This is a genomic window from Alteromonas aquimaris (assembly GCF_026183695.1).
GTDB classification, from domain to species: Bacteria; Pseudomonadota; Gammaproteobacteria; order Enterobacterales; family Alteromonadaceae; genus Alteromonas; species Alteromonas aquimaris.
The window spans coordinates 1-57,671 of sequence record NZ_JAPFRD010000013.1; the positions used below are offsets into that span (position 1 = coordinate 1).

Annotated in this window: 52 protein-coding genes (1 of these 52 running past the window's edge); 31 read left to right on the top strand and 21 right to left on the bottom strand. The window is 45.9% G+C overall.

Translation table 11 applies throughout. The features are described from left to right. Window positions 1-188 precede the first annotated feature (188 nt). Window positions 189-536: a hypothetical protein gene (locus tag OPS25_RS14535; RefSeq protein ID WP_265618572.1), complete on the top strand. Its 348-nt coding sequence runs from the start codon at window positions 189-191 to the stop codon at window positions 534-536. A 103-nt stretch (window positions 537-639) separates the two neighbouring features. Here the strand turns inward: OPS25_RS14535 and OPS25_RS14540 are convergent, their stop codons facing one another. Beyond that, window positions 640-957 carry a CcdB family protein gene (locus OPS25_RS14540; RefSeq protein ID WP_265618574.1) on the bottom strand — a complete coding sequence of 106 codons (318 nt, stop codon included), beginning with the start codon at window positions 955-957 and terminating at the stop codon, window positions 640-642. Further along, window positions 957-1,202: a type II toxin-antitoxin system CcdA family antitoxin gene (locus OPS25_RS14545; RefSeq protein ID WP_071817742.1), complete on the bottom strand. Its 246-nt coding sequence runs from the start codon at window positions 1,200-1,202 to the stop codon at window positions 957-959. The genes OPS25_RS14540 and OPS25_RS14545 overlap by 1 nt, the downstream gene beginning before the upstream one ends. Window positions 1,203-1,387: 185 nt before the next feature. Here OPS25_RS14545 and OPS25_RS15995 point away from each other — a divergent pair, with 185 nt between their 5' ends. The 6 genes from OPS25_RS15995 (at window position 1,388) to OPS25_RS14565 (ending at window position 4,480) form a co-directional block, all read left to right on the top strand. Further along, complete coding sequence (locus tag OPS25_RS15995; protein ID WP_407080247.1) at window positions 1,388-1,624, top strand: Imm41 family immunity protein; 237 nt, start codon at window positions 1,388-1,390, stop codon at window positions 1,622-1,624. A gap of 63 nt (window positions 1,625-1,687) precedes the next feature. Continuing rightward, window positions 1,688-1,978: a GNAT family N-acetyltransferase gene (locus OPS25_RS16000; protein WP_407080251.1), complete on the top strand. Its 291-nt coding sequence runs from the start codon at window positions 1,688-1,690 to the stop codon at window positions 1,976-1,978. A 105-nt stretch (window positions 1,979-2,083) separates the two neighbouring features. Next, the gene (locus tag OPS25_RS14550) at window positions 2,084-2,482 is read left to right on the top strand and encodes a VOC family protein (RefSeq protein WP_265618577.1); all 399 of its coding nucleotides are present in this window, start codon (window positions 2,084-2,086) and stop codon (window positions 2,480-2,482) included. Between the two features lie 316 nt (window positions 2,483-2,798). Further along, on the top strand, window positions 2,799-3,248 hold the full coding sequence (locus tag OPS25_RS14555) for a hypothetical protein (protein WP_265618578.1): 450 nt from the start codon (window positions 2,799-2,801) through the stop codon (window positions 3,246-3,248). Window positions 3,249-3,433: 185 nt separating this feature from the next. Then, window positions 3,434-3,823, top strand: a complete 390-nt coding sequence (locus OPS25_RS14560; protein WP_265618579.1) for a VOC family protein — start codon at window positions 3,434-3,436, stop codon at window positions 3,821-3,823. A 147-nt stretch (window positions 3,824-3,970) separates the two neighbouring features. Continuing rightward, the gene (locus tag OPS25_RS14565; protein ID WP_265618580.1) at window positions 3,971-4,480 is read left to right on the top strand and encodes an NAD/FAD-utilizing enzyme; all 510 of its coding nucleotides are present in this window, start codon (window positions 3,971-3,973) and stop codon (window positions 4,478-4,480) included. Window positions 4,481-4,537: 57 nt separating this feature from the next. Here the strand turns inward: OPS25_RS14565 and OPS25_RS14570 are convergent, their stop codons facing one another. Together OPS25_RS14570 and OPS25_RS14575 are read right to left on the bottom strand one after the other, a co-directional pair. Then, entirely contained in the window at window positions 4,538-6,427 is a 1,890-nt protein-coding gene (locus OPS25_RS14570) for a glycoside hydrolase family 13 protein (protein WP_265618581.1), read from the bottom strand. 59 nt (window positions 6,428-6,486) lie between these two features. Then, complete coding sequence (locus tag OPS25_RS14575) at window positions 6,487-8,736, bottom strand: alpha-amylase family glycosyl hydrolase (RefSeq protein ID WP_265618582.1); 2,250 nt, start codon at window positions 8,734-8,736, stop codon at window positions 6,487-6,489. A gap of 342 nt (window positions 8,737-9,078) precedes the next feature. Between OPS25_RS14575 and OPS25_RS14580 the strand changes: the two genes are divergently transcribed. The 3 genes from OPS25_RS14580 (at window position 9,079) to OPS25_RS14590 (ending at window position 11,062) form a co-directional block, all read left to right on the top strand. Continuing rightward, a complete protein-coding gene (locus OPS25_RS14580; RefSeq protein ID WP_265618583.1) occupies window positions 9,079-9,570 on the top strand; it encodes a GNAT family N-acetyltransferase in 492 nt (163 codons plus the stop codon). Then, complete coding sequence (locus OPS25_RS14585) at window positions 9,557-9,997, top strand: GNAT family N-acetyltransferase (protein ID WP_265618585.1); 441 nt, start codon at window positions 9,557-9,559, stop codon at window positions 9,995-9,997. Before OPS25_RS14580 ends, OPS25_RS14585 begins: the two co-directional genes overlap by 14 nt. A gap of 69 nt (window positions 9,998-10,066) precedes the next feature. Then, complete coding sequence (locus tag OPS25_RS14590) at window positions 10,067-11,062, top strand: metal-dependent hydrolase (protein WP_265618586.1); 996 nt, start codon at window positions 10,067-10,069, stop codon at window positions 11,060-11,062. 17 nt (window positions 11,063-11,079) lie between these two features. Here OPS25_RS14590 and OPS25_RS14595 read toward each other — a convergent pair whose 3' ends face one another. Further along, window positions 11,080-11,502, bottom strand: coding sequence for a DUF6691 family protein (locus OPS25_RS14595; RefSeq protein WP_265618587.1), 423 nt, complete (start codon window positions 11,500-11,502; stop codon window positions 11,080-11,082). A 3-nt stretch (window positions 11,503-11,505) separates the two neighbouring features. After that, window positions 11,506-11,946: a YeeE/YedE family protein gene (locus OPS25_RS14600; protein ID WP_265618588.1), complete on the bottom strand. Its 441-nt coding sequence runs from the start codon at window positions 11,944-11,946 to the stop codon at window positions 11,506-11,508. A 174-nt stretch (window positions 11,947-12,120) separates the two neighbouring features. Here OPS25_RS14600 and ybaK point away from each other — a divergent pair, with 174 nt between their 5' ends. Beyond that, window positions 12,121-12,588: a Cys-tRNA(Pro) deacylase gene (gene ybaK / locus OPS25_RS14605; RefSeq protein ID WP_265618589.1), complete on the top strand. Its 468-nt coding sequence runs from the start codon at window positions 12,121-12,123 to the stop codon at window positions 12,586-12,588. A gap of 307 nt (window positions 12,589-12,895) precedes the next feature. Here the strand turns inward: ybaK and yghU are convergent, their stop codons facing one another. The 3 genes from yghU to OPS25_RS14620 all read right to left on the bottom strand — a co-directional run bounded on the left by yghU (window position 12,896) and on the right by OPS25_RS14620 (window position 18,479). Then, a complete protein-coding gene (gene yghU / locus OPS25_RS14610; protein ID WP_265618591.1) occupies window positions 12,896-13,756 on the bottom strand; it encodes a glutathione-dependent disulfide-bond oxidoreductase in 861 nt (286 codons plus the stop codon). A 326-nt stretch (window positions 13,757-14,082) separates the two neighbouring features. Then, a complete protein-coding gene (locus OPS25_RS14615; RefSeq protein WP_265618592.1) occupies window positions 14,083-15,774 on the bottom strand; it encodes an NAD-dependent malic enzyme in 1,692 nt (563 codons plus the stop codon). 53 nt (window positions 15,775-15,827) lie between these two features. Continuing rightward, window positions 15,828-18,479, bottom strand: coding sequence for a penicillin-binding protein 1A (locus tag OPS25_RS14620; protein WP_265618593.1), 2,652 nt, complete (start codon window positions 18,477-18,479; stop codon window positions 15,828-15,830). 139 nt (window positions 18,480-18,618) lie between these two features. Between OPS25_RS14620 and pilM the strand changes: the two genes are divergently transcribed. The 9 genes from pilM to OPS25_RS14665 all read left to right on the top strand — a co-directional run bounded on the left by pilM (window position 18,619) and on the right by OPS25_RS14665 (window position 27,634). Next, complete coding sequence (pilM, locus tag OPS25_RS14625) at window positions 18,619-19,686, top strand: type IV pilus assembly protein PilM (protein ID WP_265618594.1); 1,068 nt, start codon at window positions 18,619-18,621, stop codon at window positions 19,684-19,686. Further along, window positions 19,674-20,264 carry a PilN domain-containing protein gene (locus OPS25_RS14630; RefSeq protein WP_265618595.1) on the top strand — a complete coding sequence of 197 codons (591 nt, stop codon included), beginning with the start codon at window positions 19,674-19,676 and terminating at the stop codon, window positions 20,262-20,264. Before pilM ends, OPS25_RS14630 begins: the two co-directional genes overlap by 13 nt. Continuing rightward, window positions 20,261-20,869, top strand: a complete 609-nt coding sequence (locus OPS25_RS14635) for a type IV pilus inner membrane component PilO (RefSeq protein ID WP_265618596.1) — start codon at window positions 20,261-20,263, stop codon at window positions 20,867-20,869. The genes OPS25_RS14630 and OPS25_RS14635 overlap by 4 nt, the downstream gene beginning before the upstream one ends. Next, window positions 20,869-21,411 (top strand): pilus assembly protein PilP, encoded by a 543-nt coding sequence (locus OPS25_RS14640; protein ID WP_265618597.1) that lies wholly within the window; start codon window positions 20,869-20,871, stop codon window positions 21,409-21,411. The genes OPS25_RS14635 and OPS25_RS14640 overlap by 1 nt, the downstream gene beginning before the upstream one ends. Further along, complete coding sequence (locus OPS25_RS14645) at window positions 21,404-23,182, top strand: type IV pilus secretin PilQ (protein ID WP_265618598.1); 1,779 nt, start codon at window positions 21,404-21,406, stop codon at window positions 23,180-23,182. Before OPS25_RS14640 ends, OPS25_RS14645 begins: the two co-directional genes overlap by 8 nt. Window positions 23,183-23,462: 280 nt before the next feature. Beyond that, the gene (gene aroK, locus OPS25_RS14650; protein WP_265618599.1) at window positions 23,463-23,978 is read left to right on the top strand and encodes a shikimate kinase AroK; all 516 of its coding nucleotides are present in this window, start codon (window positions 23,463-23,465) and stop codon (window positions 23,976-23,978) included. 15 nt (window positions 23,979-23,993) lie between these two features. After that, window positions 23,994-25,061: a 3-dehydroquinate synthase gene (aroB, locus tag OPS25_RS14655; protein WP_265618600.1), complete on the top strand. Its 1,068-nt coding sequence runs from the start codon at window positions 23,994-23,996 to the stop codon at window positions 25,059-25,061. 198 nt (window positions 25,062-25,259) lie between these two features. Continuing rightward, window positions 25,260-26,630: an SPOR domain-containing protein gene (locus tag OPS25_RS14660; RefSeq protein ID WP_265618601.1), complete on the top strand. Its 1,371-nt coding sequence runs from the start codon at window positions 25,260-25,262 to the stop codon at window positions 26,628-26,630. 155 nt (window positions 26,631-26,785) lie between these two features. After that, window positions 26,786-27,634, top strand: a complete 849-nt coding sequence (locus OPS25_RS14665) for a Dam family site-specific DNA-(adenine-N6)-methyltransferase (RefSeq protein ID WP_265618602.1) — start codon at window positions 26,786-26,788, stop codon at window positions 27,632-27,634. 522 nt (window positions 27,635-28,156) lie between these two features. Here OPS25_RS14665 and OPS25_RS14670 read toward each other — a convergent pair. The 3 genes from OPS25_RS14670 to OPS25_RS14680 all read right to left on the bottom strand — a co-directional run bounded on the left by OPS25_RS14670 (window position 28,157) and on the right by OPS25_RS14680 (window position 29,469). Then, complete coding sequence (locus OPS25_RS14670) at window positions 28,157-28,393, bottom strand: DUF2970 domain-containing protein (protein WP_265618603.1); 237 nt, start codon at window positions 28,391-28,393, stop codon at window positions 28,157-28,159. Next, entirely contained in the window at window positions 28,356-28,661 is a 306-nt protein-coding gene (locus OPS25_RS14675; RefSeq protein ID WP_265618604.1) for a hypothetical protein, read from the bottom strand. The genes OPS25_RS14670 and OPS25_RS14675 overlap by 38 nt, the downstream gene beginning before the upstream one ends. Before the next feature lie 139 nt (window positions 28,662-28,800). Further along, window positions 28,801-29,469 (bottom strand): TorF family putative porin, encoded by a 669-nt coding sequence (locus OPS25_RS14680; protein ID WP_265618605.1) that lies wholly within the window; start codon window positions 29,467-29,469, stop codon window positions 28,801-28,803. 329 nt (window positions 29,470-29,798) lie between these two features. On the opposite strand from OPS25_RS14680, the gene rpe reads away from it, so the two are divergent. The 9 genes from rpe (at window position 29,799) to OPS25_RS14725 (ending at window position 39,230) form a co-directional block, all read left to right on the top strand. Beyond that, entirely contained in the window at window positions 29,799-30,476 is a 678-nt protein-coding gene (gene rpe, locus OPS25_RS14685; protein ID WP_265618606.1) for a ribulose-phosphate 3-epimerase, read from the top strand. Window positions 30,477-30,515: 39 nt separating this feature from the next. Beyond that, a complete protein-coding gene (gene trpS, locus OPS25_RS14690) occupies window positions 30,516-31,526 on the top strand; it encodes a tryptophan--tRNA ligase (protein ID WP_265618607.1) in 1,011 nt (336 codons plus the stop codon). 23 nt (window positions 31,527-31,549) lie between these two features. Further along, window positions 31,550-32,149, top strand: a complete 600-nt coding sequence (locus OPS25_RS14695; protein WP_265618608.1) for an anthranilate synthase component II — start codon at window positions 31,550-31,552, stop codon at window positions 32,147-32,149. Window positions 32,150-32,216: 67 nt separating this feature from the next. Then, window positions 32,217-33,419, top strand: coding sequence for an HDOD domain-containing protein (locus OPS25_RS14700; protein ID WP_265618610.1), 1,203 nt, complete (start codon window positions 32,217-32,219; stop codon window positions 33,417-33,419). 369 nt (window positions 33,420-33,788) lie between these two features. Then, window positions 33,789-34,997, top strand: coding sequence for an aspartate aminotransferase family protein (locus OPS25_RS14705; protein WP_265618611.1), 1,209 nt, complete (start codon window positions 33,789-33,791; stop codon window positions 34,995-34,997). Between the two features lie 25 nt (window positions 34,998-35,022). Beyond that, window positions 35,023-36,057 carry an arginine N-succinyltransferase gene (astA, locus tag OPS25_RS14710; RefSeq protein ID WP_265618613.1) on the top strand — a complete coding sequence of 345 codons (1,035 nt, stop codon included), beginning with the start codon at window positions 35,023-35,025 and terminating at the stop codon, window positions 36,055-36,057. 14 nt (window positions 36,058-36,071) lie between these two features. Then, window positions 36,072-37,541: a succinylglutamate-semialdehyde dehydrogenase gene (astD, locus tag OPS25_RS14715; protein ID WP_265618614.1), complete on the top strand. Its 1,470-nt coding sequence runs from the start codon at window positions 36,072-36,074 to the stop codon at window positions 37,539-37,541. 23 nt (window positions 37,542-37,564) lie between these two features. Continuing rightward, window positions 37,565-38,371 (top strand): DUF1338 domain-containing protein, encoded by an 807-nt coding sequence (locus OPS25_RS14720; protein WP_265618616.1) that lies wholly within the window; start codon window positions 37,565-37,567, stop codon window positions 38,369-38,371. Window positions 38,372-38,615: 244 nt separating this feature from the next. Beyond that, window positions 38,616-39,230: an FMN-binding negative transcriptional regulator gene (locus OPS25_RS14725; protein ID WP_265618618.1), complete on the top strand. Its 615-nt coding sequence runs from the start codon at window positions 38,616-38,618 to the stop codon at window positions 39,228-39,230. 188 nt (window positions 39,231-39,418) lie between these two features. On the opposite strand, the gene OPS25_RS14730 is transcribed toward OPS25_RS14725, so the two are convergent. The 4 genes from OPS25_RS14730 to parC form a co-directional block, all read right to left on the bottom strand. Then, complete coding sequence (locus OPS25_RS14730) at window positions 39,419-39,880, bottom strand: nuclear transport factor 2 family protein (RefSeq protein ID WP_265618619.1); 462 nt, start codon at window positions 39,878-39,880, stop codon at window positions 39,419-39,421. A 204-nt stretch (window positions 39,881-40,084) separates the two neighbouring features. Then, entirely contained in the window at window positions 40,085-42,226 is a 2,142-nt protein-coding gene (locus OPS25_RS14735; protein ID WP_265618620.1) for a putative bifunctional diguanylate cyclase/phosphodiesterase, read from the bottom strand. Next, window positions 42,226-42,765, bottom strand: a complete 540-nt coding sequence (locus tag OPS25_RS14740) for a heme NO-binding domain-containing protein (RefSeq protein ID WP_265618622.1) — start codon at window positions 42,763-42,765, stop codon at window positions 42,226-42,228. Before OPS25_RS14740 ends, OPS25_RS14735 begins: the two co-directional genes overlap by 1 nt. A gap of 58 nt (window positions 42,766-42,823) precedes the next feature. After that, on the bottom strand, window positions 42,824-45,130 hold the full coding sequence (gene parC, locus OPS25_RS14745; RefSeq protein WP_265618624.1) for a DNA topoisomerase IV subunit A: 2,307 nt from the start codon (window positions 45,128-45,130) through the stop codon (window positions 42,824-42,826). A 181-nt stretch (window positions 45,131-45,311) separates the two neighbouring features. On the opposite strand from parC, the gene OPS25_RS14750 reads away from it, so the two are divergent. After that, window positions 45,312-48,464, top strand: a complete 3,153-nt coding sequence (locus OPS25_RS14750) for a hybrid sensor histidine kinase/response regulator (protein ID WP_265618625.1) — start codon at window positions 45,312-45,314, stop codon at window positions 48,462-48,464. Window positions 48,465-48,477: 13 nt separating this feature from the next. Here OPS25_RS14750 and OPS25_RS14755 read toward each other — a convergent pair whose 3' ends face one another. The 3 genes from OPS25_RS14755 to OPS25_RS14765 form a co-directional block, all read right to left on the bottom strand. Continuing rightward, window positions 48,478-49,170, bottom strand: coding sequence for a DUF2982 domain-containing protein (locus tag OPS25_RS14755; RefSeq protein WP_265618626.1), 693 nt, complete (start codon window positions 49,168-49,170; stop codon window positions 48,478-48,480). A 143-nt stretch (window positions 49,171-49,313) separates the two neighbouring features. Beyond that, a complete protein-coding gene (locus OPS25_RS14760; RefSeq protein WP_265618627.1) occupies window positions 49,314-52,421 on the bottom strand; it encodes an efflux RND transporter permease subunit in 3,108 nt (1,035 codons plus the stop codon). Further along, window positions 52,418-53,581 carry an efflux RND transporter periplasmic adaptor subunit gene (locus OPS25_RS14765; protein ID WP_265618628.1) on the bottom strand — a complete coding sequence of 388 codons (1,164 nt, stop codon included), beginning with the start codon at window positions 53,579-53,581 and terminating at the stop codon, window positions 52,418-52,420. The genes OPS25_RS14760 and OPS25_RS14765 overlap by 4 nt, the downstream gene beginning before the upstream one ends. 129 nt (window positions 53,582-53,710) lie before the next feature. On the opposite strand from OPS25_RS14765, the gene OPS25_RS14770 reads away from it, so the two are divergent. Further along, the gene (locus OPS25_RS14770; RefSeq protein WP_265618629.1) at window positions 53,711-54,361 is read left to right on the top strand and encodes a TetR/AcrR family transcriptional regulator; all 651 of its coding nucleotides are present in this window, start codon (window positions 53,711-53,713) and stop codon (window positions 54,359-54,361) included. 75 nt (window positions 54,362-54,436) lie between these two features. On the opposite strand, the gene OPS25_RS14775 is transcribed toward OPS25_RS14770, so the two are convergent. Both OPS25_RS14775 and OPS25_RS14780 read right to left on the bottom strand, forming a co-directional pair. After that, entirely contained in the window at window positions 54,437-55,114 is a 678-nt protein-coding gene (locus OPS25_RS14775) for a chemotaxis protein CheB (RefSeq protein ID WP_265618631.1), read from the bottom strand. Continuing rightward, a protein-coding gene (locus tag OPS25_RS14780) for a CheR family methyltransferase (RefSeq protein WP_265618632.1) crosses the window boundary here: on the bottom strand, window positions 55,107-57,671 show its 3' portion. Its footprint extends 1,107 nt past the window's final position; the window shows 2,565 of its 3,672 coding nt (coding positions 1,108-3,672); its start codon lies beyond the right edge, outside the window; it ends in the stop codon at window positions 55,107-55,109. Before OPS25_RS14780 ends, OPS25_RS14775 begins: the two co-directional genes overlap by 8 nt.

Consider the following 57,671-nt stretch of genomic DNA (forward strand, 5'->3'; position numbering starts at 1 on the left):
TGGGGAATACGTTACTCTCTTGTTCATTGGCTAATTCTCTCAAGATAATTAGCCTCCGACAAACCCGGTTTGATTCACCCTCCCTCGCACCATATTTTTAATGCGGTAGTGCCAAAGCAACATAAAAATTAATAAGCGGTTTTTAGGGTCCGCTTCATTTAAATGTTATGTGACATGGAGAATTCAAAGTGAATAGAGCACAGAGAGCACAACAGTTATGGAGTTTGTTAGTTGTTGCAGCAGATAATCATCAAATTTTAACGTATGACCGAGTGGCTAGGGCTACTGGAGTAGTAAGACCGAGTATCGGAGACTTTTTAAGACCAATCCAACAATATTGTACTGAAAACGACTTACCTCCTCTCACAAGCATAGTGGTAAGTGATAGAACAGGTCTACCTGGAGATGGATTCATAGCAGCAGAAGATGTACCTCATGCTCAAATGGCTGTTTTTAGATTTAATTGGTTCGAACATCAAGCTCCAAGCGAAGTTGATTTTGCTAGCTCATATAGTAGAGCGCCAGATGCTAGGTAAGTCACATAACAAAAACTTAAACACGCCCGCAGGGGCTGGCTGGGACATAAACACAGCGCCGCTTCGCGATTGTAGCGCTGTGTTTATGCCCATTATTTAGCAGTTATATTCCAGTGATAGCGAAGTCTATTGCATCTATAAGCAGTTCTCTGGATTGCTCCAGCGAACCAATGCGATCATTGAGCACGTCTGCGGGTATAGAACTAAGTTGTTGGGCTAGAAATAAGTATGTTGCGTCTTCGAATTCTATCTCCGGCGTCAGCTTTTTCATGTAGAAACTGTTTCTAGTATTGCTATTTGTTAACGGTACAACCAGCCTTGTTGCCAACTGGTCAATTACAGAGTTTTGAACATCAACAAGAAAAGGGTAAGCTTTGTTAGTGTTCTCGCTTAGGTTTCTGTACACATCAAATTGCGCCATTAGAAGTTCCTGTACTCATCACCTATACAACCGTTCTCAGCAACAAACTCGTTGTATGCAGCTATGGCAGCTTTGTTTTCTTTTTTCCATTTCTCTGCTTCAATACTTTTTAGCTTGTCTCTAAGTGCTTGCTCTAAGGTCGCAGACAGGTTAACTTTTAAACTTCGAGCTTTTTGCAATAAGTCGCTATTTAAGCTTAGATTTGTCGCTTTCTTGGGGGCATGAACGTCATATAAATCTTGCATTTTATCACTCCAACTAATTTCACCACCAAGTATACGCATACAGATGCGCATTGCAAAGCATGGTTGGAATATAACAAGGCAATAAACACGCCCGCAGGGCGGGTTGAGACGGTAATACGGTGGCGGCTTCGATATTCTCGCCACCATGTTACTGCCCGTTATTGTGAAGTTAGCAGTCACCGTGTATGAATGAACTAACTAGAAATTTTGCATTTAGCAAAGAATTCTCAGAAAACTCTTTCATGAGCGTTTTTAATGAAAGCCAAACTTGGAACGATGCTGAATACTTCAAACTAGAAAATTATCTTTATGAGGAATGTGAGAGGTATTCGAGCATGAACTTTATTCCGCGAGAAGTACTATGGCCAAGAGGGTATTACAGCGGAACATTCAGAATATGTTTTTACAACCTTTACCCCTGAGCATTATCAGAAAACCGTAGCGTCTGAATCCTGTAGGGTTGTCGTTGCGGTAAAAAAAATGCGCTGCTTGGGTTAGCTGTGATCAATCTGGAATCATACTATAAAGGTCGTGCGAACGGCTTTGTAATCGAGCGACTGTATGTTCACCCGTCTTTTAGGAATAATGGTATTGGACGAGCAATTATTACATTTATCTCAGACAAGCTAGGACGCAGTTTTTGGCTCTACACCTGGGTTGAAAATGCATCCAACTCCTTCTACGAGCGCCTTGGCTTTAAACGGATAGGTACACATCATTTCTACTTCGGGCAGCATGAGATAGCAAATTATGTATACGCACGTTCAGGCTTTTGACAGACATTATTCGCAATAGGGTGCGCACGGATACATTTGATACAAACTCGTTCTACCTAACAATTACCCCCTTAGCACGGGCGCTTATTACAAAAGAGTCAAATTATGATCCAAGGCCTCACCCACATCACTCTTGCCGTTTCCCATATTGACACAGCACTATCCTTCTATTGTGATGTATTAGGATTTACAGGCCATGCTAAATGGGATGCAGGCGCCTACCTTTCGGCTAATGATGTCTGGCTTTGTTTATCTTTAGATTTACCTGCACCGTCTCCAGACTACACCCATATTGCCTGGACTGTCGACCAAGCTGAATTTGTCACATTCTCTGAAACAATAATTGCCAGTGGGGCGCGCATCTGGAAAGAAAATAAGAGCTTTGGCGACTCCCTTTATTTTAACGACCCTGACGGCAATAAGTTAGAGATCCATTCCGGCACGCTTGCGCAGCGATTGGCGAGTTTAATCAGGGCCCCCTACTCAGGCCTGCAGTGGCTTTGATTTACAGGAAAACAACTCCTTCTTAATCAAATCAATTGTAGATAATATGACTTGTGCAGCACGTATCCCATCCTGCCGCGCTCATGTGCGGGCACCTTATGAACATTTAGCATTTTCGATACTTGCCTGAGCGGTGGCTCAATGCCCTGCCTAAAAGGTAAGTAATAGTCCCGGGCGATTTGATTGCATCGAGATTAGGACTATCTTTATAGTTTCACTCAATTGTTTCCCATGCTGATTTCTGCCAGCAATGCCATCGCTTGTGCGCATGAGTAAAATTAGCATCATGCCCCCCATGGCGGGAGAGGATAAAATAATGAAATATCACCACCTTAAAGTAGTTGCTTTCTTCGCCGCTGCTTCTATTGGCTTTACTACGTCAGCCCAACAGACGGTGACAGCGCAGATTCACACGTCCTTATTGGCAGAACAAGCCGCTTTTGGGAAGAACTGTGCTGAAGCGTCGAGCTATCTGTCAGGCAAGATAAACTGGCATGTTGAAGGGGCGGTCAAATCAAAGTCGGAACTGGTTAACCTGTGCCACTTCATCTCACAGAAAAAAGGAATGCCCCCTCGAAAACTGATTGATCATAAGCTCACAGAACTCAGCGCAGTCTCAGGCTTCTCTGTATCGACCTATTCCGTGGGCAAGCATGCAGAAAAAGTGCAGGTGGTGACCAAAATATGGAATAAGGTTCAGGAACAATGGCAGGTGGTGCACGCACAAGAATCAACCAGCGTAAAGAAGGAAAAAGAAAGTATCTGACATAGATCGTTGTAGTTCAACATCAGACAGGTTCACAGTATAACCTTTACTTACTTACATACTTTCACTGCGTAATATAGCTTGTCGCTTTTCTCATGTGCATAGCCAGGCGTTGCTGCATTATCAGTGGGGTAAAACCATACGGCAATATGAACAGGCCTTATTCCTATAGGAGGGCATGTTAGTTGAAAATCAAATCACTTTGTGGCGTTATTATCGCTGCGAATAACCCGAAGGCATTAGCGGCGTTTTATAGTCATGTGTTTGCGGTCAACTTTGAAGAAGAAGATCATGGTGGCCTGGATGTTCACTATGGGGTCGATATCGGACAAATTCACTTGGGTATTCATCCGGCAAAAAATCTGGGCAAGACCGAAGTGGGCAATGCTTCCATTTCTATCGCTTACAACGTTGATTCGCTCAGCGACATCGCTTCTCGCCTGGCGCAGGTGAATGCTGTACAGGTTACCCCACCCCACGATGAAGGGTTTGGCCTGGTGGCGTCATATAAAGATCCTGAGGGTAACCCTTTCGAAGTGGTGGAATTGAATTACGCGTTCGCGCCTGGTGCGTAGCTATCCAGTTTAGATAACGCTGAATGGATTTTTCCAATCAGCACTTTTAGCTCACTTTTTGAACAACTGTTCTATACTTAAAACAGATCCCTGCGCCGTATCAGGTTCAATCTTATTGGTTAATAATTATGTGAGCGGGAGGTGACTATGTCACGCCATTACTACATCAGTGATGACCTTGATGATTTAGAGGTGGTCGAAAAGGAGTTGGAGCAACAGGGTCTATCACGCAGTCAGATCCATGTGTTAAGTGAAAAAGACGCTGACGTGGAAAACCATCATTTGCATGCTATTACCCCTTTCTTAAAAAAAGATGTGGTGTATTCATCCGAATTGGGTGCGTTTGTTGGTATTGTGGTAGCCTCGGTGCTATTAGTAGTGGTTTATTTACTGGAACTGCACAATTCTGCGGTAGGCTGGTTACCCTTCTTATTCGGGGCGGTGGTGGTACTAGGGTTTTGTATCTGGGAAGGCGGCTTGATTGGATTGCAAGTACCCAATCATCAGTTTAAGCGTTTTCAAACGTTACTGGATAAAGGCAAGCATGTATTCTTTGTTGATACCAAGGATGAACAGGAATCCACGTTGGCTGAAGTGATGGCGCACCACCCTCGCTTACGCGAGGTCACCAACTCGCAAACACCGGTTACACCCTAGACCCTTATTGACCCCATAGCCCGCAGAGGCGGGCTATGGTTGCATGGCGTGGTCAACTTAGTGCGAAACCAGAATAGCCGCCCATTTTGCTGGTAGTGACAGCTTGACTTTACCCTCTGCCTGCACAAGATCCGCCTGATTTAACACCTCTGTCCATTGTTTACCTTCATCCGCGACACCTATTGTCTGAGATTTTTGACTATTGTTGAAAATCACGCGCACACTTTTATGCCCTTGTAAGGTGCGTTCGAAGCCGTACAAATGCTTATCGTCGTTAACTAAGAGTGTTTTAAAGGCTCCTGTTTGGAGGGCAGGGAAACGTTTTCGAATATCAATTAAGGTCTGATAATGTTTCTGTAAGTCAGTATTTACTGCCACCTTATCTGCTTTGCGCGTGCTGCCATCGGGCATGACTTTCTCATCAGCGTAATCAATATCAGGCCAAATCATGGGTTTGCGATTATCCGGATCATTCGCACCCCACATGCCTACTTCATCGCCGTAGTACACCATGGGAGCGCCCACATAGGTCATTTGCAAAATAACAAACAGTTTCTGTAAATGCAGCTCGTCGGCAGTAGGTTTGCGCGGGCTGTATTGGGGGTTATTGCCGACTTGTGAGCGTTGAAAGTATTCGCCCCAATCGCGGAAATTACCTACCCCTCTATTGACAATATGCGAAGCAATTCGGTTTGAATCGTGACTACCAAATAAGTTTTGTGTGACATAGGCCACCCCTTTGGGGTAAAGCTCGCGCATGTCCCGCAGTTTCGTATCGAATTCACTGGCGGTAATGGCCATTTGAGGGGGATTAAATAAAAACTCTGCCGCGGTAAAGGCAAAGTTGTAGTTCATTTCCCCGTCAAATTCATCACCTTGCAAATACGGTTTGACTTTTTCAGGGCTATCGACGATTTCGGCGGTTAAATAGGCTTCGTCATTCAACTCTTTTACATGTTGACGCCAGTCTTTCCAGAAGCCGTGGCCCACGCAAAACGCCACGTCTAATCGCCAGCCGTCGATACCAAATTCACGGCCTTTATTCATCGGATTCATCCACCGCTCGGTAATGGCGAAGATATACTCCTTCGGACCGGGAGCGAGATCGTGTTTGCTTTCTTTGAACTCAGGTAATGATTGCACGCCGAACCAGCCCTGATACGCAAACTCCGTGCCCTTGTCTTCATTGCGCCAGCTGTTTACGGTAAACCAGTCCGCAAAGGGAGACGCCTGCTGCTTTTCACGAACATCCTGAAAAGCAAAACTGTTGATACCCATGTGGTTAAACACGCCATCAAAGATGACTTTTATCCCCTTTTTATGGGCTTTTTCTATAAGTTCCAGTGCCAGCTTGTCCGCCTTAGTCCACACCCAGGTGGCAGGATCCCATGGCTTTTCCTGCGCCATGAGGGCTTTATCGCCTTCTGGATCAGGACCGAAATGCGGGTCAATATGGTGTAGGCTGGCACTGTCGTATTTGTGCAGCGATGGCGCGTGAAAGACTGGGTTTAGGTAGAGGGCGTTAAATCCCATTTCTTCAATGTAATCAAGCTTATCGATGATGCCTTGTAGATCGCCGCCGTAGCGTCGACGTAACATGTGTTTCCATAATTCTTTATCACCATTGGCTTTTTCATACGCCTGTAATTCATACCAATCGCTGCCCCAAGGGTGCACTTGCCAGTGGGCTACCGGTTCATTCGGATCTGCCCCTTCAATACTGGCTACCGTAGGGTCATTGGTTTTATCACCATTGCGAAAACGTTCTGGAAAAATCTGGTACCAGATGGCCTTTTTAGCCCAGTGAGGAACAAATTCTCCCTCCGCATTAAGCTTCAAGTCACGTACCGGTAAGGTTTGTTCGCTTTGGGTGCAAGCTGCGTGAGCTAGCGTGGCTGACATAAAAAACACCGAGGCGGTGGTTAAGACTTTTAATTTTGAATTCATGTAAACTTTGTATACTTATCGAATATTGGCTGGGAGCATAGGTGCTCCCAGCGAGTTGTTTAATAACGGAAGAAATCTTCGGCCCGGTCAATAACCCCGTTTTCGTCGGTTGAAGTGGTGGCTGTCCGGTTCGAACCCGACTCCCAGGTTACGTTACCCGAACCATCTTTAAGAATATATTTAAACTCGAAAGATGTGTTTTTAGGTACGCTCACCGGCAGGAACCAGTCATTATTGTTAGGATTATGGAACGCATCCAGGGCTTTGGCTGGATCCCAGTTGCCTAATTCAGGAATACTACCCACCACGTACACCTGTTGGCCGGCACTGGTGCCCGCTTCCACTTTAAATATCATCTGATTTTGATTATCAGACAGTACTTCAAAGTCAAAGGTGTTACTGGTGACACCGCCTTTAGCTACCGTAACTTGTCGTTGCCCTGCGGTGACTGTGGGTACTGTTACGGTTGCACTGTTATAGTCATTGCTGATGACATTTGCAGTGGTGTTGCCAAACTTCACTTGAATTGCACCATCCAGCCCTGTACCAAACAGCGTCACGTTATTACCCGCGTGACCCATCACAGACTGCATATCGCCAAGCTTGGGGTTGCTGCCTAACGAGGGGTTGTAACTCCAAACGTTGACTTCCTGCAAGCCCAGATTAAATCCAGCGATTTGACCATTGCTCACACTAATGGATGCGCCATCCAGCGCGCTGCCTAATACATCTGTGTAAGTACCGTTTGGTAACGACGTGGCGAGCGCCGGTACATTGTAAGTTGCAAACGGGCTGCGGTTAACCGCAATAATTACTTCTTTATCGTAAAATTTGCGGGACATCACCAACACATCACTGTTGGAGTACAGAATAGAGGTCATACCGTAAGCAAGCGCATCGTTTTGCTGGCGAAGTGTGGACAGATCGCTAATGATGTTATACGCACGCGTGGTTTGATCAAACGTGGTATCTGTGTGCATAAAGACACGTCCGCCGTTTTCGCTGCCATCCTGGCCATTGACGTATTGCTCGGTGCCATAATAAATGTTCGGTATACCTCTGGATGTCATGGCCAGAGCCAGTGCCACATCCAGACTACGTGTATCGCTATTTACACGTAAGAAACGCGGTACGTCGTGATTATCGATAAAAGTTACCGTTTGATTTTCGTAAGCATAATCTTCGGCCGTATATTGGTAGAAATTAGCTAACGCGTTCATGTTCTCACTGCCGTTACCAATTACATTAGTAACCGTGCGAAAAAACTCAAAATCCAGATTATTTATGCCCGTACGGTCAGGAAACGACTCATACTCGCCGTACTTGGGATCAGGTTTGCCAATAAAAAATTCACCAAAATGCGTCACCGCACCGCCACTGGCGCTGTCGATGGCATCCCGGAACCCCTTTGCAAACGCAGGGTTCATATGTAACGTTGCGTCATGGCGGTAGCCGTCGATACCTTTTGCTTTCCAGAATATTGCTGCATCTTCCAAATATTCCGCTACTTCAGGTAGCTCATGGGTAAAATCAGCCAGCGAGCCTAAATCTTTGTAGCGATATCCATAGCGGGAACCATCAGAGCCACGGTCACCTATGCGGTGAAACCAGCCTGGATTGATGGTGCCATTCGGATCCGCAATTAAGTTATCCACCGTGCCGTCACTATTGAGATCCACCGGGTTGCCATTGGCATCAAAGACGAAATTACCGTTGCTGTCGCGATCAGGTTCGTACAAGCGGCCATGCTCGGGTGAATTATTGTTAGTCGGGTTTTGCCAGCGGCTGGTATGGTTGGACACAAAGTCGATAACAACTTTAATGCCCTGGGCATGCAAGGCATTGACCATTTCCTCAAATTTGCTCATATCGCCGAAATGTCGATTGGTACGATAGTAGTTCTTTGCATGGTACCCGTGGTAACTTGACCAAATCAGCTGGGAACCCCCGGCCTGGTAATCAATGATGGGTTCATCTCTGTTTGCGTAGGGTGCAGAAATCCATACTGCGGTAATGCCCATATTCTTCAGGTAGGGGATTTTGTCGATAATGCCTTGAAAATCGCCGCCTTGGTAGAGCTTCAGATCACTTCCCGTGCCGTCGAAGATAGAGCTGGGTGAACCACTGGGAATATTATTACTGCTGTCACCATCGTAGAAACGATCGGTGAGGATTTGGTATACCACATCTTTTCCGGTAACAGGCCCAAGGTTATTCTGGGCTAACGCGTCGGATATATTAAGTGCCAGGGCCGCCATAGGGATAGCAGCAAACTTGAGTAGTGCCCCAAGTGTTTGATGGTGCTTCATGTTTTCGCCTTTTTTTATAAGTTAATAATATTCAGCGCTGACGAAATATTTCATCACCATCCTAGTTTATTAACATTCATATAACAAAATTCTGCATACGTATTCAGATAAATTTGCGCTATTCAAAAGCGTTTTGCTGGACGCAAATTTGTGGGGGGGATAGCGGCAAGAAGGTTGGCAGATAAACACACTGAATTTCAACCTCGCAGTAAGTCTGATTCCAACGCGGAATTTTCTGCAGTTGGCGTGATAGAAATGAGCCAGCATGCGCAATTGTATACCGTTTTTTGGGTCCAATTCATGCTATACCATATATGGTATTAACCGTGATGGAGTCATTCCTTGCTAACTTTCAGAAAGGCCACCGCCAACGATATTGCTCAACTTACAACGGTGGAGCAAAAGGTTATAGAAGCCGAGAGACCATTTAATAATGCCATACAAGAAGGTAATCCCACCTACTACGATATGGAACATCTCCTGATGGACAAAAACACTTTGCTATTAGTTGCCGAAGAAGCCAGCAAAATTATTGCTAGCGGTTATGTGCAAATCAGGTCGTCGAAACCCTTTTTAAAGCATACCCATCACGGCTATTTAGGACTTATGTTTGTCGCTACAGACTACAGGGGAAGAGGATTAAATCAGCTAATCATGAAAAAGCTGATAGCGTGGGCAAAGGCAAGGCAAATCAGAGACTTTTATCTGGATGTGTATGCGCATAATTTGTCGGCGATAAAAGCGTATGAAAAGGTAGGGTTTTGTAGCAATATGATAGAGATGAAATTAAGTATCCCAACCGCTAATGAGCTCGAAAATAATGACAACGATTGAATATCGCCGTTGCAAGGACCTTTCCACCTCCGCCGACATAACCTACCGAAATATGCGACCTTATTACGAATATCATTCAGTTAATTGGGATCAGGATACAATTTTAGGTGCTATAAGCAGCCTAGAGAACTGGGATATTATCGTGCAGGGCCAAGTGATCGGCGCCCTTCGCTTAGCGTTTGATGTAGAAGGATGTTATTTACGCGATCTTCAGGTATGCGAGGATTTTCAAAATAAAGGGATAGGGGCAAAATCTCTCCAACAGAGCAAAAACCTGGCATTGCAGTCAGGTGCCGCAAAGCTTCGTTTAAGAGTGATGAAGATTAGCCCTGCGTTTAAATTGTATAAGCGGGAAGGATTTGCCGTTACAGCCGAGGATGAAAAATTTTACTATATGGAACAATCTCTTAAAGAAGAAAGCGTGTGAACCAATTGGCAGCTCGACAAAATAGGGCAACTTGTTGTGCCAAATACACTTAAACAAATGTAAGCATCGATGGACCCAGTCACCCAAGGCGCATTAGGTGCTACCGCGGCATTACTCTTTTGCAAACAGAGCAGCAAGTTAAAGCGTGCTGCGTTTATAGGTTGCGCTGGGGGCATGGCACCCGACTTGGATATATTCTTTCAATCAAGCCAGGATCCACTATTAGCGCTTGAGTTACATCGACAATTCACTCACGCATTAATTTTTATCCCTTTCGGCGGCTTTGTAGTAGCCTTATGCCTGTGGGGTTTATTTTTTCGCCAAGTGGCGTTTAAATCAATTTACTGGTGTGCCACCGCGGGCTACGCCACCCATGCTCTGCTTGATTCCTGCACCTCCTACGGAACGCAACTGTTGTGGCCATTTTCCGATTTGCGTATAGCATGGGATATTGTTGGTATTATTGATTTTTTCATCACTCTTCCCTTGTTAAGCGGAATATTCCTGACCATTTGGTTGAAAAGAAAGGGCTACATATACCTCGCCATTGGTAGCCTTGTTGCCTACTTGTGCCTTGGCGCCTTACAGCATCAGCGGGCTGTCAACGAGACCATCGCTATAGCCAGACAACAGGGGCACACGCCCGTCCACATAAAGGCCATGCCAACGATTGGTAATGTGATTGTCTGGCGAACGCTGTATGAAGCTGACCACTATTACTATGTCAATGCTGTGGCGGTTCCCATAATAGGCAATCCACGCATTTATACTGGCCCCAGGGTAAAAAGACTGCAGATGGAACGTGATTTTCCGAAGATCCCTCTTCATTCTGTGCAGTTTAATGACGTAGCCCGATTTCGCTGGTTCGCCGATGACTGGCTAGTCATCGATCCGCATGATCCTGACAGAATTGTCGACTTGCGCTATTCGGCAAAAGTGGAGGGGATTAAGCCTTTATGGGGTATCCAGCTGAATGCGGCTACCCCAGATCAACATGTACAGTACGTTGAAAGCTTCCCTACCCGCAACCGAAAAATAATACCGCTAGATAAAATTTTTGACTAAGTTTACCTAACACCGCCCTATGACCCCTTTTTGGAAAAAAGCGAGTGTTGAGCCCACATACCGATTAGCATGGCCCCTACGAATAAGAGAATATCCGTATTTAAGGTTACCGCTCCTACGATTGATGGTCCCGGACACAGCCCAGCTATTCCCCAGCCGATTCCAAATAAACTGGATCCTACAATTAATTTAGCATCGATTTTAGACGTCGTGGGAATGTCAAAGGACTCTGTAAATAACGGCTGCTGGCGCTTTCGCACCCATTTAAACCCAGGCAGTGCCACTAAAATCGCCCCTCCCATAACAAGCGCTAATGTCGGGTCCCAGTGGTTACTCCAATCCAAAAAGTTGAGCACTCTGGCAGGGTTGCTCATACCTGAGATAATAAGCCCAAAACCAAAGATAAGGCCGCAGAATAAGCTCGCCAAAAGTACGTTCATATCTTACCCTCCCCAATTGATATGACGGAATAAACTGACAGTAGCCACGGCAAAGCCAATAAAGCAGAGTGTGGCCACGATAGAGCGTGAGGATAAGCGAGCGATACCAGCCACACCGTGCCCTGAGGTACACCCACTCCCTAAACGTGTTCCGAAGCCTACTAGCAATCCCGCCACAATCATCCACACGGAACTTTGCTGCGTAATAACGGGAAAATCACCCACGAATAACTGGTAAATTACCGTAGAGAGCATTAAGCCCCCGATAAAAGCGATTCTCCATGTCTTTTCCACGCGCTGCTTGGTAAACATCCCAGCAATAGCCCCAGAAATGCCCGCAATACGTCCAATGGTAAAAAGCAGCAGTACCACAGAGCATCCAATAAGAATCCCCCCGGCCAGGCCTGCCCAAGGTTCAAAAGGTGTGTTGGCCCACGTGATCATAAGTACATCATCCTCATTTACATTAGTTGGTGCGCCCATAGATTATAATATTTTTCGCATATAAGTAATAATTTGATCGTACAATTACACTTTTCACTCACTCGTCACCATTGACTTCGTTAACAGAAAGCGCTGAGACTAAGATGTACGCCATCAATACTTATTAGGTTTAACATGACACCCGCGATTAAATTACTTGCTAAAGCTGGCATTCCTTTTTCATTGCATGAGTACGAGCATGACCCGAAAAATAATGCGTACGGCCTGGAAGCGGCAGATAAACTGGCTGTTTCAGTGGAAAAAGTATTTAAAACGCTGGTTGTTCGGCTCGAAAGTGAAGAATGTGTGATCGCCGTGGTGCCCGTGCCCCGGCTCTTAAGTGTGAAGTTAATCGCTAAACTTGCCGGCAGTAAAAAAGCTTCACTGGCCGAACCTTTAGAGGCAGAACGCACAACCGGCTATGTACTAGGAGGTGTCAGCCCCCTGGCTCAGAAAAAAAAATTGAAAACTTTTATCGATGCGTCGGCGCAAAACCATAACACTATCTACGTAAGTGGGGGGCGTAGAGGGTTGGAGATTGAATTAAGCCCCATTGACCTGGCCAAGCTATGCGATAGCGAATTCGCTGAGTTATGCTTATAAACCTTGCGGGTTGTAAAAAAACACCTCTCGTAACGGTATCTCCAACAACTGCGCAATCTTAAATAGGACTTCCAACGCCGGCGAATATTTGCCTTTCACCCGGGCAATATAGGCACAATGCCTATCCAAATGGTTTATTGTTCCATTGTATGGGGCGATAATGGCTACCAAGGAATGGGGGCAAGCATTACGGCTCCCGCAAACCCACTTTAACTAAAGTCAGCAAATTGTCGACAGACTTTATAACTGCTGGAATTACCCACGAGACCATCCCTCTTGGTCGCTGACTGAAAGCGATTCCGTGGACTCACCCCTTTTTCTTCAGCGCTTTAGTAATATCTTTGCTGCTATGGCGTTCAAGTAGCTGAATGCCATCCCCCCACGCTTTATTCACAATTTTCCCACGTTTAACTGCGTCTCGTTCACCAATTTGCTTTGCCCAGCGTACGACATGGGTATAGCTTTCAACTTGTAAAAATTCGGCAGCGTCGTACAGTTTACCCAATACCAGGTTACCGTACCAAGGCCATACAGCGATATCAGCAATGGAGTATTCATCCCCGGCCAGGTACTCGTTAAAGCTCAGCTGTTTGTCCAAGACGTCTAACTGGCGTTTGGTTTCCATGGTAAAGCGGTTAATTGGGTATTCCATTTTAGAGGGAGCGTAACTATAAAAATGGCCGAATCCTCCCCCTAAGTAGGGTGCAGATCCCATCTGCCAGAATAGCCAGTTGCGGCACTCTGTTTTAGCCGTAGTCTGTTCAGGAATAAATTTACCGAATTTTTCGGCGAGGTACTGCAAAATGGCGCCTGATTCAAAAACCCGCACCGGAGGGTTACTACTTCTGTCCATTAACGCCGGTATCTTCGAATTTGGATTCAGATTAACAAACCCTGAAGAAAATTGATCGCCTTCGCCAATATCAATCGTCCAGGCATCGTATTCAGCTTCTTTTATGCCCGCCGCGAGTAACTCTTCGAACATAATGCCAGCTTTCTGCCCATTAGGCGTAGCCAGGGAGTAGAGCTGAAAGGGGTGCTCACCGACAGGTAAAGCTTGTTGATGCGTGGGCCCGGAAACGGGGCGGTTGATATTAGCGAACTTGCTGCCATCCTCTTTTTCCCATTTCCATACTTTTGGCGGTTGATATTCTTTTTTCTTGCTCATGCTAACTCCTATCTGAAACCACTGATCATTACGAGTCACAGGCAATATGGATTAGGTATGTGCAAGGAAAGAAAAAGCGGACAATCCATTGCCCGCAAAGAAGGTTAGTAAGTCCGTTGATGTGACCTACATACTTAACTCTTTTTCATGTTTTGTGCCAATAAATAAAAAACAATAAATTTTAACAAGTTATAATATTTATCAGTGAATAAACAGCGTTTACCAAGAAAATAGTGTCAGCATTTGAAGACACATCATTCAACATGTGGGGCACTATGGGGAGGGGTAAAATTAGCAGGGCATAACGCCCTGCCTGGGAGAGCGGTTTAAATACTTACTCGTTTGTACGGCCGGTATACTGGCTTCCAGAAGTTACGCTCGATAGAAGCGGTCAGCGCCTCGTCGGTCATTTCTAATGCTAGATTTTGCTCCATAGCCACTTTTGCCACTGCGAACGCAATCTTTTTGCTCAAGTCTGCAATTTGCGTCAGCGGGGGCAACAGTGCGCCTTCGCCACTATTTACAAGGGGAGAGGCGCTGGCCAATGCAGTACTTGCTGCCATGAGCATTTCTTCGCTAACCAGACGGGCTTTTGATGCGATAACCCCTAATCCGATGCCAGGGAATATGTAGCTATTATTACATTGGGCAATAGGGTAGAGCTTGTCTTGATATAATACCGGTGTAAACGGGCTGCCGGTGGCGATGACAACATCACCATCGGTCCACTCAATCACTTGCTCCGGACGTGCTTCAACCTGCCGGGAAGGATTACTTAAGGGGAAAATGATGGGTTTATCATTATATTGCTTCATGGCCCGAACAACTTGTTCAGTGAATAAACCGGGTTGCCCTGAAACACCAATTAAAATGTCCGGCTGGGCACAATGCACTACGTCCAGTAGCGATGCGTAGTCGCCGCTGAACGTCCAGTCCTCGATGTCTTTGAGTTGCTGCTGAAGTTTTTGCTGGAAGTCACGCAAACCTTCCATGCCTTCGGTGACTAAACCAAAGCGGTCTATCATAAAGACTTGTCGGCGAGCTTGCTCATCAGTGAGCCCTTCGTGGCGCATTTGCTGGATAAGCATTTCAGCAATCCCACATCCTGCCGAGCCGGCGCCAACAAATACCACTTTCATACTGGATAAGTTTTGCCCTTTCGCCTTACATGCCGCCAAAATAGTGCCAAGGGTTACGGCTGCAGTGCCCTGAATATCATCATTGAAACAACAGATTTGTTCGCGGTAGCGATGCAAGATAGGCATTGCATTAGGCTGGGCGAAATCTTCAAACTGGATCATGACATCAGGCCAGCGTTTAGTTACTGCTTTGATAAACATGTCGACAAATTCGTCGTATTTGTCCTGTTCAATTCGCGGATGACGCGCGCCCATGTACATGGGATCGTTGAGCAATTTTTCATTGTTGGTACCCACATCCAGCATCACTGGCAGAGTATAAGCAGGACTGATCCCACCGCAGGCCGTGTATAAGGAGAGCTTGCCGATAGGAATACCCATGCCGCCAATACCCTGGTCACCCAGACCCAGAATGCGTTCACCATCGGTCACCACAATAACTTTTACTTTGCGCTTGGTGGCATTGCGCACAATGTCGTCAAGCTGGTTTCGATCTTCCCACGACAAAAACAGCCCGCGCGAACTGCGATAAATATCAGAAAACTGCTCACACGCGTCCCCAACCGTTGGGGTATAAATGATGGGCATCATCTCTTCAATGTGGTTTTGGATAAGCTTATAAAACAAGGTTTCATTGTTATCGTGGATCGCACGTAAATAAATATGTTTGTTTAGCGCGTCATCGAAGGTGTTATACTGCATATATGCGCGTTCCACCTGCTCTTCGATTGTTTCATATCGAGGGGGCAACAAGCCAGTTAGGTTAAACTGCGCTCGTTCTCGCGCGGTAAATGCACTGCCTTTATTAAGTAAGGGGGTCTCCAGCAATGATGGGCCGGAATGAGGGATATAAAGATACTTGTTAGAATCTTCTGACATTGTTTGTCCGCATTGTTTATTCTAGTGGTAAGCCGCTTTCACCTGAAGCTGTATCAAAATACCTCTTCAGGCTCCGACTCATCGGTTGATTCGAGTTCTGCAGGGTCGATAATTTCATCTTCACGAATGTAGCTTTTCGGCTCAGTACCTTGCAGAAAGTATTCAAATAGTGTCGTATGGTCTGTACGTCTGGTCAACTTTCCAGTGGTACGATCAATTCGTACCCTGACGATATCTTCGGGAATTGGCATAGGAGAATACGGCACATCTTGCAGAGCCACTTGCATAAAACGAATCCATGCTGGGCCAGCCGCTTTTGCGCCATCTTCAGAGCCCACCAGCGCGTTCCCTATCCAGTTGTATTTTTCAGGATTACGGTTAATCAGGTTTTGATTACGCGTCGCCCGCCCTAACTTACGATTCATATCATCAAAACCTAACCACGCAGTCGCCACCAAAGAGTGATGGAAACCACTAAACCACGTGTCACGAGAATCGTTAGTGGTACCAGTTTTGCCCGCAATGTCTTCTCGCTGCAGTATATTTCTAGCCCGCCAGCCAGTGCCTAACCAATAGGTTTTATTATTCCAGCTACCGTTCGCCCTGACCCCTGTTCGCATCATCTCACTAACCAAAAATGCATTCTGGGCACTGATCACCCGCGGCGCGGAGGGTTTCGCTTCCTTTTTATCCGTTGCGACCAGCGATTGCTCCTGATTTAATTGCTCCGCCAGCAAGGCTTCAATGTCTTTTACCTCAGCTTCCCCAGTAGGCCCGCTACAAGGATCGCATGCCCACACAGGGTTTGCTTCCCAAAGGACCTTGCCATACTCGTCTTGAATATTGTCAATAAAGTAAGGTTTTACTAAAAACCCCCCATTAGCGATGACGCTCATCGCCCGGACCATCTCCAAGGGTGAATGCGAGCCTGAACCAAGCGATACGGTTTCGTCGCGCGGTATTTCTTGTTCGTTGAAGCCAAACCGCGCTATGTGCTTCACCGTGGCATCTAAGCCCACACCACGTAATAAGCGCACAGATACCACGTTTTTGGATTTACCCAACGCTTTTCGCATTCGAATCGGCCCATCATATTCGGCCGGGGAGTTTTCAGGGCGCCAGGCCACACCTGTGTTCGCGTTCCATTGATTGATGGGAGCATCGTTTATGACGGACGCCAGCGTGTAACCATGCTCTAAGGCTGCTGAGTAAACGAAAGGCTTAATGTTTGAACCGACCTGCCGTTTTGCTTGCGTAGCGCGGTTAAACTGACTTTGATAGAAACTGTAGCCTCCCACCACAGCTTGCACCGCGCCATTTTGCGGGTCAATGGCTACGAACGCTCCACTCACGTCAGGTATTTGAGCCAAGCGCCATTGCTCGTCCTGCATGCGAATATGGATTACGGCACCTTCGGTAACAATCTGTGCAGCACGTTCAGGCTCATTTCCTTGTCTGCTATCCGTAATATACGGACGTGCCCAATCCAACCCGGCCCATTCTATGACACGGGTTTGCTCATTTTCGTCAAGTACGGTAATCGATTGTTCCTTTACTTCTAACACGACCGCTGGAATCAAAGGAGAATAACTTTCAATCTGCTTTAGGGCAGCAATAATCGCTTCATTATCCCACTCTGCACGTGTCTTGCTCGCAGCGGCTTGTTGTGTTTGCGCATCTGCGCGTTCAGCTTCGCTGTTTACCGATTCGTCTTCGACTACAGGCTGATTCCATAAATAGTCTATCGGCCCACGGTATCCATGCCGCTCGTCATAATCATGAATGTTTCTCACCACTGCGTCCTGTGCGGCCTCTTGCAAATGGGATGGCGCCGTGGCATACACCTGATAGCCCCCTGTTTCCGCTTCTTCCTTGCCATAAATTTCAATCATTTCAGCATAAATCAAATCGGCCAGATAAGGAGCGTCCAATTCAATTTCGGCGCCATGTTTTCGAGCAGTAACGGGTTGACTAACGGCATCGTCAAATTGTGCCCTGGTGATCAGCTTTTCATCCAGCATGCGTAACAGAACAATACGGCGTCTCTCAACAGAGCGCTGGGGGCGGCTTATTGGATTTAATACTGACGGGGCTTGCGGCAGACCCGCTAACGTCGCGATTTGAGCGAGGTTTAATTTTGCCAAGGGTTTACCGTAATAGACCTGCGCCGCCGCACCAAAGCCGAATGACCGATGGCCCAACTCCACTTTGTTCAGATAGAGCTCTAATATCTCCTGCTTACTTAATTCTTGTTCCATATGCAGTGCGATAAAAATTTCTTTGATCTTACGGATATACGTCTTTTCACGGGTTAAAAAGAAGCCTCGAGCCAATTGCATACTGAGGGTACTGGCGCCCTGTTGTTTTTCACCTGTAATCGCCAGGTTGAAAGCAGCCCGCATAATTCCAATAGGGTCGATACCATAGTGATCATAAAAACGACTGTCTTCGGTGGCGATAACGGCATCAATAAGTTCTTGCGGAACTTCCTCAAGTTTTACCGGTATCCGCCGTTTAACTCCATATTGAGAAATAAGTTTTCCATCATGCGTGTATATTCGCATCGGCGTTTGCAGACGAACGTCCTTAAGGACAGTGACACTTGGCAGGTCTGGTTTGATATAAAAATAAATACCAACCAAAGCAATACTGCCTACAATTGTGGACACTATAATGAATAAAATTAGATATTTGATGTACTTCACGAAGATATGATACCAGGGCTGTTGCGCCAAAATGACTTATATTTTATACGTACGTGTGTTTATTAGAACCCTACTACGCCAAAAATATGCGTAATATTCTAACATCGGAATTTTAACCTTTCAGGCCGGAACCCAGCAGATGAAAAAGCTGTTCAAACGAAAACTGCCGTCTATTGTGGGCCTAGATATAGGCACACGTCAAATAAAAGCAGTGCTATTGGAGCAAACCGAAGCGGGTTACACCATCCAGGGCTTCGCCTGCGAGCCCATTAGCAAGATAGCTTTTGCTGAGCGCGAAATAAAGGACTATGAAGCGGTAAGCATGACGCTTAAAAAAGTCAAAAATGCATTAAAGGTGAAAGACAAGGCTGTAGCATTAGCAGTGGCCGGCACATCCGTCATCAATAAAATGGTTTATATGGACCCTGAGCAGAACGATTTCGAAATGGAGAGCCAGATTGAGATTGAAGCAGACAGCCTGATCCCTTATCCCTTAGAGGAAGTGTATTTGGACTTTGAAGAAATGGGTCCGAGCAAAACACATGAAGGTAAAGTCAATGTGCTGCTAACAGCCGCCCATAAAGATTTGGTAGACAGTCGCATTACGCTCGTCAGAGAGGTTCCCTTTGAACCTAAGGTAGTGGATATCGAAGGCTACGCATTAGGTAATGCAATCAAATACTTTTACGCCAAAGAAAATACAGACACGCGTGTATGTTGCATTAATATTGGTGCATCACTACTACAGGTTTGTGTGTGGGAAAAAGGCGAAGTGATTTATAGTAAAGAGCACGCATTTGGCACCAATATGCTGATTCAGGATCTGGCAGCTATTCAAATGATTGAACGCGAAGAAGCGGAAAAGCAGTTGCTGTCGAATACCCTCCCTGCCAATTGGGTTGATGATACGTTACCCATCTTCGCAGCCAATCTGCAACAGCATATAAACCGTGCGCTGCAAATGTACATGACCAGCTTTCATACCGATCGACCCGCTAACATCTTATTGTGTGGTGGCGGCGCTACCATCTCCCCGCTGGTGGACAGCCTGGAACAGGATTTAGGTATCAACGTCGACATTTTCAATCCGTTTTCGGGTATGAAAATTAATCCCAAACTTGATAAAGAAAAACTGGCAGCAGTGGCACCACAACTTGCAATCGCCGCCGGTTTAGCCAGCAGGAGCTTCTCTCCATGGCACATATAAACTTGCTGCCCTGGCGTGAAAAACAACGTCAGGAGCAAAAGAAACAGTATGTAATGGGTCTGATTGCCGTAGCGGCGTTAGTAGGGTTGGTATTTTGGTTCGTCGGTCAAGCTATCGACCAACAAATAGCCAATCAAAATGCCCGTAATACCTATCTACAGAATGAAATTAGTGCGTTAGATTCTCAAATCGCAGAGATTCAGAACATTAAGAAGAGTAAGAGTGCTATCGAGCAGCGCATGGCGTTAATTGAGCAACTACAGACCAGTAGAAATGTTGCGCCGTTACTTTTTGACGAACTGGCAAAAATTGTCCCGCCAGGGGTCTCGTTTAAGTCGATGCGAAGAATTAATAATACGATTGAAATCGAAGGCATTAGCGACTCTAATAACCGACTATCAGAATTCATGCGCCAGTTAGAACGTTCTGACGTGTTCACCGGGGGAGATCTTTCATCCATTGTAGCCGATGACCGCACCTCCGGGGCAGTAAGCGATTTCACTCTCAAGTTTACAATTAGCCCTGCCATTGCACCTCAACCAAGTGAAGTGGACAACGCACAAGGAGGCAAAAAATGAAGTTTGATTTTGCCCAGCTAAAAACACTCAACGAACTGGACTTTGAGCAAATAGCAATTTGGCCAAAAGAAGTCAAAATTGTCGTCAGTGTGTTCGTCGGGATTATTGTTGCCGCATTAAGTTACTACTTTTTGATCGCCCCAAAACTACCTGTGCTGGACAGTGTGCAAGCTAAAGAGCAGGAATTAAAATTACAGTTTGAGGCGAAGTATCGGATAGCTGTAAACCTGGATGCGTATAAAGAACAACTTACCCGCATAGAAGAAGACTTTTCTTCAATGCTACGATCGTTACCCACCAGTAATGAAACTCCGGGATTGTTGGATGACATCACATTTGCTGGCACAACATCAGGACTGAATTTTAGAATCTTAAACTGGCAACAGGAAGTGCCTAAAGAATTTTATACTGAGCTGCCAATTGAAATGGAAGTGATGGGTGGTTATCACAATTTTGGCGAGTTTGTCGCCAAAGTCGCTGACCTGCCACGTATCGTGACGATCCATGATTTTACGCTCTCGCAGGAGCAAAGTGGGTTACGACTTCAGTTGCAGGCAAAAACCTATCGTACTGCTGTAGCACAACGTGAAGGGGAGAAAAAATAATGAAACATTGTTCTACCCTGGCGCTTGCGAGTATAGTAGTCCTTTCAGCGTGCTCACCCACACTAAATGACCTAACCGCCTATACTGCACAAGTGAAGTCTACTACTCAGGTTAATATCGATCCTTATCCTGAGTTTACCAAACCACCTTCAGCGCAATATACAGCACAGAACTTTCGCAGCCCGTTTACGCGACCTAAGGAAGCGTCAACACCAGTAAAAGTAGCTAAACAGGCGAATTGTTTACAACCAGATTTCAATCGAAAAAAGGCGCGTTTAGAAGAATACGGCTTAGATGCATTGTCCCTTGCTGGCAGTTTCACCTCGCAAGGTAAGCGTTGGGCACTATTTAAATCTAACGATGGAAGCTTGCATAAAGCGCAATTAGGCAGCAGGATTGGTTTGTTCTACGGAAAGATTAAAGAAATCAATGACAAATCAGTTAAAATCGAACAATTGTTACCTGACGGTGCAGGATGCTGGCAACGCAAAGAAGTTACGCTGTCCACGGCCTCGGCAGCAGGAGAAAATGAGAATGTCTGAGCGATACATTTTTAATAAACGGCTAAACCGTAGCAACACTGCTTGGTATTGGCTTGCGAGTATGGTCGTATTTTTTGTCATACTGAATTTTTTGGTGCAATCGAAGGCCAGCGCACAGGAAGATCAGACTCCCCTGCTCGACCCGTACGAAGCTGAACAGAGCGCATTTTCTTCTACCTTAAAGGATGTTCAATTCGTTCGTCAGGCAGGCAACCTTGCAGTGACAACGTTAACCTTCAACAATAAAAAGTTCGTGCCTCAATTAATTGAATCGAAGGGCGAGTTAACTGTCACGCTTCCTGGAACTGAATTGGCTGAAGATCAACTGGTTGAACTAAATGTAGAGCAGTTTGGCACTCAGGTTTCAACGGTTGAAACCTATCAGGAAAAAGAAGGCGCGCGTGTTGTTATTCGCTATGAAGGTCTGGTTTTTGCGCAACACCAACAAGAAGGTAAAGCACTTCGTATTGAAATCAAGCCGATGAGCAAGGAAGAGCAGGCCAAGCTAGACCAGGATAACCAATATACGGGTGACCCTATTTCGTTGGATTTTCAAGATGTTCCTGTTCGTGAAGTGTTACAGATTATTGCTCAGGTGAATGGTTTCAACTTAGTGACCACCGATACGGTTTCAGGCAATGTGACTATTCGCCTGGCTGGTGTCCCTTGGGACCAGGCGCTAGATATGATTCTCAAGATTAAGGGGTTAGACAAACGCCTTGAAGGAAACATTTTACTCATTGCGCCCTCAGAGGAGCTCACAGCAAGAGAAACCCAACAACTGCAATCTAAAAAGCAGGTGGCCGATTTAGCTCCACTCAAATCGACCAGTATTGTAGTCAACTATGCGAAAGCCGAGGCGCTGGCCGCGATTTTAAAAAGCCAGGACGGGGGCATTTTATCACCGCGTGGCTCAGCCACGGTAGATGAACGTACCAACACCATTTTAATTCGCGACACCCAGGAATCCATTGATGAAGCGCGCATAATGATAGACACGCTGGATATTCCTGTAAAACAGGTCTTAATTGAAAGCCGGATGGTTACCGTACGTGATAACGTGGGCGAAGAGTTGGGCGTGCGCTGGGGCTTTTCAGACAGACAGGATGATGACGGGATTTCAGGGTCACTGGAAGGAGCAGATACAATTGCAGGCGGTGTGGTTCCACAAATTGCGGATCGCTTAAACGTAAATTTGCCTGTGATTAACCCTGCTGGCCGCATAGGTTTTCAGGTAGCCAGTTTGCTTGATGGGACAATTCTGGATTTAGAGCTTTCTGCGCTGGAATCAGAAAATAAGGGTGAGATTATTGCAAGTCCTCGCATTACCGTAGCAAATCAACAAGAAGCCTATATTGAGCAGGGAACCGAGATCCCCTACGTACAGGCAACGTCAAGCGGTGCGACTTCCGTAGAGTTTAAAAAAGCGGTATTAAGTTTAAAGGTGACTCCGCATATCACGCCTGATAACCGTATCATTCTGGATCTGGTGGTCACGCAGGATACCCGCGGTGAAACAGTGTCTACTTCAACGGGTCCCGCGGTAGCGATCGATACTCAGGAAATAAAGACGCAAGTACTAATCGAAAATGGTGAAACCGTCGTGCTGGGTGGAATTTTCCAACAAATTAATACCGACGACGTTTCTAAAGTGCCACTCTTTGGCGACTTACCGGTGGTGGGTTCACTGTTTAGGAACAAGTCCACATTATATCAAAAGCGCGAACTATTGATTTTTGTGACGCCAAAAATTGTTACTGAAAAACTGTAGCGACCAGTGTGGAGGGTGAAATTCGCCCCCACACTCCTTCCTATCTCCCTACAAATCGATAAATCCTGCTGTTTTTTAGGTTATTTTTGCAATGTGGCTAACAAAACTTGCATCAGCACTTGCATCAGTTGATGAGAAACTGAGATAATCACGCCCTCGAAATTTAAGCGAGGTTTAAGGAGTGTGCTTATTGGGCAATGAATAGGCACAAGTTTATGGGTGGTCGAGAAAGGCACATGGCACTACCCTCAACATCAAAAAAGTTGTGAAACAAGCAAATATGGCTGAAAAACGTAATATCTTTTTGGTTGGCCCAATGGGTGCTGGCAAAAGCACTATCGGTAGACATCTGGCCGACGAACTTCATCTTGAGTTTTTTGATTCTGATCAGGAAATCGAGCGCCGTACAGGTGCCGACATCGCCTGGATATTCGATCTTGAAGGCGAAGACGGTTTCCGCAAGCGTGAAGAAAACATCATTAATGATTTGACTGACAAGCAAGGTATCGTGTTAGCAACAGGCGGTGGCTCGGTGGTGAGCAAAGCTGTTCGCAACCGTTTGTCAGCACGCGGCATTGTGGTATATCTGCAAACCACAATCGATAAGCAGGTGGCACGAACGCAGCGAGATAAGCGTCGTCCGCTTTTACAAAATGGTAATGCAGAGCAAGTTCTAAGAGACTTAGCCGGTGAACGCAATCCACTCTATGAAGAAGTGGCAGATTACATCGTAGAAACTGACGATCAATCAGCACGCGCTGTCGCCAATCAGATTATTAGCCAGATCGGCTTATAAAGGATTCCTCTTACTATGTCATCAATTACTGTTGAGCTTGATGAACGTAGCTATCCAATCATAATTGAAGCCGGGCTGTTAACGCAGCCCGGTTTTTTATTGCCATACTTATCGGGGCCTCTGGCGGTTGTGGTTACCAATACCACCGTTTCTCCGTTATATCTTCAAAATATTATTTCTGCGTGTAGTGAGAAGCACGTAGAGGTCATTGAGTTACCCGATGGTGAGCAATACAAAACACTGGCGCAGTTTGAAATCGTCATGACACGGCTGCTTGAGCTAAATGCTGCGCGAGACACCACGTTGATTGCGCTAGGCGGAGGCGTAATTGGCGATTTATGTGGTTTTGTAGCGGCGACTTATCAGCGTGGAGTGCCCTTTATCCAAGTCCCCACTACACTTCTAGCGCAGGTTGATTCGTCAGTAGGGGGTAAAACAGCGGTTAATCATCCTTTGGGCAAAAATATGATTGGCGCTTTTTATCAGCCCAAATTTGTGGCGATAGATGTGAATGTGCTCACTACTTTACCCAAGCGCGAATTTGCCGCAGGCATGGCTGAAGTAATCAAATACGGTATTATCTACGATAAAGCGTTTTTTGAATGGCTCGAAGCCAATCAACAAGCGTTGCTACATCAGGATGAGAAGGCGTTGATTAAAGCAGTGACGCATTGCTGTCAAATTAAAGCAGAGGTCGTGGCACAGGATGAAAAAGAAGGCGGCCTGCGTGCAATACTTAATTTAGGTCACACGTTTGGACATGCAATTGAAGCTGAGCAGGGTTATGGTCATTGGTTGCATGGAGAAGCGGTTGCTGCTGGTATCGTAATTGCAAGCCGAGTAGCGTTGTCAATGAATTGGCTTACTGAGTCGGGTTACCGTCGAATTGAAAATTTGCTCAGTGCATTTGAACTGCCAATCTGGGGTCCATCCGATATGGACTACGATGCGTATTTGAAGCATATGGCCAAAGACAAAAAAGTGGAAGCAGGTAAAATTCGGTTTGTTATCCCAAAGGAGATTGGTCAAGCGGTAGTGACGAAAGATATTGCACCGTCGTTGCTTCGCCAAATTCTTGGTTAAACTACCTTTTAATTACGCTACCTACCACCAATACCGCACTGTGATGAACAATGCTCTTGCCATGTTGAATGGGTTGGAAAGGCCACCCGCCTTGATATATGCAAATTAGATGCAGTGCTGCATCTTTGATGCGGTTCACACATTAATGCGGATTAGTATAAACTATTTTACAGCAGCAGGCGTCTTAGGGTTTCTTTAGTGCATTCAGAATTGCATGACCGATTGGAGTATCTGGTTAACTATTCCTCGCAACTTATTTTTGTGAGCAGTGATTCTGTGGCCCAGCAACAGAAAACCCTTGAAGCATTCGTTTTCAACCAGCCCAACGAAACCGATATAGCCTTTGTCACTGCCCATCCAAAAATGGAGATCGCGGACTATCGCGGTCAATTATGCCGGCAGTTACTGGGACAAACGGTCGGTAGTTACGTCCGCCCCCTCAATGAGCTACTTGCCGCATTAAATAACCATGATGGCCCAATACTGATTACTATAACTCAGGCTCAGCATATGCCTGATCAACTGTTGCAAGAATTGTGGGACCTAGTTTTACAAAGTCGGTTCGCTGCTAACAAACAACATTTGAATGTGTTGGTGTTTGGTGAATCGCAGTGGGCCGAGCGTGCCAAGCAGTGGCTTCCTGCTAAAAATACCACCACGCCGTTGCTTATCAGTAGTCAATCGGTGTTACCTTCTGCCAGCGAGCTTACCGTCGACAAACTTATCGCGCAACGCAGACAGGAATTCGAAAAACATTTGGCTGCGCGCTACTCCACTGGAATAGCAGCCCCCTCTAGTCCGCGTCATCCCGCTATATTTTGGTCAGTCATAGCAATGGTATTTCTGCTCATTTTTAGCGCCATTGTTGCCTGGCTGTATAACGAAAAACTAATAGCCCTTTTCCAACCGCTAACATCGCCGGAAGAGACCACTCAGGTTGAAAGTGTAGAAATTGGCACCGCATATGAGGAGCTTATCAGCCAACAAGCGGAACCGTTAACAGACTTAGCGTCTGAGGATGCGCCACCGGCCGACGCCGATACGCCCGAGCAGCCCGTTGAAAAGCTTGCCGATACCGAATCTTCATTAGTTGCCTCCTGGCCAGATGCGCTGGCCCAAACGGCTTCGCGCTCCGCAGATTCTGAAGAGCAGGATGATAGTGTCAAAAGCACCGCACCTGAAAACCAACCCGCTGTCATGGAACAAGCTCAGCAAGACAGGGCCGAGGATGAAGCAATCAACCGCTCCTCTCAGCAACCCGTGCGAGCACTGACAGTTGCCTCGGTGAATGACACCGATATTCAAGCTGATAGTTACTACATCCAGTTGGCTGGCTTGAAAGACGAGTTATTGTTGTATCGCTTTGTAAAAGATCACGACTTAACCGCCGTGGTAAAAATGTACAAGACCCAACGTTACGGGGGCGATTGGTTTGTATTATTATTTCATCAACCTTTTCAAGACATACAAGATGCCCGCCACGCCGTAGCTAACTTACCTTTATATCCCACGCGCGACAAAGCATTCGTAAAAGCTGGCAGGCAAATTAAAGCTGAGTTAAATCAATAAGTTTGTTCTCACGGTGAAATGGTAGTTGTAGCCGATCAGGTTGCCCGTTACAATCTTCCCTAAGGTATGTAACAACCGCCGGCCGAGCAGAGTTAGCTCTATCATCCGATATCGTGGTTTTTATAGTTAACAATCATGTAGATTTCGTATTACACATGGCAAAACAAAAAAACCGCGCCTTTTTAAAGTGGGCGGGAGGAAAATACGGGCTGGTTGAACAGATTGCATCGCGGTTGCCCGATGCTGACAAACTTATTGAACCTTTTGTCGGCGCAGGTTCGGTGTTTTTAAACACCCAGTATAATCGCTATCTGCTTAACGATATCAATCCAGATCTGATAAATCTTTATAATTTATTAAAGAGAAAGCCTGATAGCTTTATTCAGGATGCGCAACAGTTTTTTACTCCCAGACATAACTGCCCCGACACCTACTATGCATTGCGCGCTGAGTTTAATCACAGCAGCGATGTGTATCATCGGTCATTATTATTTTTGTACTTTAACCGGCATGGATACAACGGCTTGTGTCGCTACAATCTGAAAGGAAAGTTTAACGTGCCATTTGGCCGTTACAAACGTCCTTACTTCCCGGCTAAAGAAATGGCTGTATTCGCCGAAAAAGCACATCAGGCAGTGTTCACCTGTTTACCGTTCGAAAAAGTATTTAGCCGAGCGCGATTAGGAAATGTTATTTACTGCGACCCTCCCTATGCTCCACTCAGTAAGACCGCCTCTTTTACCAGTTACGCAGCCAACAGTTTCGGCGAGTCGGCGCAGGATAAACTAGCCCTGTTAGCGGTGAAAGCTTCGGCCAAGGGTATACCGGTATTAATTTCTAATCATGACGTGCCGCTAACCCGCAAACTGTATGAACCTGCGCTGTTGAGCCAACTGTCTGTAAAGCGCTCGATCAGCCAAAATGGGGCCTTACGAAAGCCCGCCTCAGAGTTATTAGCGCTATTTTCACCTTCTGAGCTAATTCCGGGCCGCATTGATGGTTGAACGGCTAAGAGATAGCGGCGGGTATCTAGTCAAGACGCTTTGATAAAAAGTGAGGTAGGCTGGAGCCTTTCGACCCAAGGTAACGCGGATTAGATATTCACCTCTACCTCCCGTTGGGTACGGCATTTTACACTTTCGAAGGGCACCAATTGCGTTCGATTTAGACCCACTAAATCTTCACACCATTTGGATTGTCAAAAGTGTAAAAAGTCACGTACATAGTGAGCAAACATCAGTGCAACTCGGTATATATTCGCTTTAAACTTTTATAGAACGACTTATTAAGTTCAAGTGCTTTGCGATTTTTAATCGGTTAGTTTCGTAAAGATATTGAGGGACAAAATCTGGCACAGCTGGTTTTATCTAATAGCCCTACCACCTTTAAAGACATTTCTAATAAACGCCACGTTATTGTTATATCAATGTGCAGAAGTATTCATTTTTGCTTTACCCTTTGCCAACGGGCTTAACCTTGATGCTTTCGTCTTTGCGAAGCGGATACTGTTTTAGGTAAAACTGCCTTTAACTCGTTATCGCCGCCACTAACATAAGCAGCCCTGTGACTAATGCAGCTACAAACACTACCCCAACAATAATGTAAATGGCTAAGGCGCCATGTTCGAAATCTCTTGAGTAATTTTTATGACTTTGAACGCCAAACGCACTCGCCAGAACACTGCCAATAATTTGCAACAGCTTAGGCTTGGCTGAGGATTTCACTTTATTCGCGGCCAGTTGAAAAATCCGAATTGCTGTCACGATTAAGTAACTCCAGCAAATCTAGAAAATGAAACTGGTAGGTTTCTGGCTTACTAAAAAACCAGGAAAACCAGCTCACCTGCGCGGTACGGTCGCGGGCACATTGATTATAAATATGACTGGCAGGTAAATTAGGATTAAATTCAGTCACAGGCTGATACTGACACAACGTATCGGTTTGTATCGTATTAACAGATAAACCCATCCATAGCACGGCAGTAGCGCCACCGAGCGTGAGTAAAGTTTTTGTTCTTCCTTTATTGAACATTTCACATCACCGCTTAAAATTTCACCTTATTATACGCTTTAAAAAAAACGGAACAACCTGATCCATGCCATTTTTTTGACAACTGGTCGCTACACCAGTACAGAACTGGCGTAGCGGTATAGAAATGGAGGGTCGATGATTAGAAAGTGGTACTCCAGCTCAGTACTAATTTCACCTCGTCATCACCCGCTTCTTCATCAGCTTTAGAGACGGTGAAGGTGAAATCTCCTTTGCTTAAATCCAGTTGTACGTGTCCATAATCACCACTGTTTCCCGCATCAAAATCATAATAGCCGGATAACACAGTAACAGCGTAGTCGTGGGCGAGGTTCCAATTGTAGGATAGGTTATAATACATATCGCCTTTATCAAATAGCATTCCCTCGTCAACCTGACTGTTTACGGTATATGCGAAACCAAAACTGAAACTGTGATAGCTACCATTAAAGTATAACTCGCCGAAATCTGAATTATCGTAAGCGTCGTCAAGGTATGCGTAATAGATGTAGCCAACATCATAACCGAAATGGCCGGACTCACCCCCATACCCTAAATATAAATCAGTTTCACTGGATCCCCCCATCCCCCAGTCGATAGTGCCGAGCCAGGTTCCCACATAAAAGCCGCTCTCGTTAGCGTAGTCCAAACCACCAGAAACAGAAGGGTTATCGTTACTTTGCGTAACACCCCGCCACAGATAGTTACTGGCGACACCAAAATTTGCCTCTACCGCTGCGGATGCTACTGGACTACCAATTAACGTTATCGAGGTACCCAGCAGTAACCTTGCTTTATTTACCCATCTCATGTGCGTTCTCCTTGGAAATATATTTTTCGAATTACTGCCGCTTATAATTATATTTTCCCATTACGCAAAACTAATGCCGAAAACTTAGAACGCGACCTCCTACTCTCGCGACAAACTTAACATGCTGATTTAAAGCAGCTTTAACTATTATCACCAAGTGTATTTTCTGCGTCCGCTTACTCTCGGTTGACGTTTCATATGCACCATTAACTTGCGCACTCACCAAGTTGGGGCGCTATCAAAGCTTTTTTCATGCCAAGGTTTTCGCTACACTTCGCACATCGAGTAAATTTAACAAATCCTGAGCTATCAACTCTAAAGGTGCCCTTGTGACCACATTTACCATTGCTCCATCAATTTTGTCTGCCGATTTTGCTCGTCTTGGCGAAGATGTTGAGAAAGTCCTGGCGGCTGGTGCAGACATCATCCATTTTGATGTCATGGACAATCACTATGTACCCAATCTGACATTTGGACCGATGATCTGCAAAGCACTTAGAGACTATGGTATTACCGCGCCAATCGATGTGCACTTAATGGTAAAGCCAGTAAATGATTTGATTGAGCAATTTGCCGATGCGGGTGCCACCTATATCAGTTTTCACCCTGAAGCCTCAGATCATATTGACCGCTCATTACAATTGATTATCGATAAGGGTTGCCAGGCTGGATTGGTATTTAACCCGGCTACCCCTCTGTATTATTTGGACCATGTTATGGACAAACTCCATCATATCCTTTTAATGTCAGTGAACCCGGGATTTGGTGGCCAATCGTTTATCCCTTCCACCCTGGATAAGCTTCGCTTAGTCAAACAATGCATTTTACAAAGCGGCCACGACATTCGAATTGAGATTGACGGCGGCGTAAAAGTCGATAATATTCGCGCCATTGCTGAAGCAGGTGCTGATATGTTTGTAGCAGGCTCAGCCATTTTCAATCAGCCCGATTACAAGCACGTTATCGATAAAATGCGTGCCGAGCTTGCCGCTAGCAAATCGTGCTAAATCAAATAAATAAACTGAGCAGAACTTCAGGTAATAATGATGAATCAAAAACCAATTGTACTTAGTGGCTGTCAGCCTTCTGGTCAACTTACCATCGGTAACTACATGGGTGCGCTAAAGCAATGGGTTTCCATGCAGAATGACCACGATTGCCTGTACATGTTGGTAGATTTACATGCCATCACCGTCAGACAAGATCCCGCCGCACTCAACGCCGCCTGTCTTGACGGGTTAGCCCTGTATCTGGCGTGTGGGATTGATCCTAAGAAAAGTACCTTGTTCGTACAGTCACAAGTACCTGAGCATGCTCAACTAGCCTGGGTATTAAATTGCTATGCGCAAATGGGTGAGCTAAACCGAATGACGCAATTTAAGGATAAATCAGCCCGTAACGTTAATAATATTAACGTGGGCTTATACAGTTATCCCGTGCTTCAGGCGGCAGATATTTTACTTTATCAGGCTAACCAGGTACCTGTAGGCGAAGATCAGAAGCAGCATCTTGAACTCACGCGTGACATCGCTACTCGCATGAACAATTTATACGGTGATATTTTTACTTTGCCGGAGCCTTTCATTCCTGAATTCGGTGCTCGGGTGATGAGTTTGCAAGAACCCGAAAAGAAAATGTCCAAGTCAGATGCTAATCCTAATAACTTTGTGGGTCTGTTGGAGGATCCCAAAAAGCTGAGTAAGAAAATTAAACGCGCGGTAACAGACTCTGATGAGCAAGCGCGAATTTATTTTGACGTAAAAGAGAAACCTGGTGTCTCCAACCTGCTATCACTGCTTTCATGTGCAACGGGCCAGTCAATCGAAGATTTGGTGCCTCAGTACGAAGACAAAATGTACGGCCATCTTAAAGGGGATGTAGCAGAGGCAGTGGTAACTTTATTGACACCTATTCAGCAACGTTTCCATGACATTCGTAACGATCGTAGCTATCTGGATGAAGTGATGAAACAAGGGGCTGAGAAAGCGCGCGCGCGAGCAGAGCAAACGCTGGAAAAGGTTTACAAAGCACTCGGTTTTATAGCTGTTCCACGCTAGCGCTCAGTGCCAGGAAAACAATCGTGTTGTTGTTGATTGATAACTTTGATTCCTTTACCCATAACCTGGCACGTTACTTTGTTGAGCTTGATATTGAAGTAAAGGTCGTTCGTAACAATGAACTGACACTCGCTCAAATAGAAGCCCTTCAACCTAGTCATTTAGTCATCTCTCCCGGCCCCTGCACTCCCAATGAAGCAGGTATTAGCCTTTCGGCGATTGAGTATTTTGCGGGTCGCTTGCCTATTTTAGGTGTTTGTTTAGGCCATCAGGCCATCGGCCAGGTATTCGGTGCCAAAGTAGTACGCGCACGCGAGATATTGCATGGTAAGGTCTCAGCTATACACCATCATAGCCACGGCATCATGAGAAACCTGCCAACCCCTTTTAATGCTACCCGTTATCACTCATTAGTGTTGCAGCCTGAGTCGATGCCTGCCACGCTTCGTGTGGACGCCTGGAGCGAATGTAAAGACGCTACACATGAGATTATGGCCATCTCACATGCTTCCTTACCTGTGTGGGGGGTTCAGTTTCATCCAGAATCACTCCTGACCGAGCACGGTCACTCGCTGCTTAGTAACTTCTTACGCTTGGCAGGGTCAAGATTATGCTCCGCGTAATACATGCTAACTTTGTTAGATAAACTAAACTTTATCAGAGTGTCAGGTCGCTGATAATGAACGGGTTATGGTTGAATACGCCACCATGCATAATGATTTAGGCAAAAAGTCTGTTATTCAAAACGTGCTCGCTCACGCCGGAGTAGAAGATCGTTTCGAAAATTTGCTGGTATCTTTAGAACGTGTGCAAGCTATGGCGGGAAAAACCAAGCCTGGAGAGGTGAGCTTTGAAGATTCCGAACAGGCCGAAGCAAGACGCCAACTCCTTAGCATTGAAAAAATAGCGATTGAAAATCAGTCTCTCCAGGAATTAAATGACGCCTCATTAAAAGATGTGGTGACGCACGATTTTCATCAATATCTTTTTGCCGCTATTCGTAAAAAAGCCACCAATTTAAGAAAAGTCTGTCGGTACAATTTAGGCATTTCCTCGGACATAAAACTTTTGTTGGAAATTCTTTACGTAGACAGTACCACACTGCATCAAGTAGAACAGCAGATGAGTATCCATCCCTGGTTAAGCTACGAAATAATGAAGGTCGTCAATCTCCCTCAGTTTCGCCGCAAAGATGCCAAAGGAAACCCTATCCAGGTTGAATCAATTCGCACTGCGTTGAGTTATTTAGGGGTGGAAAACTTAAAGCAAGTGGTGCCCTATATGATATTAAAACGCTCGTTGCCACAAACCACCGACCCCTTTCCGGAGATAAAAGAGCACTTATTCAATTTTGGTGTATCGACAGCCGTAAGCGCATCATTGATAGCGCCTCTCAAACAGTTGGATGGCGACAGCGCTTATATGCTGGGCGCTCTGCACGGCGTGGGACGCTGCATATTGATTAAATTATATTTTAGATTGTTTGAGCTAACCCGCAGTGAATTCATGGCGCAAGCCGCCAAGAAAAAGCGTGTCGATGTTCACACTGTATTGAGTAAGATAACACCTTCAGCAAACTATTTAATAGCTTTACAACTGGAGTTTGCCGATGCAGTGGCGAGTGATTTGCTCACCCATCTGACACCGAAAAAGCTGCAGTTAGGCGAGAGCATGCACTCACTGTATAGCCCTCCTTCTACTCCCTTAGGACGGGTACTGGAATGGGCAAGGGAGTATGCCAAGGTAAGAATGCTGCTTCAACGTCGCTGTATAAGCAGAAAAATGGTTAAAATTCATTTGCTTAGCATTGGATTTCCAGCTGATGCAATAGATATCTTGAACCATGCGCAGGTGGGCGCCCCTCCATTTCGTCCCGCTTCGCGTAATAATTAAAAATTTTTTGGATATTCATTCAGCAGTCCGATTTGGCGTGTTGCCCCCCTCCGCGCAAACCACAGGCGGAGTCCGCTTCTATCTACTAAGGCATCACATCAGCAATCGTCGTGTTCGGCTTTTCAGACCAGGATGTGTCTGCTATTTAAGCGTGCTGATATGAGCTATAGAAACACTCACAACGTACTTAGATAGTTATGCAGATATTCTGCAAATTAAGCCAAACCCCTTGAATATAAAGGGGTTGAGCTGGTTTATATGGGAGACTTCGGTCCATTTTGATGGCATAATGCGCAACCAATTTGAACAACCCCGCATGTTTTCCTGAATCAGAATCAAGCAAGCATGCCAGACTCAGAGGTAATTTAAATGAACGTTACTCGCGCAACTTTTGACGAGGTCATGGTACCTAACTATAACCCTGCTAGCATGGTGCCCGTCCGTGGTGAAGGCTCACGGGTGTGGGATCAAAACGGCGCTGAGTACGTCGACTTTGCCGGCGGTATTGCAGTTAATGTACTCGGCCACTGCCATCCTGAGCTGGTTAAAGCATTAGAAGAACAGGGTCGCAAGCTCTGGCATTTAAGTAATGTATTCACTAATGAACCAGCCATGCGGCTAGCAAAGAAATTAACCGATGCCACGTTCGCCGACCGCGTTTATTTTGCCAACTCGGGCGCAGAATCTAATGAAGCCGCCCTAAAGTTAGCTCGTCGTTATGCCCTGGATAAATTTGGTGAAGATAAAAATCAAATCATAGCCTTTAATAAAGGTTTCCACGGCCGTACGTTTTTCACCGTGACGGTGGGTGGTCAGGCGGCATATTCTGATGGATTTGGACCGAAGCCTGGTGCTATTGATCATTGCGACTATAACGACCTTGCTGCTTTCGAAGCTCTGATTTCAGATAAAACCTGCGCGGTGATGATGGAACCTCTGCAAGGTGAAGGAGGAATCATTTCTCCTGAACCTGAATTTGTGAAAGGTGTTCGGGCGCTGTGTGATAAACATAATGCCTTACTGATTTTTGACGAAGTTCAATCTGGTGTTGGTCGTACCGGTCATTTATATGCTTACATGGATCTGGGTGTGACACCGGATATTATGACGTCCGCTAAAGCGTTAGGCGGGGGCTTCCCGATAGGGGCGATGCTGACCACAGCAAAAATTGCAGAATCTCTGAAACCTGGTACTCATGGCAGTACTTACGGTGGTAACCCGCTTGCCTGTGCGGTGGCAGAAAAAGTATTGGATATCGTAAATAATGAAACCGTACTAAAGGGTGTTTGCGAGAAAGAAGAACTGTTCCGCTCACTGCTTAACGATATTAATAAAAAGTATCCTTTCTTTGAAGAAGTGCGTGGTAAGGGTTTGCTATTAGGCTGTGCGCTAAATGAGAAATTTCACGGCAAAGCGCGTGATTTCTTGAATGCTGCCACCCAAGAGAAATTAATGTGCCTGGTAGCTGGTGCTAACGTGGTGCGTTTTGCGCCTTCACTTGTGATCAGCGAAGAAGACATCAGAGAAGGTATGGCGCGCTTTGAACGTGCTGTAGCTGCTGTTGTTAACGCTGATTAATCAGACTGAAGTCGAGTAAGCGGACATGAGAATTATTCGCCCAATCACATCAGCTGATTATGATGCGCTGTACGCGATCGCTGAAGAATCAGGTATTGGCTTTACGTCATTACCTGTCAATCAGGAATTACTTGAAAATAAAATCAAGCGCGCCGAAGCCGCGTTTGCTTCCAAACCAATTAAACCACAGGGAGAGTCATATCTCTTTGTGATGGAAGATACTGCTACTGGCGAAGTAATAGGCACCAGTGGAATTGAATCTGCTGTGGGTCTTGATGATGCGTTTTATCACTACCACATGGGAAAGGTGGTGCACTCTTCCCGTGAGCTGAAAATTCATAATACAGTGGATATCCTTACGCTGTGTAATGACTACACTGGTGTTACAGAAATATGCACGTTATTTTTACGCGAAAAAGCGCGCGGTGGTATTAGCGGACGTTTTCTTTCGAAAATGCGCTTTTTGTTTATGATGGAGCACCGCGAACGCTTCGCTGAAAATGTAATTGCAGAAATGCGCGGGGTATGTGACGAAGAGGGCGCCTCGCCATTTTGGGAATGGCTTGAAGAGCATTTCTTTTCAATGGACTTCCCCACCGCCGATTACTTGTCAGGTATCGGCAACAAGGAGTTTATTGCCGAGCTGATGCCGAAGTATCCCATTTACGTTAATTTACTAAGCGAGAAAGCGCAGGCAGTCATCGGCCAGGTGCACGAGAAGACGCGTCCTGCCTTACGTATGTTGGAAGAAGAAGGCTTTAGTTGCCGTGGCTATGTCGATATTTTTGATGCAGGTCCCACGGTAGAAGCTAATTTAAGTTGTATTCGTACTGCTTTAGGTAGTCGAAAGATGCCCGTGGTAATAGACGATCAAACGGCAGCACAGGGTCAAACCCATTACCTGATTAATACCTCTGTGCAGAATTTTCGTGCTGTCGCTACCGAAATTGCAGTGAGTGAAGAGCAACAAGTCGTTGCGATATCGCGGCATGCTGCCGGGATGTTGCGTATCTCAGAAGGGGATGCGGTACGTTTTGCCCCCGTTCAATTCAGAGACTAAATACAGGAATTTACATGCAAACAACACACTATATTAATGGTGAGTGGTTAGCTGGCGAAGGCCACGATATTAAATCCATTGATCCAGCTAAAAATGAAGTTATTTGGGAAGGCAAGTCTGCTACAGCTGAACAAGTCAATGCAGCCATCGATGCCGCTCGCAAAGCGGCGATAGGCTGGGGCATGAAGACCCCCACTGAACGCCTTGCTGTGATTAAACGTTTTGGTGAGCTGCTAGAAAAAAACAAGCCCCATCTGACCAAAATAATTGCCAAAGATACCGGCAAGCCAGAGTGGGAAACCGCGACCGAAGTAGGCGCGATGATTGGTAAAATTGGCATTTCAGAGCGCGCCTACCAGGAGCGTACGGGTACAGTGGAAAACCCCATGCCAGTCGGCCAGGCATTTATCCGTCACAAACCTCATGGTGTGGTAGCTGTGTTCGGTCCCTACAATTTCCCAGGTCACCTGCCAAACGGACACATCGTACCGGCGCTTCTTGCAGGAAATACGGTGGTATTTAAGCCTTCTGATCTGACCCCTCTGGTAGCACAGGAAACTGTAAAATTGTGGGACGAAGCAGGCTTGCCTGCTGGCGTGCTGAATCTTGTGCAGGGTGAAGTTGAAACTGGCAAGGCGCTTGCCAGCCACGATGGTCTGGATGGTTTGTTCTTCACTGGTAGTTCACGCACGGGTAAACTATTGCATGAACAGTTTGCGGGTCATCCAGGCAAGATCCTCGCATTGGAGATGGGCGGCAATAACCCTCTAATTATCAAAGATGTCGCGGATACTGATGCGGCTGTACACGATATTGTTCAGTCAGCATTTGTGACCTCGGGCCAGCGTTGCACCTGCGCACGCAAATTATTTGTACAGGCCGGCGAAAAAGGGGATGCGTTACTGTCTCGCCTGGTAGAAGTCACTAAAAAAATCAAAGTAGGCGAATACGATGCAGCAGAGCAACCTTTTATGGGGGCGATGATTTCTGCCAACGCTGCGAGCATGATGGTTAGCGCTCAAAAAGAACTTGAAGGCCTTGGGGGCGAAGTACTGGTTCGTATGGAACAACAAGATCCAGCAAAAGGCTTTGTGACCCCTGGCATTATCGATGTGACGGACATGCTAGAGCAACTGCCTGACGAGGAGCATTTTGGTCCGTTACTCAAAGTCATCCGCTATACGGATTTTGATGCGGCTATTGCGCAAGCAAACGATACTCGCTTTGGCTTATCTGCTGGCTTTATCGGCGACAGTGAAGACGATTACCGTCACTTTTTCGCCCGCATTCGTGCTGGAATTGTAAACTGGAATCGTCCGATTACCGGTGCCAGCAGTGCAGCGCCATTTGGCGGAATTGGTGAAAGTGGCAACCATCGAGCCAGTGCATATTATGCTGCTGATTATTGCGCTTACCCAGTCGCCTCGGTTGAATTAGACAAAGTGACGCTACCTGGTCAATTAAGCCCTGGCCTTTCTTTATAACGCATTAACAGGATCCATTATTAATGCACACAGATATTAATTCTTTATTTGATAACATGTGGCAGGATTACGTTGCCATTACGCCTTCCGCGCATAAAGTGCATGCGTTGCTTAAAGACGAGGAAAATGGCAGCGAGATTGTCAATGATCATGTTGCCTTTCGTACCTTTAATCTGGAGAAAACCTCGTTAGATAAACTGGCAGCACACTTTTTAGCGTTAGGCTACGAAGAAAAAGGCACTTACGATTTCGAAGCGAAAAAACTTAACGCTCGCCATTTCGAGCATTCAGATACCACCCAACCGAAGATTTTCATTAGCGAATTACGCGTTCAAGAGTTAACTGAACAGTCACAAGCTATTATCAACAAGTTGGTAGCGCAGATGGATGCAGAGGCCGTCAAGAATGAAAACTTTCTTTATTCTGGCCGCCACTGGGCCCTGACGAAGGAAGAATACGAGACGCTATTGGAAGAGTCGGAGTATGCGGGCTGGCTAGCGGCTTGGGGTTTCCGTGCCAACCATTTCACTGTTAGTGTTAATCACCTTCACCACATTGATAGCTTAGAAGAAGTTAATACTCTACTAAAAGAAGCCGGTTTTCCTTTGAACACGGTCGGCGGTGAGATCAAAGGGGGCGAAGAGGTACATCTTGCTCAGTCGTCGATTATGGCTGACCGTCAAATAGTTAAATTTGACGATGAAGAAAAAGAAATACCTAGCTGCTTTTATGAATTCGCACAACGCTTTAGCATGCCAAATGGAAAGTTGTATCAAGGCTTTGTTGCCGAGTCAGCAGATAAAATATTTGAAAGTACCAATGCGAAATAAAGCATAATATTAAAAGCTAAAATTGAAAGGCTCCATTCGGAGCCTTTTTTTATAGTTAGTGAAATGAAAAACACCTCTATCTCTGAGCGGTTCAGTCACCTATCCGGCTTAGCATTAATAGCGGAAGCCGCCTTTAGATTTTCTGTGAGCGAGACGGGTTTAGTATCAATAATTTTACCATCAGTCTACACTCAGAAGTGTGTAGACTGCCTAGCGTTAGTCGTCTAATGGAGTTAATTTCAAAATGCATGTACCAATTAAGGAAAAGATGGATGATAGACAGGCAATACAAACATTTATTCATCAGTACGGCTTCGCATTAATTGTCTCGCCTACACTTGAGGCAACGCATCTACCCTTGCAGTTAAAACCAGATGAGGGCCAGCATGGGGTACTATACGGGCATATTGCGCGGGAAAATGCACACAGTGGTTTTACAGAGGGTGACCCGATTTTAGCGGTATTCACCGGCCCCCACAGTTATATTTCGCCAACCTGGTATGCTTCTCCCGTGGCAGTACCTACATGGAATTATTCAGCCGTACATTGTCACGGTGTTATCAAAAAATTAAGCCCGCAGGAGACGTTAACCCAGGTTAAACAGTTGATCGCACAATACGAGCCTTCCCTGCTAGATGATCATGAACGTATGCCAGAGAAATACCAGCAAGGCCTGCTGAAAGGCATTATCGGATTCAAGATTATTATCGAACGCATTGAAGCACGAGAAAAACTGGGTCAGCATAAGAAACCCGCCGATCAGGCAGGCGTGTTTGCGGCCTTGTCGCAAAGTAAGCATCCCGATGCGCTTGCACTAGCCTCATACATGCACAAACGTGAACTCGGCACTGGCAACTGATGCCGAGCGGCGTTGCAGTGGTTTCAGGCTTGAGCACCGGCAGTTAGAACAATTTATATAATCACGACAAATAAAAATCAAATTACTCCCCTACCGGTAAAGGATTACCATCTTGCAACACCATTTTAAACTGCGCACTGGCTATCGCCCGCACAAAGCGTTACCTATATGCGGAGCCGCTTACATCGCTAATGGTCGTAACTGGTTACTCTGTGCATTTGCCAGCCCGTATCCGACTTTCTCCATACAGTGGTAAACCCGAATGTCCCGCAATCATTTTTTCCATTTTCCATATGGCAGAAGGTATGCTCTCCTTGTTGAATGGCCCCAAAGTTTTTTACTGGATACACCTTATGCGTGGACTCATTCAGTGTACGAACCAAGCCTAACTTTCTTTCACAGTTTGCCTTAGTCGACTGCATTGTTTCATCATATCCCTTCAGGCCCGTGACATCATGATAAAACTCCAGCTCAGGGCTGAACATGGCTGCCATCACTGCTATATCACAGTTGTTAAATGCGCTAAAAAAGGATTGATCAGCCTGCAGAATTTGTTGTTTTAACGTTTTATCGTTTGCCGATACACTGGTGGTCAACATCACTAGCCCCGTGCAGAGAAGCGAAATATGTTTCTTATACTTATTATTCATTTTTAGTGTTCCAAAAACCTATTAACAGGTGTAAACAATTACTTTTTAGTCAGTTGCGCCATCATTTAACGCAACTATTAAGGTTTTTGCAATCACCGTTCCGATTTGCGCGTAAGCAGTGTCATTGCTAGTTAAAGAGTGGATTGACGAACAGATGGGGCTTTAAAGAAAACCTGAGCTGGTGAAAGGGCGTTCTCATTTTCATCACTTTTTCTGATGTTTTTGGATGAACTGGTCATACGGCATGGGCATATCGAAATAAAAACCTTGCGCCTGACTAACATTGGCATCCTTAAGTAAAGGTAGATACTCAGGGTGTTCGACCCCTTCTACCACCACTTCCAGTTGCAGCGAATGCAACATAGCTACAATCCCTTGAAACACCGATAGCGCTTTACTATCGATGTGGATGTCATGAAGCAGACTACGATCGAGTTTTACCACTTCAAACGTAAAGCTACGCAAGTAACTCAGCGATGAGAAACCGGAGCCGAAATCATCGAGTGCCAATTTGAATCCAGCTTCTCTTAAGACATTTAACGAGCGCAGTGCACTTTTATGATCGCGTATGAAAATTGACTCGGTCACTTCCATCTCGATTAAACCCGGGATCACGTCATTTTCTTCGCAAATTGCTTTTGCTTGTTGGGCAAAGCTTTTATCTAATAGTTGATTAGCGGTGACATTGACTGATAACGGGATCACCATGCCTTGGGTTTCCATCATCGAAATATAATCACACGCGGCTTCCAACGCCAAAATACCTATTTCTTTATCAAGTTGGTGAGTTTCAGCCAGGGGTATAAAAACGGCGGGAGTAATCGTTCCCAGAATGGAAGAACGCCAGCGGCAAAGTAATTCCCCACCTCGTAAAATTCCATCAATGCTGTACTTGCCTTGAATATAAAACTCGAGCCCGCGGTGGTTAATCGAACGTCGTAAATCGGCCAGCATGCTGACCCGTTCTTTCATACTTTCGAGTAAGCCCTGCTGATAAATGTATACCTTTCCTTTTCCCGTGGTTTTTGCTTGATACATAGCCGCATCTGCGTTTTGCAGCACGTCATCGACGCTATTTCCATGCGAGGGAAAACTAGCCAAACCTATACTGGCGGAAAGATTGTATTCAGTCTCTAGTGTTACGATTTTATCTGCTTCAATGTCCTCGATGATTGCTACACCGATTTTCTGCGCTTCATCCAATGTAATGTCCGGAAACAGAATAACGAACTCATCCCCTCCCCAGCGCGTGATCACGCACTTTTCATTAACCCGATTGAGTAAGGTCCGCGCGAGCCTTTTCAAACATTCATCACCCTGCTCATGGCCCGCAGCGTCGTTGATTTGTTTAAAGCCGTCAAGGTCAATAAACATCGTCGTAAAATGCTGCTGGGCAGTTGAAAGCTGATTCAACGACTCGCGAAGACCATTGCGATTCAGCAGACCGGTTAAATCGTCATGCATTGCCATTTGTCGTAAACGGTCTTCATTCAACTTTCTTTCGCTGATATCACGCATCGTCGCAATATAATACGTAGAAGCTTGATACTGGGCTTCAAATAAAGCAATGGAAACGTCCACGGGAATAACGCGGCCGTCCAAAGTATGCAAAGCCGTTTCGAAACGCATTTGCCGCCGATTGGTTAATAGCTTAAGTTCTTTATCTGCTTGCGGTAACAAATGATGAAAGTTTTGCCCAAGACATGTATTTTTGTTGGGTAGGCGCATTAAGCGGATGAAGGCTGAATTACACTCATTGATGCCGAAGTTTGAAGAGAGGACCAGCATGGGTTCTCGCGAACTCGAAAAAGCCGACGCCATCAATTGAAAGGACTGTTCCGCTTTCCGCTCCTGGGTAATGTCCCGCGTGGTACCCACAATGTGTAATGCGGTACCCTCGTCGTTTCTTTCCAGTACCCGGCCGCGCAAACGCATCCATTGATAGTTACCGTCGCGTTTGAAGCGAAACGCCACTTCGATACGGTCGCTTCCGCTTAGGGAGGCTAACGTCCAGTGAAATTCCAGACTATTCAGGTCGTCTTTATGCACAAATCGCAGCAGGGAAAGCGCGTTGCCTTTCCAGTGAAATTCCTGCCCCTTTTCCAAACCAAAGTTGCGTAGTTCAAATTCATCATTGTCTGCACGCCATTCCCAGAACGATTCTTGTGATGCCCATAAAGCTAATTCCAGCTTTTTTTGTAACTGTTGGGAGGTTTGCAAAGCGTTGTAAAGTTCAAGACTTTTATCGGTAAGGAGTCTTTCGGCTTCATGCCTGGCGTGCCTTTCGCGGCTGGCTCGTTTTTCCAGCCGGACGAGGTTCTTCAAGATATCTGAAAGCTCTGTCATTAGGCCTCCAGATGAATGGTAAATAGATAGGTATGGGGTTCGTCCAGTTTAACCAATTCTCGCTGAATTTTATCACCAAAGTGATTTGCTGCTGCATCCATTAACCCTTCAGCTAAATGGTAGAGATCGCGCGTGGAGTAATATTGCAGCTGTATACTGGTCTCAGTTTTTTTTAGTACCGAAAAATGAGGCAAATCCGCATCAGGGTAGAGCTTACGCACTTGAACGTGGATATCGTCATCCAGACAATTTAACACATCAAGAATATTCTTTTTATTTGCTAACACCTGCCCATGCGCTGTGGCTAATTTACCGAACAGATAGTAACCAAAATCGTAGAGCAGTTTATCGGCTGGGGTACGCGTTTTTTTCACTAATATTGTGATAAGTTTTTGCATCTCAGAAAAGGGGTAGTAGCCAACTGACGTAAACGCGCCCGCATTTTCGAGGTCTGCCTCTTCCAGCACGTCATCGGCAAAATCAGGGGATACTTTTTCTTCTAGCATATCGATAAGTGACGTGAAAACGATCCCCAGCATGCTCCCCCCAGATTTAAATAGGTTAAACGAAAATGCGTAACGCTATTAACAGGTTAGACTATTCTGCATCAACTAGGGGTAAATTTTCTGCAATTTGCTCGCCCTCGCCCACTTTTTGCTCTACTTCAACATCATCAACACGTTGCAAACCGCGGGGTAATTTATTTCCTCGGCGTCCTCTTTCACCTTTATAGTGTTCGAGGTCGGCTGCCGTTAATGTCATATTGCGTTTACCGGCAACAATTTTTACCGCAGCACCCTGAGGGACGACTGCGGCGACTTTTACATATTCTTCCCTGTTTTGGGCTTTTGCGCCGGGAATATTAATTAATTTGTTACCTTTACCTTTTCCTAAACTGGGCAGATCACGCAAAGGGAACAACAGCATGCGTCCCTCATTAGAAATAGTCAGACACCAGTCAGTGCCGGGGTCGAACACCGGTTGGGGTGGCATAACCTTGGCAGCAGTCGGCAAAGACAGATACGCCTTCCCCGCTTTGTTCTTACTCAACATGTCACTGAACTTACCGACGAAGCCATAGCCTGCATCAGAAGCAATCAGGTATCGCTGCTCATCTTTACCCATTAACACATGCGAAAACTGTTCACCACCGACGATATTGAAACGCCCGGTTAAGGGCTCACCCTGGCTCCTTGCAGATGGCAAGCTGTGCGCGTCACACGAAAAAGCTCTGCCAGAGGTATCAAGGAAGACTACTGGCTGATTGCTCCTGCCGATTGCACTGGCTAAATAGGCATCGCCCGCCTTGTAACTAAGCGCTGATGGGTCAACATCGTGCCCTTTGGCACAACGCGCCCAGCCTTTTTCGGAAAGCACCACAGTTACCGCTTCAGATGGGATTAATTCTTTTTCCGATAAAGCTTTGGCCTCAATTCGCTCTACGATGGGAGAGCGACGCTCATCACCATACTTTTCAGCGTCGTCGAGGATCTCTTTCTTAATGAGCGTTTTCAAGCGGCGGTCAGACCCTAATATTGTCTCAAGCTGTTTGCGTTCTGCTTCTAACTCATCTTGCTCACCGCGAATTTTCATCTCTTCTAATTTGGCTAGATGACGTAGCTTTAACTCCAGGATAGCTTCTGCCTGTCGATCAGATAACGAGAAGCGACGCATGAGCTCGGCTTTTGGCTCATCGTGATGTCGGATAATCTCGATTACCTCATCAATATTTAAAAAGGCAATCATCAAACCTTCTAAAATATGTAGGCGGGCTAATACCTTATCTAATCGATACTGCAAACGACGGACAACCGTATCGCGGCGAAAGGTTAACCATTCGGTTAAAATTGAGCGAAGATCCTTAACCTGGGGTCTGCCATCCAGCCCAATCATGTTTAAATTCACCCGATAGCTTTTTTCCAAGTCCGTGGTAGCGAACAAATGTTGCATTAACTGCTCAATATCGACGCGGTTGGAGCGGGGTGTGATAACCAGACGGGTGGGGTTTTCGTGATCTGATTCGTCACGCAAATCACTAACCATAGGCAGTTTTTTGGCTTGCATCTGGGCGGCAATTTGTTCCAGGATTTTAGCACCTGAAACCTGATGCGGAAGTGCGGTTATCACTATATCGCCGCTTTCCTGTACAAATACAGCACGCATCTTTATAGAACCACGTCCTGTTTCATAAAGCTTGGCAATGTCATCTCTTGGCGTGATGATTTCTGCCTCAGTAGGGTAATCAGGCGCCTGAACGTGTTGCATCAGATCGCTTAGTTCGGCCTTGGTATTATCGAGCAACAACGCACACGCGTTAGCTACTTCACGCACGTTGTGGGGCGGAATGTCAGTGGCCATCCCTACTGCAATACCCGTGACACCATTTAACAAAATGTGAGGTAATCGTGCCGGCAGCACTTTTGGCTCTTTCAAAGTGCCATCAAAGTTTGGCATCCAGTCTACCGTACCTTGCCCTAATTCGTTTAATAACACTTCGCTAAAACGGGACAGCCGGGCTTCAGTATATCGCATGGCCGCGAACGATTTAGGGTCATCGGGCGCCCCCCAGTTTCCCTGTCCATCGACCAGCGGATAACGATAGGAAAACGGCTGCGCCATTAACACCATTGCTTCGTAACAGGCAGAATCACCATGAGGATGAAACTTACCTAAAACGTCACCCACCGTACGCGCAGATTTCTTATATTTCGCGGTGGCACTTAGCCCAAGATCAGACATGGCGTAAATTATGCGGCGTTGGACAGGTTTTAAGCCATCGCCGATATTGGGCAGCGCACGATCCATGATCACATACATGGAGTAATTCAGGTAAGCGTCTTCAGTAAAGCGTTTGAGCGGAAGCTGCTCGACACCGTCGCGGTTTACAATAATTTCGTCATTCATGGTGTTATTATTCTAGTGGACTACCTTTCACATCAATGCAGCCATTGTGAGTCAAACGCAGCTGTAACGCAATATTGGCCGTCTGCCTTATTCAATCGCTTGAAATTTTGTCAAATGTCCAGCACAGTGGTTTAATAGACTCACATGTGTGCTATCCCAACGATTGATTAGAATAAAAACAATGTCTCCGCTCGCAATGGTAAAGCGTATCCTGGTGGTACTCACGTTATTTTGGTCACTGTCAGTGCACTCACAGACTACCATTCAGCTATTTGATGCAACCTCCCAAACCAACCTTGCCAACAATTTTGCTTTCTATTTTGAAGGTAGCGAACAGCTGACCATTAGCGAAGCCCTCGATCGGCGTCAGAGTTTCCAGTGGCATACCGAGAAAAGTCCCAATTTTGGTTTTCACACCAATGGTTTGTGGCTGGTTAGTCGCTTCTCCAATGTAAGTAATGATACCCGCTGGGTCTTCACGGTGAACTTCAGTCAATTAGATAAAGTTGATTTTTATCTGGTCGTCAATGGTGAAGTAGTGCAACAGAGCTTCCAAGGTAAGCTCCAAAACGCTCAGCAATTTCGCATACCCACGTTACGTACCTCGTTACCTGACGCTACACCCACCGAATTGTACATACGTGTTGAAAGCCATTCATCCAGTCTGATTGTTCCGTTGGTAGTGACGCCGGAACCTATCCACAGCGTTAATATGCAAGTAGACAGTATATTGTGGGGGTTATTTTATGGTGGGTTGGTCATTCTCGCCATCTACAATATTGTGCTGTATTTTGGCACCCGTGAACCTGCTTTGCTGGCTTACGTCGGGTATATCGCGGCCGTGTTGATCTGGCAATTTATCTGGGGCGGTCATATTCAGCTGATTGCCAGCGATGGCATTCCCCCGTGGGTGGTTTCTCACACTGAACTGATATTTATCATTATGGGGGTCAGCTCCGGCATCTTCGCTGTATTCTTTTTAGAAACACGAAAGAATGCTCCAACGGCCCATTTTGCCGTGATGGCGCTGATTATAGTACAAGCCTTGTTAGGGGTTGTATGTGTGAGTGATATGCTCCCCCACATATGGAAAAACAATCTGGTTTATGGTGTGAGTATTGTCGCGATACTCAGTTATATTTATGCTGGTTTTGAAGCGTTTATGAATCATTTCAAACCAGCCCGTTACTTTATCTTCGCCTGGGGAATGCTGGCCTCCGGTGCCGTCATTGGTATGTTCAGTTTAATCGGCGTCCTACCGTCCAATACGTTTACTACTTACTGCTTCCAAGTGGGTGTTTTTCTGGAAGCGGGACTGTTTTCGATTGCTTTAATGGAAAAAAGCCGTAGCCAATTGGAAGCAGAAGTTGAGCAGGCGACGGATGATCTGCGCAACAATATGGAATTAATTGAAGAACAAAACGCCAGATTGGACATTGCCCGTAAGGACGCCATTAAAGCCAGTAATGTTAAATCACAATTTTTGGCCAATATGAGCCACGAAATCCGTACACCGCTCAATGCCATTTTAGGGTTTAGTCGTGAACTTAATCACTCACCTTTACCTACTGAGCAGCAGGAGCAGGCCAGAATAATCAGTACTGCGGCAGAAAATTTGCTGACCATTGTGAATGACGTACTGGATTTTTCCAAAATAGAAGCGGGTAAATTAACGATTAACAATCAGCCCTTTTCGCCCAATCAACTGTTAGAGGAGATGGTCACTTTAATGGCCAAATCGGCCCATGCAAAACGCATTGAATTTGTTTTTGAGCTGGCACCTCTACCCGAAAAACTGATTGGTGATATGTTTCGCATCAAGCAAGTGCTCAATAACTTGTTAAGTAATGCCCTTAAATTTACCAATAGTGGCACTATCACGTTATCAGCGAAGGGACGTCCATTACCTCATGGAATACATGAAATTGAGATAAGCGTGGAAGATACCGGTATTGGCATCAGCCGGGAGGATAAGAAAAAACTGTTTACCGCGTTTTCGCAAGTGGATGATTCACTTAATCGTAACTATCAGGGCACCGGGCTTGGTCTGGTTATTTGCCGGGAACTAGTGAGGCTGATGCGTGGCACCTTACATTTAAAAAGCATACCGGGACAAGGCAGTAAGTTTACGGTGACTCTGAGAATGAACCAGTTAAGCCAAAAGTTTTCATTAACCCATTCTTCAGAATGGACCGGAAAACAGATTGTATTAATTGATCCTGTTCCTGAAACCCGCCATGCCAGTGCGTCTATTCTGCGATATCTCGGGGCCCATGTTACGTCCGTGGAATCAACCACATTCTTAAAGGGGCTGCCGGAGACGAATCCTGAATATTTGTTTGCCGTGGTTCCAATCACCAAATCCAGCAAACGGGATAACTTTTTAAGTGAGGTGATTCAGTTTGCTGCGCAAAAACGCATCTTGTGGTATTCAGGACCGGAGCCGTTCAATCACTACCCTAGTCTGGCGCAATATTTTCACACCCAAATTCGCATGCCGTTGACCATTACCAAGTTAGAAAGCCTGTTGTATCAGAAGGCCTACCCCAATCACAACCACATGCAAAGTAAGCTAAACAGCTTACCCGCTGCGCGCATTTTGGCCGTAGATGACATGGACATGAACTTGAAACTCCTGCATACATGGTTAAACCCCTCCGCGGTAGAACTCACCACCACAATGAGCGGACAGGATGCGGTAAATCGATGTCAAACGCAGGAATTCGATATGATTTTAATGGATGTGCAGATGCCAGGAATGGATGGCTTGCAAGCCACTCAGCAAATTCGAAAATCTGCATTAAATTTGGGCACCCCTATCATTGCGGTCACCGCCCACGCGTTTAAGGAAGAGCAAGAGCGGTTATTGGCGTCGGGCATGGATGATTACTTACCAAAACCCATTGAAATTGGAAATTTAGTTGACCTTATCCAGCGCTGGTGTCGCAATATTGAATCTCGATCGCCTGCGCTACCTTCCATTGATTGGCCTCTGGCACTAAAGCGGTCGAATCATAATCCTGCTGTGTCGATGGAGTTGTTGGACGACTTCGTCAAGATGCTGCCAGAAAGTATCAGAATTATAAGTGATACGTGGACGAACAACGATTTTATTGAACTGACAACCGAAGTTCATCGGTTACATGGTGCATGTTGCTATACCGGTGTCCCTAAACTGCAAGACTTGACCAAGCAAATTGAAAGTGCGTTGAAGTTGCAACAATATACCGTGGTAGAAAAGTTAATGCCCGAATTGTTAGTGGAATCCAGGCAAGTACGAACAGAAGGTCAGCAACACCTTGCGAAGATGCAAAAAGAAAAGCTGGCTTACTAACCCTTATGAGTACTTAATCAAGGCGGGTGGCCCGCGCTTGCTGACATTGCTTTAAAAACGTCACAAATTCAGCCGCGGATCTGTCCAGATCAGCGGTAGAAATATAAACATCAAAACCTAGCCGCGCGCGTAGCTGTGACATGCGGTTAGCTAACATTGCCTTAACCCCGGTTAACTGTTCCCCGTTGGCTAACATAACTGGCTTATCATCAAACATTTCGTTGCCGTAACACATTCCGGTCTGGCAATTATCATCATCTTGTTGCATTAACAGCGGGCGTTGCTCCATTAAGATATGGGTGGCGAGTCGGGGTGAAATATCCCGTAAGAAGGGTGCATAATCTTTTAATTTAAAGCCAACAGCTTCGAGCTCCTGGTGTTCAATTCCGCGCCGTATACGCGGGCAATCTACCCGCTGAACATTGTCCCAGTTTAATTGCCATTTTCCTAATCGGTGAAAATATCGCACTTCGGCACGGGTGATCGCCAGGCTAAATTCTGGTTCGCGTAACTTGAACCAACCAATCAACAACGTAACAATTGCGGCGCTGGTTAAAAAAATCCCCGCAAGAAATAGCGCATCAGGCATAAATGAAAGCCACAACACAGACAAACCCAGTCCGCCACCGCCCAGCAAAATGGTTACCAAGCCATTGCGTTTTGAATTGGCTTTAATATTAATCACGTCTTGCTCATTTAAAGACATAAAAATACACCACCATCATGATAATTGCCCAAATGACATATAACCGGATGCGTTTACAAGCTTTACAGTCTGTTCGCCACCATTGTGAAGAGCCTGGTTTCACAGGATTCTCTACGTTACTTTACCTTACTATAAATGATCGCCTAAGCAGGTTCAGGATGCAAAGATTTCTGTGAACGGCGATTGATAACCCCTAACACTGTGGGTGTAAACACTAAGGAGAGAATGACAGAAAATCCCACGCCGCCCGCCAGTACAACGGCCAACGGTGGCCAAAAGGTGCCATTACTGAATAACAATAACGGGATTAATCCTCCTACCGTAGTAAAAGTAGTAGACAAAATATGGCGACTGCACCCCATCGTTTCCTGCACAATGGCGCGAGTATCGCCTGCGCGCGCCCTGGCGTTACTGTTTATCGCCGCAATCACCACGATTGAACCATTGATAGCCACCCCGATAAGACCTGCACTCCCTAATAAAGGATTAAAGCCTAAGGGTAATCCTGACAGCCATAAACTGAGCATACCCAACCCCACTGACAGTACTGCCACCACGCCGATTAACATCGCTTTACGCACGCTGTTGAAACTTAGTATTAAGGTTGTCAACATCAGTACCAGCAACACCGGGGCATACGTCCCAAGCTGTCCCATCGCTTGTTGTTGCTCATCAGCATCCCCGGCCATTTGTATGCGATAGCCGGGTGGCAAGGTAACATGCTTATCTATCATGGCTTTAAGTTGATTACTCACATCAATAGCTGGCACGTCAGGCAGTAAAAATGCTTGAATTTTATTGATTCGCTCCCCTTGTTTGCGGGTAATACCATTTAATGAAGGTAATAACGAAACGTCACTCAATGAAGCCAGGGTCAACCAGGCGGTGTTATCCAGTGCGTTAGCAAGCGGCAGCCCCATAACCTTACTAATCGAATTTGTTTCGAGTGATTCAATTTTGACTCTGATTGGGATTTCTTCGGTGCCTTCAAGCACGCTGCCACCTGTCACGCCCGTCAATTGATGCTGCAGTTGTACTGCGATATCGCTTAACCCCAGACCAGCACTCGAGGTGACAGATTCCGACGTTTGCAGCGTTAACTCTGGCTCACCGTAGCCAATGGAGGCGATAGATTGGGTTATACCGTCAACCCGACTCATTAATAACCGCACCTCTTTGCCCAGTTCGTCCAGTTTCGCGATGTCCTGTCCGATGATATCTACTTCAATTGGCGCAGCAATGGGGGGTCCTTGACCGAAGGCTCGCACAATGATTTGTAAATCTGCAAAGTGCTGTTCAAGTTCATATTGCAGCTGACTGATCAGGCGACTTGCCTGCTCAGCAGAGCCTGTGGTAACCACTGCGTTGGCAAAGTGCGGCGTGTTATCTCGGGTCATTACCTGATTGTAATATACTGAAGGGGCTGACCCGCCTACCAACCAGGTTACCTGGTTAATATCAGATTTTCGCTGAAGAACGCTGTCAATCGCCATTGCTCGCGCGGCGGTTTGTTCTATTGAAGTCCCCTCAGGCGTCCACATGTATACTTCAAACTGGTTCCGATCTGCGCTGGGGAAAAACACATTATCTAAGCGTTTGGTCAATGCAAATCCACTTAAACATAGCACCACGATTACACTTATAACCGGGAGTGGATGTTTGATCCAGCTGCCTAGATAACGATTAAACGTAGCCGACATAACAGGCGCATCCCACCCTGTTAGCCACCAATGACTTTGGGTTGCATGTCGTGGAAGATATCTAGCCGCTAGTGCCGCAATGAGGGTCAGTGAGATGAATAATGAACCAATTAATGCCATCACCACGCTTATGGCGATAGAACTAATGAAATCACCGATATTCCCGCTCAGTAAAAATATTGGCATGAAGCCAAGAATAGTCGTCAAAGTAGAGGCTAACAGTGGCGTGAACAGATGACTGACACTTTTTGTCATCGCTTGCAGCCTGGTCAGTGAAGTATCGCGCAAATTAATGCGTATCTCGTCAGTGATCACAATCGCATTGTCAATTAACAGACCAATAGCGATGATCATGCCAAATATAGACATTTGATGGATTTGCACATTAAACAGGCTTAACGCAAACAGGGTAAATGCCGCCGTCAGTGGCAGCGCCAGGCTGACTATCCAAGCCGCGCGATACCCCATGAACAAAAAGATCACCAGCACCACTACGATGCAGCCTAATAAAAGGTTGCCCGTCAAATTAACCAGGCGTACGGAGGTGTATTGATTCTGCTCGAACGCCACCTCGGCGGAGAAACTTCCTGCAAAGTCATGGTTGAACCCGTCGACCGCCTTTAGTGCCTGTTCGGTCCAAACGCCGGAGCGCAGAGTCGTCTGCATTCGCGCCGCCACGAACACCGTCCGTTTTCCTTTGAAAAACGCCATGTCACTTATCGGGGTCTTAAAGCCCCGACTGATGCTGGCAATATCGGCCAGCCTTAAATAACGACCGTCGCGATTATGTAAAACAATATCTTTTACCACATCCAAATTGGCAAGCGGTTGCGCCACTTTCAACCGATAAATGCTTTCTTCGGTTTGCACAATACCAGCGGGTAATTTTGAGTCAGCTCGCTGAATTTGCTGGCTGATTTGTGCCAAGGTAAGCCCTGTAGGCGCTAATTTTAGCGGATCCACATCCACCACAATTTCTTCTTCAGCCGCCCCATACACCCGTACAATTTCAGTGCCGTTGACATTGCGCAGCCGGTCTGCCATTTCATTGGCTAACCGCGCCGTCATCGCCAGTGAAGAGGATTGGTGCGCTGCTTCCACAGCTAGCAACAGGGTAAACGCAGTGGCGCCGCGCTTTTCATCAAATATGGGTTTGCCAGCACCGGGTGGAAAGCGAGTTGACGCGGTATGTAAACTATCGCGAATTTCGCTAAAAATTTGTTCGTTATTGGTATTGTTCACCCAGTCCTGAAGTTCTACCTTGATAATTGAGATGCCTGCCCGAGAAGTAGATTCTATTTCTTTAATTTCGTAAATTTCGCGCAGCTTATCTTCGAGAACATCGCTGATTAACGCCTCTACCTGTTCAGCAGATGCCCCAGGGTAAGGCGTTATCACCAGCGTATTTCGGGTGTCAATACGCGGGTCTTCCAGTCGGGGCATGTTAGTCAGCGCAGAGATACCGGCAACCAGCAGAATGACCAGACTTAAGACGAGTAGGTGAGGGCGTTGATAAAATAGACTGTACCAGGGCTGGGGAGGATGATTCACTGGCTGGACCCTGCGTTCATAGACTCAACTAACTTCGTCTTTACCAATTGTCCAGGGACCAGACGCTGTCCTCCCTGTACAACAAATTTGTCCCCTTCGTTTATCGCTCCGCGTATAAAAGCCATTTTGTTTGTCGCATAAACAATTTCTACCAAGCGGCTTTGCAAATGCGATGGTTCATCTCCGACCACCACCAATAATGACCATAAACCGCGTACCCCTTGTGTCAGTGCACTCAGGGGGACCCAAGCTCCAGCTTGGTTCACCTTCGTCTGGAGGGATGCCGAAACCATATCTCCAATAAGGAGGTCGTCTGATCCATTCGGTACCGCTACCAGCGCGTCTACCGTGCGCGTTTGTCGATTACGGGTAGATTGAATACTAAGTAGGTGACCATCGATACGGTAGTTGCCCGTATCAATATTTAATGTTTGCGCCTTCACCAGAGTGGTGGCTAATGCTTGCGGCATGGCCAAACGAGCCTGTAATTGACTGGGCGCCCCCAACTCCAAAATTGGTGTGCCGGGCTGGACGACAGTTCCTTCATCAACCAGCCTCGCTCCCACTACGCCTGCAAAGGGTGCAGTAAGTGTTGATTTATCGATTTCGATTTGCAGCGATGAAATAGCCGCCTCAATCTCTTTAACTTGCGCGGAGACCACGTTAAAGCGCGCCAGCGCCTCATCTACCTGCTGTTGAGACGAGCCGCCCTGATTGAGCACGGATCTCACGCGTTGCAAAGTCGATTCTGCCAGACTCACGTCTGCTGTGGCTCGTTGTAAACTCGCGTATAACTCTGCCTGCTGGCTGGTTAATTTGGATATATCCAGTTGCGCCAGCACCTGACCTGTTGCAACGGTATCGCCTTCGTCTACCGCAATGGAGATGATTCTACCCGTTTGTTCAAAGCCCAGGCTCGAGGCACTGGCCGATTCGAGTAAACCAAATACGCGCTGCTCTCGCTGATAAGAGGAATGCATCTGAATAGTCGACACATCAGCATGCGCATAACGCCTTTCCACCTTATGTTTGTCTGCACGGCTGGCACCGGCCGAGAACAGTAAAGTCATAAGTATTGCCGCGCTCAATGCTACGGTGAGCCATAATTGTAACTTGCCGGAATCTGAAGAAACGTCGGCTGCGCGTGAATGATTTGACATAACTGTCCTTTCCTGGCGATGAGGTTTTTATTACATACAAACGGTAGAGTGTGTTTACTCAACGTAGCTTAATGCTATATTATAAATACTAGACCGTCTAGTTTGATAATTATATTTAAGGAAAATGTTGTGGCTAAATCGGTAACGAAAAGTGTTGGCCGCCCTAAGAGTGAAGAGAAGCGGCAACTTATCCTGGATGCTGCGGTCGATTTATTTTTAAACCAGGGGGTCAGCGCGACCTCCATGGATGCCATTGCCAAAGCCTCAGGGGTATCGAAACAAACAGTATATTCGCACTTTGCCAGCAAAGATGACCTGTATACCGCTGCGATTGAGTCAAAGTGTCAGCAGTATTGGCTGGCCCCGCGCGATTTAGATTGCTGCACGGGAGAGTCAGAAGGGCTAAGACATACGCTTGAACTGGTAGGCGTCCAGCTGCTTAAACTTTTGAGCGATCAGCAGGTCATCTCGATGTTTCGCATCGTTATCAGTGAAGCTAAAAATGCGCCAGAGGTAGCGCGATTGTTCTACCAAGCTGGTCCGCGTAAAAGTGTTGAAGATATTGCGTTACTTTTTCACAATGCTAGTAAAGGCTCACTCACACGCGAAGACTCAATTTCCCTAGCCGTGCAATTTCTAAATTTACTAAAGGGTGACTTTCACCTTCGCAGCCTGTTTGGCTTGGATGAAACCCTTACTGATTCACAGATTAAGAAAAAAGTGGCTGTGTCAGTTAACAGTATCCTGGTGTTGTATGAACTCGCTCTGCCGCTTGCGTAGTTGTCATTTGAATTTATTGCATTAACGCCAAGCGAAATAGTTTTCGCAGTAGACTTTCACTGCAGCCCAGCTGGGTCACATTCGCAGCGCTGCTTTAATCCTTTTTGCTGCTTCGGCGGACTCCTTCCAAACTTGTTTTTGTTCTTTGCAGAATGGATGACGGGCTAACTCACAGAATAATTTCGGCATGTCTTGTAAGGGTAAAACGAAAACGGGGTGATCGTTCAATAGTGCATTCAGCGGCAAATGAGGATCATACGCATCATCGGGCGACTGTGCGATGGTGATCCCCCCGTGAAAAGTCGTTGCTTTTAACCCTTCTACTCCGTCATCAAGCTTACCAGTTAACAGTACCGAAATCGCCCGATCCTGATATTCCCTTGCCGCCGCTTTAAATAGAAAATTAATGGACGGCCGCCACTCCTGATCATCAGGATAAGCAGAAAAAGTAATACGATTGTCATTGATGCCTATATGCATGTCGTCTCGTGGCATATAGATAACGCCAGATTTGACCACATCCCCCTCATTGGGGACGACTACCGGTAATACTGATTTAGATTGAATAATCTTAAGGAACAGTCCTTTTTTGGTTTTACTCTGCCTGCGCCGATGAAGGAGAAAAAATACAGGGGCAGGGAAATCATCAGGTAAAGCGCTTGCTAAATAACTTAGCGCTTTTACCCCACCCGCTGAAGCTCCAACCAAAAACACTGGTTTATCGGCTGGATACCTTGCTTCGAGGTTAGCCATTTTCCTCGCATAAATACGTTTTCATCAGCCGATGCAATTCGAGTATCTCCACTGGCTTGGGCAAGAAATTGTCCATCCCAGCATTAAGGCACTTTTCAATAATGTCGTCATGCACATGCGCAGACACGGCGATAACTCTGGTTTGCGCTCTTTTTCCTGTGGCCCGGTCGTGTTTAAAGCGTTCAAAAAACTCGAATCCGTCAATTCCGTCCATTTGCAAATCCAGTAAAATTAACGCGTAATCCGTCGACTGTAATTTTTCTAATCCACTCTCCCCGTCACGCACGACTTCGAAGTTTACGCCCATCTGCTCAAGGTATGACTCAAGTATAAAAATATTACTTTCATTATCTTCGATAATGAGAACTTTTTTGTCGGCAACACCGGCCAAGCTAAGATCTTGCGCACTATCGGAGCGTTTGACGTTGGTACGGGGCTTAGGCGTTTTAAACGGAATACTGATGATAAAGCGAGTACCATTCCCTTCTTCACTTTCCACACTGACCGAACCATGCATCAGGTCTACCAGTTCTTTTACAATTGAGAGCCCTAACCCAGAGCCACCAAAACGCCGTGAGATAGACGAGTCAGCCTGAGTGAACTTTTCAAACACCGTCGATAAGCTTTTTTCTGACATGCCTATGCCGGTATCCGTCACTTCCAACCTGACCTGATAGAAGTCGCGATGCCATTGTCCGGAAACGCTTATGTCAATGCTGCCTTGTTCGGTAAATTTGATTGAATTGGAGAGAAGATTCGCCAAAATTTGCTGTATGCGTAAAGGATCCCCAAGCAGCTCCGGAGGAAGTCGCTTATCGACGTGGGCCTCCACGGTGAGGTTTTTACGACTTATTTCACCGGAATATACATCCAATAAATTATCCACAATTTCCCGTAAAGAAAAATTGGTCACTTCCAGTGACAATTGTCCCGCTTCTAACTTGGCGAAATCTAACAAATCATTTAACAGGTTTTTAAGATTCGCTGTGGCACTAGACAATATTTCCAATAACCGTTCACGCTTTTGCTTATCGTCAATTTGTAAACTGAACACTTCGTTTACCCCCACAATCGCATTGAGTGGGGTGCGAATTTCATGGCTGACATTGGCCAAAAATTCACTTTTCGCCATGCTGGCTTGATGGGCAAGCTTACGACTTTCTTCCAGCTCCTCTTTTTGTTTCATCAACTCTGTATTGTCAATGAAACTCAGTATGGCACCATCATTTGTCTGATTGGCCATAATATAGGGAGTAATGTATAGCCAATAATAAGACTCCCCCTTCTTTAGCTGCACCGTTTCGACACGATTGGACCGCGTCACTTTATCAATCAACTCACGTAAATTTATCGTATCGAAATAGCCCTCTACCTTACTACGAAAATCATTCAGTTCTTCAGATAAGGAGAAAAATTCTCTGGCGGCTTTATTTGCTCTAAGTGCTTCAAGATTTTTATCCACATACACAAGCGGGAATGCCAAGGAATTTTTAATATTGGTCAGTTGATTCGACATGTACTCAAGCGCACTGGTTTTTGCATTGAGTTCATCATTAGTAGTGACTAACTCTTCGTTTGTCGACTGTAGCTCTTCGTTGGTGGTCTCCAGCTCTTCGTTAGACGATTGTAATTCCTCGTTTGACGACTGCAGCTCTTCATTCATCGACTGCAATTCTTCGTTGGATGTCTCCAATTCTTCAATCACGGTTTGAATATGTTCCCGCGCCATCGACAGTTCGTCTTCTAACTCTTTTATTCGCTGTTGAGAATCAGTGTGCTCGGTGTGCTCTACACTTTTCTGCTCTTGCGGTGAGGGCCTGAAACAGACTAATAGATACTTGTCGCTATTGTCATTCAGTTGCACAGGGTACACACTCATCACCACTTTCGCTACAGTGCCATTGTACGTAAGTCTGCGTGGTTGACCGGTGGCTAATTCCTTTGTCCTAACTGCTTTAAACACTAAAGGCCTTACTTCATGCCTGAAGGTTTCGATAACAATTTCGCACAGATTTAGCGACGGCTTGCCTTTGGGTAATTTAAGATACCGCGAGGAGGCACCGTAAAGGTGTTCTACATCGAGGTTATCATTTATCAGTATTCCCGCTTCACCTAGTTGTTCAACAAAGATTTCGGGTAACAATGGTACCTTTTGGGCATCTTGCAATTTTTTACTTTCTTGCAACTCAGTTACCGCAGATTTTCCACTTAAAAAGAAACGTTGGGGATTGAATGCAGATACTGCGCGTTTCTGGAAGATACGGTCCTGTGCTTTTACCGGCCGGAATATATCGGTTACCTGTGCGGTACTCTCTGATTTACCTAAAAATAAGTAGCCACGTTCACGCAACGAATAGTGAAAAATACGGTACACTTTTTTCTGTAATTCCTGCTCGAAATAGATCAATAAATTTCGGCAGGTGATCATGTCCACGCGCATGAAGGGAGGATCGTCAATGATATTGTGCCCCGAAAACAGAATAATGCGCTTTAATTCTTTAATAACTTCATATTGACCGTCTTTTTTAAGAAAATATTTCTCACGGTATTTTGAAGG

Coding starts and splice junctions, on each gene's coding strand:
- OPS25_RS14540 (WP_265618574.1), bottom strand. CDS start 957: ATGGCGCAATTTGATGTGTACAGAAACCTAAGCGAGAACACTAACAAA.
- OPS25_RS14545 (WP_071817742.1), bottom strand. CDS start 1,202: ATGCAAGATTTATATGACGTTCATGCCCCCAAGAAAGCGACAAATCTA.
- OPS25_RS15995 (WP_407080247.1), top strand. CDS start 1,388: ATGAATGAACTAACTAGAAATTTTGCATTTAGCAAAGAATTCTCAGAA.
- OPS25_RS14550 (WP_265618577.1), top strand. CDS start 2,084: ATGATCCAAGGCCTCACCCACATCACTCTTGCCGTTTCCCATATTGAC.
- OPS25_RS14555 (WP_265618578.1), top strand. CDS start 2,799: ATGAAATATCACCACCTTAAAGTAGTTGCTTTCTTCGCCGCTGCTTCT.
- OPS25_RS14565 (WP_265618580.1), top strand. CDS start 3,971: ATGTCACGCCATTACTACATCAGTGATGACCTTGATGATTTAGAGGTG.
- OPS25_RS14570 (WP_265618581.1), bottom strand. CDS start 6,427: ATGAATTCAAAATTAAAAGTCTTAACCACCGCCTCGGTGTTTTTTATG.
- OPS25_RS14575 (WP_265618582.1), bottom strand. CDS start 8,736: ATGAAGCACCATCAAACACTTGGGGCACTACTCAAGTTTGCTGCTATC.
- OPS25_RS14585 (WP_265618585.1), top strand. CDS start 9,557: ATGACAACGATTGAATATCGCCGTTGCAAGGACCTTTCCACCTCCGCC.
- OPS25_RS14590 (WP_265618586.1), top strand. CDS start 10,067: ATGGACCCAGTCACCCAAGGCGCATTAGGTGCTACCGCGGCATTACTC.
- OPS25_RS14595 (WP_265618587.1), bottom strand. CDS start 11,502: ATGAACGTACTTTTGGCGAGCTTATTCTGCGGCCTTATCTTTGGTTTT.
- OPS25_RS14600 (WP_265618588.1), bottom strand. CDS start 11,946: ATGATCACGTGGGCCAACACACCTTTTGAACCTTGGGCAGGCCTGGCC.
- ybaK (WP_265618589.1), top strand. CDS start 12,121: ATGACACCCGCGATTAAATTACTTGCTAAAGCTGGCATTCCTTTTTCA.
- yghU (WP_265618591.1), bottom strand. CDS start 13,756: ATGAGCAAGAAAAAAGAATATCAACCGCCAAAAGTATGGAAATGGGAA.
- OPS25_RS14615 (WP_265618592.1), bottom strand. CDS start 15,774: ATGTCAGAAGATTCTAACAAGTATCTTTATATCCCTCATTCCGGCCCA.
- pilM (WP_265618594.1), top strand. CDS start 18,619: ATGAAAAAGCTGTTCAAACGAAAACTGCCGTCTATTGTGGGCCTAGAT.
- OPS25_RS14630 (WP_265618595.1), top strand. CDS start 19,674: ATGGCACATATAAACTTGCTGCCCTGGCGTGAAAAACAACGTCAGGAG.
- OPS25_RS14635 (WP_265618596.1), top strand. CDS start 20,261: ATGAAGTTTGATTTTGCCCAGCTAAAAACACTCAACGAACTGGACTTT.
- OPS25_RS14640 (WP_265618597.1), top strand. CDS start 20,869: ATGAAACATTGTTCTACCCTGGCGCTTGCGAGTATAGTAGTCCTTTCA.
- OPS25_RS14645 (WP_265618598.1), top strand. CDS start 21,404: ATGTCTGAGCGATACATTTTTAATAAACGGCTAAACCGTAGCAACACT.
- aroK (WP_265618599.1), top strand. CDS start 23,463: ATGGCTGAAAAACGTAATATCTTTTTGGTTGGCCCAATGGGTGCTGGC.
- aroB (WP_265618600.1), top strand. CDS start 23,994: ATGTCATCAATTACTGTTGAGCTTGATGAACGTAGCTATCCAATCATA.
- OPS25_RS14665 (WP_265618602.1), top strand. CDS start 26,786: ATGGCAAAACAAAAAAACCGCGCCTTTTTAAAGTGGGCGGGAGGAAAA.
- OPS25_RS14675 (WP_265618604.1), bottom strand. CDS start 28,661: ATGTTCAATAAAGGAAGAACAAAAACTTTACTCACGCTCGGTGGCGCT.
- OPS25_RS14680 (WP_265618605.1), bottom strand. CDS start 29,469: ATGAGATGGGTAAATAAAGCAAGGTTACTGCTGGGTACCTCGATAACG.
- trpS (WP_265618607.1), top strand. CDS start 30,516: ATGAATCAAAAACCAATTGTACTTAGTGGCTGTCAGCCTTCTGGTCAA.
- OPS25_RS14700 (WP_265618610.1), top strand. CDS start 32,217: ATGGTTGAATACGCCACCATGCATAATGATTTAGGCAAAAAGTCTGTT.
- OPS25_RS14705 (WP_265618611.1), top strand. CDS start 33,789: ATGAACGTTACTCGCGCAACTTTTGACGAGGTCATGGTACCTAACTAT.
- astA (WP_265618613.1), top strand. CDS start 35,023: ATGAGAATTATTCGCCCAATCACATCAGCTGATTATGATGCGCTGTAC.
- astD (WP_265618614.1), top strand. CDS start 36,072: ATGCAAACAACACACTATATTAATGGTGAGTGGTTAGCTGGCGAAGGC.
- OPS25_RS14720 (WP_265618616.1), top strand. CDS start 37,565: ATGCACACAGATATTAATTCTTTATTTGATAACATGTGGCAGGATTAC.
- OPS25_RS14725 (WP_265618618.1), top strand. CDS start 38,616: ATGCATGTACCAATTAAGGAAAAGATGGATGATAGACAGGCAATACAA.
- OPS25_RS14730 (WP_265618619.1), bottom strand. CDS start 39,880: ATGAATAATAAGTATAAGAAACATATTTCGCTTCTCTGCACGGGGCTA.
- OPS25_RS14735 (WP_265618620.1), bottom strand. CDS start 42,226: ATGACAGAGCTTTCAGATATCTTGAAGAACCTCGTCCGGCTGGAAAAA.
- OPS25_RS14740 (WP_265618622.1), bottom strand. CDS start 42,765: ATGCTGGGGATCGTTTTCACGTCACTTATCGATATGCTAGAAGAAAAA.
- parC (WP_265618624.1), bottom strand. CDS start 45,130: ATGAATGACGAAATTATTGTAAACCGCGACGGTGTCGAGCAGCTTCCG.
- OPS25_RS14750 (WP_265618625.1), top strand. CDS start 45,312: ATGTCTCCGCTCGCAATGGTAAAGCGTATCCTGGTGGTACTCACGTTA.
- OPS25_RS14755 (WP_265618626.1), bottom strand. CDS start 49,170: ATGTCTTTAAATGAGCAAGACGTGATTAATATTAAAGCCAATTCAAAA.
- OPS25_RS14765 (WP_265618628.1), bottom strand. CDS start 53,581: ATGTCAAATCATTCACGCGCAGCCGACGTTTCTTCAGATTCCGGCAAG.
- OPS25_RS14775 (WP_265618631.1), bottom strand. CDS start 55,114: ATGGCTAACCTCGAAGCAAGGTATCCAGCCGATAAACCAGTGTTTTTG.